The organism is Tumebacillus permanentifrigoris (genome assembly GCF_003148565.1).
GTDB lineage: Bacteria > Bacillota > Bacilli > Tumebacillales > Tumebacillaceae > Tumebacillus > Tumebacillus permanentifrigoris.
The window spans coordinates 57,672-115,342 of the sequence record NZ_QGGL01000003.1; the positions used below are offsets into that span (position 1 = coordinate 57,672).

Annotated in this window: 58 protein-coding genes and 1 tRNA gene (2 of these 59 cut by a window edge); 47 read left to right on the plus strand and 12 right to left on the minus strand. The window is 55.2% G+C overall.

Annotated elements, in window-relative coordinates:
* The 14 genes from C7459_RS04145 to C7459_RS04215 all read left to right on the plus strand — a co-directional run.
* Positions 1–371 carry the 3' end of a PhzF family phenazine biosynthesis protein gene (locus C7459_RS04145; RefSeq protein ID WP_170119252.1) on the plus strand. The gene continues 538 nt to the left of window position 1, outside the view, so the window shows 371 of its 909 coding nt (coding positions 539–909); the start codon falls outside the window, past its left edge; the stop codon is at positions 369–371.
* Between the two features lie 55 nt (positions 372–426).
* The gene (asd, locus tag C7459_RS04150) at positions 427–1,269 is read left to right on the plus strand and encodes an archaetidylserine decarboxylase (protein WP_109686648.1); all 843 of its coding nucleotides are present in this window, start codon (positions 427–429) and stop codon (positions 1,267–1,269) included.
* 170 nt (positions 1,270–1,439) lie between these two features.
* On the plus strand, positions 1,440–1,811 hold the full coding sequence (locus tag C7459_RS04155; protein WP_109686650.1) for a hypothetical protein: 372 nt from the start codon (positions 1,440–1,442) through the stop codon (positions 1,809–1,811).
* A 43-nt stretch (positions 1,812–1,854) separates the two neighbouring features.
* The gene (locus C7459_RS04160) at positions 1,855–2,067 is read left to right on the plus strand and encodes a hypothetical protein (protein ID WP_109686652.1); all 213 of its coding nucleotides are present in this window, start codon (positions 1,855–1,857) and stop codon (positions 2,065–2,067) included.
* A 43-nt stretch (positions 2,068–2,110) separates the two neighbouring features.
* Positions 2,111–2,782, plus strand: coding sequence for a serine/threonine protein kinase (locus tag C7459_RS04165; RefSeq protein ID WP_109686654.1), 672 nt, complete (start codon positions 2,111–2,113; stop codon positions 2,780–2,782).
* 686 nt (positions 2,783–3,468) lie between these two features.
* A complete protein-coding gene (locus C7459_RS04175) occupies positions 3,469–5,160 on the plus strand; it encodes a DNA repair helicase XPB (protein ID WP_109686658.1) in 1,692 nt (563 codons plus the stop codon).
* Positions 5,157–6,749 (plus strand): helicase-associated domain-containing protein, encoded by a 1,593-nt coding sequence (locus tag C7459_RS04180; protein ID WP_109686660.1) that lies wholly within the window; start codon positions 5,157–5,159, stop codon positions 6,747–6,749. The genes C7459_RS04175 and C7459_RS04180 overlap by 4 nt, the downstream gene beginning before the upstream one ends.
* 257 nt (positions 6,750–7,006) lie before the next feature.
* On the plus strand, positions 7,007–7,558 hold the full coding sequence (locus C7459_RS04185; protein ID WP_109686662.1) for a ReoY family proteolytic degradation factor: 552 nt from the start codon (positions 7,007–7,009) through the stop codon (positions 7,556–7,558).
* A gap of 156 nt (positions 7,559–7,714) precedes the next feature.
* On the plus strand, positions 7,715–8,428 hold the full coding sequence (locus C7459_RS04190) for a creatininase family protein (protein ID WP_109686664.1): 714 nt from the start codon (positions 7,715–7,717) through the stop codon (positions 8,426–8,428).
* A 217-nt stretch (positions 8,429–8,645) separates the two neighbouring features.
* Entirely contained in the window at positions 8,646–9,185 is a 540-nt protein-coding gene (locus C7459_RS04195) for a ubiquinol-cytochrome c reductase iron-sulfur subunit (RefSeq protein WP_109686666.1), read from the plus strand.
* Positions 9,186–9,208: 23 nt separating this feature from the next.
* A complete protein-coding gene (qcrB, locus tag C7459_RS04200) occupies positions 9,209–9,880 on the plus strand; it encodes a menaquinol-cytochrome c reductase cytochrome b subunit (protein WP_109686668.1) in 672 nt (223 codons plus the stop codon).
* Positions 9,881–9,935: 55 nt separating this feature from the next.
* Positions 9,936–10,697, plus strand: coding sequence for a menaquinol-cytochrome c reductase cytochrome b/c subunit (locus C7459_RS04205; protein ID WP_109686670.1), 762 nt, complete (start codon positions 9,936–9,938; stop codon positions 10,695–10,697).
* Positions 10,698–10,765: 68 nt separating this feature from the next.
* A complete protein-coding gene (locus C7459_RS04210; RefSeq protein ID WP_245884388.1) occupies positions 10,766–11,353 on the plus strand; it encodes a DUF1405 domain-containing protein in 588 nt (195 codons plus the stop codon).
* 53 nt (positions 11,354–11,406) lie between these two features.
* The gene (locus C7459_RS04215; RefSeq protein ID WP_109686672.1) at positions 11,407–12,207 is read left to right on the plus strand and encodes a sporulation protein YpjB; all 801 of its coding nucleotides are present in this window, start codon (positions 11,407–11,409) and stop codon (positions 12,205–12,207) included.
* 44 nt (positions 12,208–12,251) lie between these two features.
* Here the strand turns inward: C7459_RS04215 and C7459_RS04220 are convergent, their stop codons facing one another.
* Positions 12,252–13,115, minus strand: coding sequence for a YitT family protein (locus C7459_RS04220; RefSeq protein ID WP_109686674.1), 864 nt, complete (start codon positions 13,113–13,115; stop codon positions 12,252–12,254).
* 134 nt (positions 13,116–13,249) lie between these two features.
* On the opposite strand from C7459_RS04220, the gene C7459_RS04225 reads away from it, so the two are divergent.
* Entirely contained in the window at positions 13,250–14,203 is a 954-nt protein-coding gene (locus tag C7459_RS04225; RefSeq protein WP_170119254.1) for a CPBP family intramembrane glutamic endopeptidase, read from the plus strand.
* Positions 14,204–14,251: 48 nt separating this feature from the next.
* On the opposite strand, the gene C7459_RS04230 is transcribed toward C7459_RS04225, so the two are convergent.
* Positions 14,252–14,848: a DedA family protein gene (locus C7459_RS04230; RefSeq protein ID WP_170119255.1), complete on the minus strand. Its 597-nt coding sequence runs from the start codon at positions 14,846–14,848 to the stop codon at positions 14,252–14,254.
* A gap of 75 nt (positions 14,849–14,923) precedes the next feature.
* Positions 14,924–15,973, minus strand: a complete 1,050-nt coding sequence (locus tag C7459_RS04235) for a YkvI family membrane protein (RefSeq protein ID WP_109686680.1) — start codon at positions 15,971–15,973, stop codon at positions 14,924–14,926.
* Between the two features lie 165 nt (positions 15,974–16,138).
* On the opposite strand from C7459_RS04235, the gene C7459_RS04240 reads away from it, so the two are divergent.
* Positions 16,139–16,936 (plus strand): undecaprenyl-diphosphate phosphatase, encoded by a 798-nt coding sequence (locus C7459_RS04240; RefSeq protein ID WP_109686682.1) that lies wholly within the window; start codon positions 16,139–16,141, stop codon positions 16,934–16,936.
* Positions 16,937–16,976: 40 nt separating this feature from the next.
* Here C7459_RS04240 and ylbJ read toward each other — a convergent pair whose 3' ends face one another.
* From ylbJ to C7459_RS04255, 3 genes are all read right to left on the minus strand, one after another.
* Positions 16,977–18,233 (minus strand): sporulation integral membrane protein YlbJ, encoded by a 1,257-nt coding sequence (gene ylbJ / locus C7459_RS04245; RefSeq protein ID WP_245884389.1) that lies wholly within the window; start codon positions 18,231–18,233, stop codon positions 16,977–16,979.
* A gap of 313 nt (positions 18,234–18,546) precedes the next feature.
* Positions 18,547–19,125, minus strand: a complete 579-nt coding sequence (locus C7459_RS04250) for an O-methyltransferase (protein WP_109686684.1) — start codon at positions 19,123–19,125, stop codon at positions 18,547–18,549.
* Entirely contained in the window at positions 19,126–20,109 is a 984-nt protein-coding gene (locus C7459_RS04255; protein WP_170119256.1) for an aromatic ring-hydroxylating dioxygenase subunit alpha, read from the minus strand.
* 108 nt (positions 20,110–20,217) lie between these two features.
* Between C7459_RS04255 and C7459_RS04260 the strand changes: the two genes are divergently transcribed.
* Positions 20,218–21,171, plus strand: a complete 954-nt coding sequence (locus C7459_RS04260; RefSeq protein WP_109687074.1) for an aldo/keto reductase family protein — start codon at positions 20,218–20,220, stop codon at positions 21,169–21,171.
* A 258-nt stretch (positions 21,172–21,429) separates the two neighbouring features.
* Positions 21,430–21,630, plus strand: a complete 201-nt coding sequence (locus C7459_RS04265) for a hypothetical protein (RefSeq protein WP_109686688.1) — start codon at positions 21,430–21,432, stop codon at positions 21,628–21,630.
* A gap of 92 nt (positions 21,631–21,722) precedes the next feature.
* Here C7459_RS04265 and C7459_RS04270 read toward each other — a convergent pair whose 3' ends face one another.
* Positions 21,723–22,127: a hypothetical protein gene (locus C7459_RS04270; RefSeq protein WP_146200941.1), complete on the minus strand. Its 405-nt coding sequence runs from the start codon at positions 22,125–22,127 to the stop codon at positions 21,723–21,725.
* 230 nt (positions 22,128–22,357) lie between these two features.
* Here C7459_RS04270 and C7459_RS04275 point away from each other — a divergent pair.
* The 6 genes from C7459_RS04275 (at position 22,358) to C7459_RS04300 (ending at position 26,305) form a co-directional block, all read left to right on the plus strand.
* Positions 22,358–22,430 (plus strand) — tRNA-Ile (locus tag C7459_RS04275).
* Between the two features lie 194 nt (positions 22,431–22,624).
* Entirely contained in the window at positions 22,625–22,906 is a 282-nt protein-coding gene (locus C7459_RS04280) for a hypothetical protein (protein WP_109686693.1), read from the plus strand.
* A 557-nt stretch (positions 22,907–23,463) separates the two neighbouring features.
* The gene (locus C7459_RS04285) at positions 23,464–23,796 is read left to right on the plus strand and encodes a nucleotide pyrophosphohydrolase (protein WP_109686695.1); all 333 of its coding nucleotides are present in this window, start codon (positions 23,464–23,466) and stop codon (positions 23,794–23,796) included.
* Between the two features lie 5 nt (positions 23,797–23,801).
* Positions 23,802–24,608 carry a 4-hydroxy-tetrahydrodipicolinate reductase gene (dapB, locus tag C7459_RS04290; protein WP_109686697.1) on the plus strand — a complete coding sequence of 269 codons (807 nt, stop codon included), beginning with the start codon at positions 23,802–23,804 and terminating at the stop codon, positions 24,606–24,608.
* A 25-nt stretch (positions 24,609–24,633) separates the two neighbouring features.
* Entirely contained in the window at positions 24,634–25,035 is a 402-nt protein-coding gene (mgsA, locus tag C7459_RS04295; protein WP_109686699.1) for a methylglyoxal synthase, read from the plus strand.
* Between the two features lie 19 nt (positions 25,036–25,054).
* Positions 25,055–26,305, plus strand: a complete 1,251-nt coding sequence (locus C7459_RS04300) for a CCA tRNA nucleotidyltransferase (RefSeq protein WP_170119257.1) — start codon at positions 25,055–25,057, stop codon at positions 26,303–26,305.
* Between the two features lie 37 nt (positions 26,306–26,342).
* Here the strand turns inward: C7459_RS04300 and C7459_RS04305 are convergent, their stop codons facing one another.
* Positions 26,343–28,235, minus strand: coding sequence for a putative bifunctional diguanylate cyclase/phosphodiesterase (locus C7459_RS04305; protein ID WP_281272729.1), 1,893 nt, complete (start codon positions 28,233–28,235; stop codon positions 26,343–26,345).
* A gap of 30 nt (positions 28,236–28,265) precedes the next feature.
* Positions 28,266–28,472 (minus strand): hypothetical protein, encoded by a 207-nt coding sequence (locus C7459_RS04310; RefSeq protein WP_109686706.1) that lies wholly within the window; start codon positions 28,470–28,472, stop codon positions 28,266–28,268.
* A gap of 200 nt (positions 28,473–28,672) precedes the next feature.
* Here C7459_RS04310 and C7459_RS04315 point away from each other — a divergent pair, with 200 nt between their 5' ends.
* The 3 genes from C7459_RS04315 to C7459_RS04325 all read left to right on the plus strand — a co-directional run bounded on the left by C7459_RS04315 (position 28,673) and on the right by C7459_RS04325 (position 31,284).
* On the plus strand, positions 28,673–29,968 hold the full coding sequence (locus C7459_RS04315; protein WP_109686708.1) for a cation:dicarboxylate symporter family transporter: 1,296 nt from the start codon (positions 28,673–28,675) through the stop codon (positions 29,966–29,968).
* 87 nt (positions 29,969–30,055) lie between these two features.
* The gene (locus C7459_RS04320; protein WP_109686710.1) at positions 30,056–31,042 is read left to right on the plus strand and encodes a biotin--[acetyl-CoA-carboxylase] ligase; all 987 of its coding nucleotides are present in this window, start codon (positions 30,056–30,058) and stop codon (positions 31,040–31,042) included.
* 23 nt (positions 31,043–31,065) lie between these two features.
* Entirely contained in the window at positions 31,066–31,284 is a 219-nt protein-coding gene (locus C7459_RS04325; protein WP_146200943.1) for a hypothetical protein, read from the plus strand.
* Positions 31,285–31,336: 52 nt separating this feature from the next.
* Here the strand turns inward: C7459_RS04325 and C7459_RS04330 are convergent, their stop codons facing one another.
* Positions 31,337–31,552 carry a hypothetical protein gene (locus tag C7459_RS04330; protein ID WP_109686714.1) on the minus strand — a complete coding sequence of 72 codons (216 nt, stop codon included), beginning with the start codon at positions 31,550–31,552 and terminating at the stop codon, positions 31,337–31,339.
* 429 nt (positions 31,553–31,981) lie between these two features.
* On the opposite strand from C7459_RS04330, the gene panB reads away from it, so the two are divergent.
* From panB to C7459_RS04430, 20 genes are all read left to right on the plus strand, one after another.
* On the plus strand, positions 31,982–32,836 hold the full coding sequence (gene panB, locus C7459_RS04335; RefSeq protein WP_109686716.1) for a 3-methyl-2-oxobutanoate hydroxymethyltransferase: 855 nt from the start codon (positions 31,982–31,984) through the stop codon (positions 32,834–32,836).
* Positions 32,833–33,693 (plus strand): pantoate--beta-alanine ligase, encoded by an 861-nt coding sequence (gene panC / locus C7459_RS04340; RefSeq protein ID WP_109686718.1) that lies wholly within the window; start codon positions 32,833–32,835, stop codon positions 33,691–33,693. Before panB ends, panC begins: the two co-directional genes overlap by 4 nt.
* Before the next feature lie 38 nt (positions 33,694–33,731).
* Positions 33,732–34,112 carry an aspartate 1-decarboxylase gene (panD, locus tag C7459_RS04345; RefSeq protein WP_109686720.1) on the plus strand — a complete coding sequence of 127 codons (381 nt, stop codon included), beginning with the start codon at positions 33,732–33,734 and terminating at the stop codon, positions 34,110–34,112.
* A 77-nt stretch (positions 34,113–34,189) separates the two neighbouring features.
* Positions 34,190–35,773, plus strand: a complete 1,584-nt coding sequence (locus C7459_RS04350) for a tetratricopeptide repeat protein (protein WP_170119258.1) — start codon at positions 34,190–34,192, stop codon at positions 35,771–35,773.
* A gap of 138 nt (positions 35,774–35,911) precedes the next feature.
* Entirely contained in the window at positions 35,912–37,165 is a 1,254-nt protein-coding gene (locus C7459_RS04355) for an S-layer homology domain-containing protein (protein ID WP_109686724.1), read from the plus strand.
* Between the two features lie 99 nt (positions 37,166–37,264).
* Positions 37,265–38,185, plus strand: a complete 921-nt coding sequence (locus C7459_RS04360) for a protease complex subunit PrcB family protein (protein ID WP_109686726.1) — start codon at positions 37,265–37,267, stop codon at positions 38,183–38,185.
* A 216-nt stretch (positions 38,186–38,401) separates the two neighbouring features.
* Positions 38,402–39,283: a C1 family peptidase gene (locus C7459_RS04365; RefSeq protein WP_170119259.1), complete on the plus strand. Its 882-nt coding sequence runs from the start codon at positions 38,402–38,404 to the stop codon at positions 39,281–39,283.
* Positions 39,284–39,452: 169 nt separating this feature from the next.
* On the plus strand, positions 39,453–42,341 hold the full coding sequence (dinG, locus tag C7459_RS04370) for an ATP-dependent DNA helicase DinG (protein WP_109686731.1): 2,889 nt from the start codon (positions 39,453–39,455) through the stop codon (positions 42,339–42,341).
* Between the two features lie 227 nt (positions 42,342–42,568).
* A complete protein-coding gene (sigH, locus tag C7459_RS04375; protein ID WP_109686733.1) occupies positions 42,569–43,261 on the plus strand; it encodes an RNA polymerase sporulation sigma factor SigH in 693 nt (230 codons plus the stop codon).
* A 36-nt stretch (positions 43,262–43,297) separates the two neighbouring features.
* Positions 43,298–43,918 carry a redox-sensing transcriptional repressor Rex gene (locus C7459_RS04380; protein ID WP_109686735.1) on the plus strand — a complete coding sequence of 207 codons (621 nt, stop codon included), beginning with the start codon at positions 43,298–43,300 and terminating at the stop codon, positions 43,916–43,918.
* 90 nt (positions 43,919–44,008) lie between these two features.
* Positions 44,009–44,968 (plus strand): non-homologous end joining protein Ku, encoded by a 960-nt coding sequence (gene ku / locus C7459_RS04385; RefSeq protein WP_109686737.1) that lies wholly within the window; start codon positions 44,009–44,011, stop codon positions 44,966–44,968.
* The gene (locus C7459_RS04390; RefSeq protein ID WP_109686739.1) at positions 44,965–45,909 is read left to right on the plus strand and encodes an ATP-dependent DNA ligase; all 945 of its coding nucleotides are present in this window, start codon (positions 44,965–44,967) and stop codon (positions 45,907–45,909) included. Before ku ends, C7459_RS04390 begins: the two co-directional genes overlap by 4 nt.
* A 113-nt stretch (positions 45,910–46,022) precedes the next feature.
* Entirely contained in the window at positions 46,023–47,270 is a 1,248-nt protein-coding gene (locus C7459_RS04395; protein WP_109686741.1) for an AAA family ATPase, read from the plus strand.
* Positions 47,267–48,124: a DUF4435 domain-containing protein gene (locus tag C7459_RS04400; RefSeq protein WP_170119260.1), complete on the plus strand. Its 858-nt coding sequence runs from the start codon at positions 47,267–47,269 to the stop codon at positions 48,122–48,124. The genes C7459_RS04395 and C7459_RS04400 overlap by 4 nt, the downstream gene beginning before the upstream one ends.
* An 83-nt stretch (positions 48,125–48,207) precedes the next feature.
* On the plus strand, positions 48,208–49,140 hold the full coding sequence (gene ligD / locus C7459_RS04405; RefSeq protein WP_109686745.1) for a non-homologous end-joining DNA ligase: 933 nt from the start codon (positions 48,208–48,210) through the stop codon (positions 49,138–49,140).
* Positions 49,141–49,257: 117 nt separating this feature from the next.
* Entirely contained in the window at positions 49,258–50,049 is a 792-nt protein-coding gene (gene mtnP / locus C7459_RS04410) for an S-methyl-5'-thioadenosine phosphorylase (protein ID WP_109686747.1), read from the plus strand.
* Between the two features lie 28 nt (positions 50,050–50,077).
* On the plus strand, positions 50,078–51,112 hold the full coding sequence (gene mtnA / locus C7459_RS04415) for an S-methyl-5-thioribose-1-phosphate isomerase (protein ID WP_109686749.1): 1,035 nt from the start codon (positions 50,078–50,080) through the stop codon (positions 51,110–51,112).
* Positions 51,113–51,125: 13 nt separating this feature from the next.
* Positions 51,126–51,794 carry a class II aldolase/adducin family protein gene (locus C7459_RS04420; RefSeq protein ID WP_109686752.1) on the plus strand — a complete coding sequence of 223 codons (669 nt, stop codon included), beginning with the start codon at positions 51,126–51,128 and terminating at the stop codon, positions 51,792–51,794.
* 29 nt (positions 51,795–51,823) lie between these two features.
* Positions 51,824–53,128, plus strand: coding sequence for an amidohydrolase (locus C7459_RS04425; protein WP_109686754.1), 1,305 nt, complete (start codon positions 51,824–51,826; stop codon positions 53,126–53,128).
* 210 nt (positions 53,129–53,338) lie between these two features.
* Positions 53,339–55,066 carry an alpha-amylase family glycosyl hydrolase gene (locus C7459_RS04430; protein WP_109686756.1) on the plus strand — a complete coding sequence of 576 codons (1,728 nt, stop codon included), beginning with the start codon at positions 53,339–53,341 and terminating at the stop codon, positions 55,064–55,066.
* Between the two features lie 353 nt (positions 55,067–55,419).
* Here C7459_RS04430 and C7459_RS04435 read toward each other — a convergent pair whose 3' ends face one another.
* Entirely contained in the window at positions 55,420–56,175 is a 756-nt protein-coding gene (locus C7459_RS04435) for a hypothetical protein (protein WP_109686758.1), read from the minus strand.
* Positions 56,176–56,490: 315 nt separating this feature from the next.
* Positions 56,491–57,671, minus strand: partial view of a helix-turn-helix transcriptional regulator gene (locus C7459_RS04440; RefSeq protein ID WP_109686760.1) — the 3' portion only. Its footprint extends 142 nt past the window's final position; 1,181 of the gene's 1,323 nt are visible here — the last part of the coding sequence; the start codon falls outside the window, past its right edge; the stop codon is at positions 56,491–56,493.

Here is a 57,671-nt window from a genome sequence, read left to right on the forward strand (position 1 = left end):
CGCGCATGCAGCCAGATCTCGCCGGCATCAGTGCTTTGAACAAGACGATGGGCGTCGCGAGCACGCACTGCTACTCGCTCTCGACGGCGACACCGCAAGCACATCTGCACACCCGCGACTTCTCGCCAGCTGTCGGCATCCCGGAAGACCCGGCAACCGGTACGGCGAACGGGGCGTTAGGCGCGTTTTTGCTCCATCACGGGGTGTTTGTGCCCGAGCGGGAGAACGTGCGTCTGCTCGTGGAGCAAGGCTTTGAAATCGACCGTCCGAGCTATCTCCACGTCGTGGTCGACGGCGAGCCGCGCAGCCCGCGCACAGTGCGTGTCGGCGGGACGGCGGTGGCGGTTTTGCAAGGGGTTATGCGATTTTAACGATCTTGTGATACTCTAGTACATGAGAATCTTTTTTCAACACGCGGAGGAGTCCATGAACGATCGTTTACAACTGTTTCTGATGAATATGATTCCCAAGAACTCGATCTCCCGGCTGGTCGGCACGTTTGCGAGCAGCGGGTTGAGTCGCTCGTTCATCCCGATGTACATTCGCAAGTTCAACATCAACGTCGACGAGGCGGAACATCCGGTCGAGGCGTATCCGAGTTTGGTGGAGTTTTTCGTCCGTCGCTTGAAGCCGCACTTGCGTCCTGTCGCGACCGGCCCACATGTCGTGGTCTCGCCGGTCGATGGCAAGGTTTCGCAGTATGGTCGGATCGATGGCGGTCGCGTGGTACAAGCCAAGGGCGTGACCTATACTGTCGAGGAGTTGCTCGGCGGTGACAAGGAACGGGCCCAGCGCTATGATGGCGGCACGTTCCTGACCGTCTACCTCAGTCCGACCGACTACCACCGCATCCACACGCCGTTGGAAGGCCAAGTGACCGGCTACACCTATGTGCCGGGCACGCTGTTCCCGGTCAACCCGTTTGGCGTGCGCGCGGTTGCGGGCCTGTTTGCCAAAAACGAACGCCTGATCACCTACTTTGCCACGACGGCGGGCGAAGTCGCGCTGGTCAAAGTCGGGGCGACGATCGTCGGCTCCGTCAAAGTGCTGTACGACGTAAAAGCGGGCACGAACATCCGCGGTGGTCGACTGGAGAAAAAGGACGTCACGAACGGCCCGCGCTATGCCAAGTGCGAGGAAGTCGGGCGTTTTGAGTTCGGCTCTACGATCATCCTGCTGTTCGAACCGGGTGCTGTCGAGCTGATCGACGACCTGTACCCCGAACGCGTCGTCCGCTTGGGCGAAGCGATCGGCACCGTGCGAGTGTGAGAACAAGACCAGACCCTGCGGGGGCTGGTCTTTTTTTCTAGGCAAGATGTCGCGCTGTTTCAACTCTCAATCCCTAGTATCGCGTACCGAGAGGCTTGACTGCTGTGATATACTAACGTAAACCTGCGTAACCATTACAAACGCGTCCCGTACAGAGAGGAGATGACGAGATGAACCAATTTATCAATGTCAAAGCACTATCCGGTGAACTAAAACGCACAGAGATTCGCCGGGGCATGGGCTATCGCTTGACCAACAAAGAGGTGATCCTGCTCCGAGAAGACATTTCATACCACATCCTGTTGGAGGACATCCTCGGTCTGATCTCTCGCGATGAGGAAGAAGCGAATGTTCTTGAACAGTTGCTGGGGGATACCCGGGTATCTTCACAGCTCAACGGGGTGATGACGTTCAAGATTGTGGTCCACAAGATGCGGGTCTACAACCGCAGCGGTGTGCATGAGCGTGGAGCTTCGACGGTGTACGCGAACCTGTCCAACGGGTTTAGCACACAGTTGGTGGAACTGCTGCAGGCGATCTAACATACGATATCCCAGACCTATAGATGTCTGGGGGAATTGACCAATGGCAGCAGCAGCACCGAAGAAACCGGGAACCAAAAACAACAAGAAAAAAGTATTCGCCGAGAAAGCCCGTCAACTGCAGATGCAGATCGTGACGGTGGAAGTCTGTCATAAGTGCCCGAACGTCTGCACACGCGGTGAGCAGTATATGGAAAAAATGAAGTCGCCGGGCGCAGTCGGCTACGGCGTGCCCTGTCACTTGCGCAGAAAGTAAGGGGCCGGGGGCAGCGCGGGCGGGCGGAGAGGGGAAGTACCTTATGCCAATTATTGAAGAAATTCGCGACCTCGTAGCGGACGTCCGCATCCGATCCGTGAACCCGCGTGACCCGGTACATGTCAAAAGCCAACCGGAGAGTTGGCGGTGCATCGGCGTCGGCAACTCAGCGGCGGTGTTCCAGCCCAAGAGCTACCCCAACGTAGCGGTGAAGATCTACGCCCCCGAGTTCGAGAGCATCTGTGCAAAGGAAGCGGACATCTACGAGCAGTTGGGGGAGAACGAGTATTTCCCACGCTATTACGGGCGAGGGGAGCGATTCCTCGCGATTGAATACAAACCGGGGAAAAACCTCTACGATTGCCTGTTGCAAGGCGTGGAGATTCCGGAGCAAGTGATTTTCGATGTCGACCAAGCGATTGCCTACGCGCAGGAGCGCGGGTTAAACCCGTCTGACATCCATGTGAAAAACGTCCTCGTCCACAACGGGCGCGGCTATCTCGTCGACGTCTCCGATTACCGGAAGCAAGGCGACTGTACCCGCTGGCCGGATTTGAAGCGCGCCTACTACGACTACTACCAAGACCTCTACCGCCCTGGACTCAGCATCCCTTCTTGGGTGCTGGAGACGATTCGCAAATGGTATAAGTCGCCCGAGGGCGGCTCCTCCAACATCGGAGCCTTTGCGGAACGGGTGATCAAGATGTTTTTCTAATAAACAAGCGATACAGAAAAACTCCGCGATCTAGGCGGGGTTTTTTGCATGAATTCAAAATCGTATATCGGCTACCGTACTCGCTAGATGTATAGGCTCAAGTACGTGAATAAATTTCCTGAAGTTTTTCACAATCAATCGTGATATACTTCAAATGCACGTAACACTTTAATTGAACGATCTGGTTGAGACTCCGCCTGAGGACTAGGCGGAGCTTTTTTTGTGTCGTGAGGAGGAAGTGCCATAGAATACTTCTCATACGATCCTTCCATACCCGCTATGATAACTTCTTATTGAGTAGAAAGAACCGCTTGAATTCACTATAATATAGAAAAAACTTGGATGGTGAACGAATTGAAATTTGTAATGGGATGCTTTTCACTCTTGACTTCATGGGTGTTTTTTTACGTTACGCTAACATGGGGAGTTGAATGGACACAAGGCATGAAGTTCACGGATGTCACTTTTATCTGGGTGCTCTTTATCGGCCCCTTGGTTTCCTTTTTGCTCTCCGCGCTCGTCAATTACAACCTCCCGAGAATCCAATCTCGTAAACTCCTCACAGGGATCGTCCTCGCACAGTGGATCGTTAGCCTCCTCATCGTTTTGAACACCCTGTTCTAACACAGGGTATACCACCCCCACTCCTCCACCAATACTAGGAAAAAAGCGGAAGAGGGATGTCCATGACGATTCCCAAGCCTCTGATCGTGCAGTCGGACGGAACCTTGCTCGTCGAAACCGCCCATCCAGTCTATCCTGAACTGCGCGATCAACTGGTGCGGTTTGCTGAACTGCTCAAAAGCCCAGACCATTTCCATACCTATCGACTCAGCCGCATCTCGCTCTGGAATGCCGCCGCCAATGGGTGTACGCCTGAACTGGTTCTGACGCTCCTGCACGCGCACAGCCGCTACGCGCTCCCGTTGCACCTCCAACAGTTGGTGCTCGCGGAGATGAACAAGTACGGCTCGCTACAACTCGTCTCCGGCACCGATTGCCATGTCCTCCAAGGCGACCGTGCCCTCCTCGAAGCGATTCGTCAGCTACCCGGCGTCAAGGAACACCTCCAAGGCCGCAAGCGCACCCTCCTCGAAGTCAAGGAGCGCTCGCGAGGCCCGCTCAAACGCCTGCTCGCCCAACACGGCTACCCTGTCCAAGATCTCGTCGGCTACCTCGAAGGCGAGCCGCTCTCCCTCGAATTGCGCACCAAGACGCGCGCGGGCCACGCGCTGCTTTTGCGCCCGTACCAACGAGAAGCCGTCCGCGCCTTCCACGCCGAGGGCAGCGGAGTCGTCGTGCTCCCCTGTGGAGCTGGCAAGACCGTGGTTGGCATCGCCGCGATGGCACAGGCCAAAACGCACACGTTGGTGCTCACGCCCAACATCGTCGCCGCTCGGCAATGGCGGCGTGAACTGCTGGACAAAACCGACCTCGACGAATCCCTCGTCGGCGAATACACCGCCGAACAAAAAGAAATTAAGCCGGTCACCATCACCACCTATCAGATGTTGACATACGCCAGCGGAGGCAGCAAATCCAAAACCAACAAAACCTACCCGCACTTCGAGCGTCTGAACAGGGAGCGGTGGGGGCTGATCGTCTATGACGAAGTACATCTGCTCCCGGCCCCGATTTTTCGCTTGACCGCCGATGTCCAGAGCACCCGCCGCCTCGGGCTGACCGCAACGCTGGTGCGAGAGGACGGAGCGGAAAGCGACGTTTTTTCCCTGATCGGTCCGAAAAAGTTCGACGTGCCATGGAAGGAGATGGAGCAGGGCGGCTACATCGCGCCGACCACCTGCTATGAAGTCACGGTGTCGATGGCGCACGACTGGCGCGTGAAGTACATAGAAGCTACCCAACGCCAAAAATACCGCATCGCCAGCGAGAACCCGCGCAAGCTCGATGCGCTCCAAGCGCTCCTGCGCCGCCATGAACACGACCGCGTGTTGATCATCGGCCAATACCTTGAACAACTCCAAACCGTCGGAGAACTCCTCAGAGCGCCCGTCCTGACGGGGAAAACGCCGACGCCCGAACGCGAACGGCTTTTCGAGCTGTTCCGCCATGGCGAGCTGCGCGTATTGGTCGTCTCCAAAGTCGCCAATATCGCGATCGACTTGCCGGATGCCAATGTCGCGATCCAGCTCTCCGGCGCATTCGGTTCACGACAGGAGGAGGCCCAGCGCATCGGTCGCCTGTTGCGACCGAAACGCGATGGCGGGGAGTCGCATTTCTACACCGTCGTCACGCGCGACACCATCGACCGTGAGATGGGGAACCGCCGACAACTGTTTTTGACGGAACAAGGGTATGCGTACCGCGTGCTCGACGCCGAAGACTTGGACAAGCCCCCGGAGGTGCATCCTGTATGAGACTTAGCGAATGCTTAAATTCGTCCGACATCACCACCCTGCGAAACATCGCCAACGCCTACGCATTTGACTGTTCGAAAAGCTCCAAGAACGCGCTGATGCAAGCGATCATCACCCATTTTCAGAACCGCACGTTTATCGCGGGGACGCTCGATGGGTTGAAGGAGAAGGAGCAGACCTACCGTGAGACCATCTCCCAATTGATGCTCGACTCCCGCCGCGAGTTCTCCCGCGAGGAAGTGCTGGCGATGGTGCGTCGGACCATCCAGCCCAAAAAGGAAGGCCATGACCAGAAGTGGATGAATCGCCTGCTCTCTGACGGCTGGCTCTACCGTCTGAACTCCAAAGGTGGGCGCCAGTTCTACTTCATCCCGGAGGACCTGCGCCGCACGATCCGCGAGTGCCTCGGCCAGTCGCTCAAACAACAGGTACAAGTCGCCGCTCAGACCCCGATCGTCTACCGGGACGAGAACTTGGCGCTCGTGCGCGACACGGGCGTTTTTCTCCACTACATAGGCCGTCACGATACACGGATCACCAAGGACGGCACGCTGATGAAACGACAGCAACAGGAGGTTTTCTCACTCCTTGAGATCAAGGAGGAGCCGCTCGGCAAAGTCTCGTGGCGCTTCGGCTATGGACGGCGGTTCCACGAGTACCCGGATCGGTTCGCGCTGATCTACGACTATTGCTACGCCCGCGAACTGATCCAAGAGACGGTGGAGGGGCAATTGATCCTCGGCCCGCAAGCTGTATCGTGGCAGGAGACAGGGGAGAAGGAGCGAGCGGCCGATCTCTTCCGCTACTGGCGGTTGCTCTACCGGCGGCCGATCCCGCAATTGCGCCTCTGCGTCAACCTGCTCGCCAATGCCGCAAAGGACGACTGGGTGTATGCGGCCTCCGTCAACGCCTTGCTCGCACCGTATGTGAAGGACTACTATTATGACAAAGCCCCGCTCGTGATGGAGTTGCGCATCTACAACATGCTTGTGCATCAAGGACTCCTCGCACACGGACAACTCGCAGACGGCAGCGCGGTGCTCAAAGTCACACCGCTAGGCCGGGAATTGCTCCTGCAGGAGGAAGTCATCGCAGAGGAGGTCGAGAGCCCCGTAGAGGAGGCTCTACGCGTTCCGTTGATCCTCCAGCCGAACTTTGACCTGCTCGTGCCGATCGAGGGCGCAGAGCGCCTCGCATGGGAGCTTGAGGAAGTGACCGACCTGATCCGCGTGGACACGATGCGCGTACATCGGATTACGAAAAGTTCGATCGCTCGCTGCTTGGACAGCGGCTGGACCGCGGAGACGGTGCTTGATTTCCTGCGCGAAGAAACGGGCGACATGGTGCCTGGCAACGTCGAGCGGATGATCCAGCAGTGGGAGTCTGAATTCAAGCGCGTGCAACTGCAGCGCGCGCTCATCGTCAATTGCCAAGACGCTTCGATCGCCACCGATCTCAAAGTCATGCCGGAGATCGCGCCCTACTACCGCGCCGACCTGAGCGAAACGCAGTTCGTGATCGCCGAGCGAGGGGCCCGCCCGCTCCAAGACATCCTGCGCCGCATGGGCTACCAAGCAGATCTGCATTGAAAAAAGGACGAGCCGACCAAACGGCTCGTCTTTTTCATTCCCTGCATTTCCCCCTTCACAGACAAACATCAAGGTGTATATTATAGAACTACATCCCATCAGATTCTGACCCGGCAGCTAGGCATCCACACAATTTCCGAAAAATTATTGAAATAGAGGAAAAATGAACTAGGGTGCAGAATAGGATGTAGTAAGTCAGGAATATTCGAAACATTCGTATAACTGATTCCGATTGAGAAGTGAAGGAGGGAACGCAGATGGGAGAAGTAATCACGATTGCTGAGAAAAAGACGTTTATCAAGTGGTTCCTCGAAAAATACGACCTGCAAAACCGTGAGGCAGAATGGCTCCTCCAATATATTGCTTCCTCAGATCAACTGCTCGAGCGCGTCCACTTCATCGACAACTTCCGCAACCTGCCCAAGACGATCTTGGTTTCGACCAAATGCGTGCAGATGACGCCGTTCAAGTTCTACAAGAACAAGCGCGTGACTTCCGACGTTGAAAAAGCCTTCCTCGACATCCACAACAATCCGAACGAAGACATATATATCGGTCTCTTCTTTAAAGAACGCACATCCTCCCCAGAGTACGCGGCCGTCCTTGAACGCAATCCGATGGATGACACCAAGGAAACGATCGACGCGCTGGTCTCGCTCCAAGCCGAACTGATCCTCGATCATGCCTTCAAGCAATTCCGACTCAACAGCCTCTACGAGCGCATCGACCAAGCGCTGGCTGTCGGCGACCAAGCGTCATTTCAGCAATTGACCTCTGAACTGAAAACTGTACTGGAACCGGGTGCCTGAGGCATCCGGTTTCTTTTTTGGCGAACGTTCGAAAAATTGCCGTTTTCTGATGCTGTCCGACACTGGAAGCGGAACTTGGAAAGGCGTAGAATCAGTTTTGCATAGTGCCTCATACTAGGTAGACACAATAAGCATACTGGAAAGGAGGGGAAAAACATGCGTCTCACTCACGTACATATGAAAAAGTTCGAGGAGTACTCGCCCTACATTGATACTGTGATCCTGCCGATCGGCACGATTGAAGCTCATGGGCTACACGCGCCACTAGGCACCGACGTTCTGATTCCGCAACGGTTGGCCGACCACCTCGAACGTCAACTGAGCGGGCGAGTCTGGACACTGCCAGCCGTTCCATTCGGCAACACGTGGCACCTGCAGGACTTTCCAGGTTCGATCGATGTGCCGTCGCGGATCTTTGCCGACTACGTGCACGCCGTCGTCTCGTCATTTGCACGCTGGGGGGTGAAAAACGTCGTGCTCCTCAACGGACACGGCGGCAACAACACCGCATTGAATGAAGTGGCGACCCGTCTGGTCGATGAGGGTCTGCGCGTGCTGGTCAGCAACTACTGGGTTGACTACCGCGAGGAGATCGCCCAGATCACGCCAGGTGTCGGTCATGCAGGCGAAGATGAGACGTCGCTGGCGATGGCTGTGGATGCTTCAACCGTTGAACTCGAACTGGCTGGGGAAGTCGTCAACTTGGAAGCTACCCGCGTTCGGTTCCCGAACATGGGGCGCGAGATGTATCCGAATGCCTACTCTGGAGACCCAAAGGCGGCGTCTGCAGAGAAGGGGGAGCGGTTGTTTGAACTGATCAGCACCCGCCTCGTGCAAGAGATCACAGCGCTGTGGAGTCACAACTCGTAACTTTTTGTGACATTTGTCGATATGAGAAAAATAGCACATGCGCTTGCTTGACACTATAATAGGCAGACTGTAAGATTGAATCGAGATGCACGGGTTACGTTTTACATACCATTCTATTTGTCGAATTCGCAGGAAATGACGCGAATATTTTTTGACTTCGGGTATGTCGAAATTTGACCGGTACGATTTTTTCAATGGTAGGGAGGTTAGATGGACAATGAGTGACAAGAATGGCAAACAGGGGCTCTCCCGCCGTCAGTTCCTTACCTACGCACTCGGTGGTACTGGCGCGTTCATGGCAGCGACCATTGCAGCTCCACTGGTTCCGTTTGCTGTTGACCCGCTTCGACGCACTTCCGGCGGCGGCTTTGCAGACACTGGTCTGAAGGAAGCCGATATCAAGGAAGACTTCCCGGTTGCTGTCGATTTCAAAGTCCACCGCAAGGACGGGTGGATCGAAGAAAACGTCAAGATGCGCGCATGGCTGATCAAGGACAAGGCAGGCAAGATTCTGGCTATGTCTCCGATCTGTACCCACCTCGGGTGCCAAGTCGCGGGCAACGTCGACGACAGCGGCAAAGCAAAACCGTCTGATGACGGTGAGTGGTGGTTCCACTGCCCATGCCACGGGGGTCGTTACACTATCTATGGCATCAATGACAAAACCAAGCCGCCGCAACGCCCGCTCGACACGTATGAAGTAAAAGTCGAAGGCGGCAAAGTCCTGCTCGGCGCAATTTCGCAACGCAAAGCGTAATAGGAAGTAGGTGAGACTAACCAATGTTCAAGAAAACGTATGACTGGATCGACGAACGGCTCGGCGTTACACCGATCTGGCGTGACATCGCGGACCACGACGTTCCGCCACACGTCAACCCTGCGAACAAGATGTCCGCGTTCGTCTACTGCTTCGGCGGATTGACCTTCCTGATCATCGTCACGCAGATCCTCTCGGGGATGTTCTTGGCGATGTATTATGTACCGGATATCGTAAACGCGTATCGTTCTGTGCAGTACATCACCGATGAAGTTCTCCTCGGCCAAATCGTCCGCGGTATGCACTTCTGGGGCGCCAGTTTGGTCATTATCATGATGTTCCTCCATATGCTTCGGGTCTTCTTCACAGGTTCCTACAAGGCACCGCGCGAGTTGAACTGGGTTGTCGGCGTTTTGATCTTCTTCGTCGTCATGGGCTTCGGCTTTACCGGTTACCTGCTTCCGTGGGACCAAAAAGCATACTGGGCAACCGCAGTCGGTGCGCAAATCGCCGAATCGGTACCTTTCGTTGGGAAATACATCAAGACCCTGCTCATCGGCGGCGACGTGCTGGGCGCATTGACCCTGACTCGCTTCTTCGCGATTCACGTGTTCTTCCTCCCGGCTGGACTTCTCGGCCTGTTGGGCTTGCACTTCATCATGATCCGGAAACAAGGGATCGCTGGTCCGCTGTAAGATCGATGATGGCAGGTATTGCTCAACTTAGCTAGAGAAGGAGGTTGCCAAGAGAATGGGACATGATCATTTTCGCGAACGTATTCCGGGAACCCCGCGGTTCAAGGAAAAAGATAAAAACAAGCCGGTCGGAACTGAACCGTTCTTCCCGAACTTCCTGCTGAAGGAATGGATTGTAGGTTCCCTGTTCCTGGTCGCATTCATGCTGTGGATCGTCTTCAATCCGGTTGAACTCAGCGATGTAGCGAACCCGTCTGACGCGAGCTACACCCCGATGCCAGACTGGTACTTCTACTTCCTCTATCAACTTCTGAAGTACTTCCCAGGGAATGTTGTCTGGCTCGGCTCCGTTGTCTTGCCGGGGATCGCAGCAACGCTGCTGATCATCGCTCCGTGGCTCGACAACTCCAAAGTACGTCATCCGTTCAAACGCCCGGTCGCGACCACCGCTATGATGGTCTCGCTGTTGCTGATGATCTGGATGACCTACGAAGCACACGTACAGCACTCCGAACATCTGGCTTCGCAGCCGCAACATAAATCCACTGCGGATATGCCGGCTGACACCACGCTCGTTGATTCGACTGACCCAGGCGCGAAGATCTTCGCAACGTCTTGCGCAGGTTGCCACGGTCAAGACCTCAAAGGCAGCGTCGGTCCGTTCCTGATCGGTGTGGGTAACAAGTACGACGAAGCGAAACTCGTCGATACGATCACCAAAGGCTTCCCGCCGAACATGCCTCCGAAGGGCGGCCTGTCGTCGGACGACGATGTCAAAGCTGTTGCAGCTTGGCTCTCGAAGCAAAAGCAGAAATAAGCTAGAACCAAAACCGGCCTCTCTCTTGAGGTCGGTTTTTATACATATCGCTGTGGAGGTTTCCGCTTTTGGTAAACTGGTCGATGCTGAAACTACTTTTGATGAACCGGCCCTTTCTCTGGCTGCTGTTCCTCTTCAACCTGCTAGGCTCCATCTACGGCTTCTATTGGTACGGGAACCAGATGGCGGATACGCCGTGGTACTGGAACTTTTTCGTCCCAGACAGCCCGACGTCAAGTTCGTTTTTCACGCTGGTCGTGCTGCTCTGGTTGTTGCGCCGCACGTCGCCGGTGCTGGAGATGCTCTCGATGGTCACCAACATCAAGTACGGGATCTGGGCTTGTGGGGTGATCATCACCTACTGGTCGGCAAACGGCACGGTCGATGCGATCGACTTGATGTTGATGCTTTCCCACGGGGCGATGGCGGTCGAAGTGGTGCTGTACAACTTCAACTACAAGTTTGACCGCAGCGTGCTCTGGATCGGGGCTTGCTGGCTGCTGTTCAACGATTTCGTGGACTATGTCTACGGCATCCATCCGTGGTTGCAAGATGAACGCTTCACCGCAGATATCCAGTTCTGGACGCCGATGTTAAGCTTGGCTGTGCTGGTGTTCGTCGCCCTGTTGCGCCGAGGCACGGCTCGTTCGAAATAGCATGTCTAAATGATCGCCTCCACCCATAGTTTGATGGTGGAGGCGATTTTTTTATGATGCGAAAACTCATGTGGGCTTGGCTCTTGTTTCTGCTGGTCGTAAGCCTTGCGGTGCCATCTGCTGGAGCTCTCACGGCCTTGGTGAATCCGATCACGCTCTACCAAGAGGCCGTCAAGGTGGAAAACCAGATCAAGAGTGCGGAGAACCCGGCAGCGGTGCTCCCCGCGCTCGACACGTTGTCCGACATGTACACCCGCCTCGACCCCAGCAAAATTTCGCAGAAGGTCGAGGGCATCCAGGCGGTGACCAACGAACTGATCGCGCTCAAGCAGTTGTATGCGGCAGTCAAAGGCCCTGAGCAAGCGGTGGCGGAATTCCGCATCCACCGCATCGTGGTGGCATTTGATTCGCTGGCGTACCCGAACTCACCGGCGTGGTTGCCCGTGGCGCGCTCGATGGAGAACAACCTCGACAAACTGATCGAAGCGGTGGCCAAAGGGGATCAAAAACTCGCCAAGACGGTGTTCCAAAAATTCCGCAACGAGCGCGACCAAATCTGGTTGGCGTTGACGCTGCACGGCAACCCGTCCGACTTGCAAGTGCAAGCGTCCGCATTTCGCTTCGTGGAGGGGCAGTTGGCTGGCGAGCAAGTCACCGACAAACAAGGAACGCTCGACGCACTGGGGCACTACAAGGGAGCGCTTGGCAAGCTGACCTCCGAGATCAGAGTCGCAGGAGATCCGCCGCTGTTGCCCGTCTTCTACGTGGAGCTAGGTCCGGCGACGTATGGCACCGCATGCGGCGGATTGCTCTGCTGGGCCGGATGGCGCGCGTGGCGGAAAAAGAAAAACTAGGACACCCGTCGGGCTCCTAGTTTTTCGTTTTTCCGTATGGGCGATCACTTGGCTTTCAACGGGTTGAACCCTTCCCCGAGCACATCGTGGACTTCGTTGACAACGAGGAAGGCATCCGGGTCGATGTCGCGGCAGATCTCCTGCACGCGGGAGATCTCCTCCCGGGAGACGACGACGTAGAGCACTTCCTTGTCCCGACCCGTGTAACCGCCTGTGCCTTTGAGCAGCGTGGTTCCGCGTTCGAGTTCGTCTTGGATCTTCGTGGCGATCGCTTGTGTCGCGTCTGAGATGATGAACATGGCGCGAGAACTGGAGACACCTTCGATGACGACGTCGATCACGCGGGAGGCCACGAACAGGGCGACCAGCGAGTACATCGCGGCGTCCTTGCCGACGATGAAAGCGGTCGCGGTGATCACGATCACGTCGAGCGTGAACATCGTGCGGCCCATGCTCCACCCGAAGCTGTGGTTGACGAGCCGAGCGATGATGTCTGCGCCACCAGTCGTGCCGCCAAAGCGGAAGATGATCCCGAGCCCGAGGCCGGAGAACACACCACCGTAGAGGGCGGCGAGCAGCTTGTCCTGCACGCCCATGTGGAACAGGTCGATGGTGAACTCCGAGAACACGGAGACGCTGACGACGCCGACGATCGTCTTGATGATGAAGATTCGACCGAAGCGCTTCCAGCCGATGAACAGCAGCGGGATGTTCAACACGATGAATGAGATCGAGAGCGGGATGTTGTAGAGGTAGATCCCGAGCAAGGAGATGCCGACAAACCCGCCTTCCGCGAGCCGGTTGGCGATGATGAAATTGTTCAACCCGAACGTGAACAGGAAACTCCCTGCGAGGATGCCGATGATCGAGAGGATGGCGCGTTGGATGCGGTTGTTGCGTTGTAGCATGGGTTACTTCCTTTCTAGCTTGAGTCGTCCTGAGATGTCATTGCCCTAAGTGTACACAGCGGAGAAAGCGGGTACAAGATGTAAAAAAGAGCCGTAATTTTTCGACAATGAGAGCCAAGAAAGAGGGGGATGCCATGAACCGAGGAAGAGTCTGGGCGCGTCGGGTGCAAGTGACGGGAGCGGTGTTGTTGTGCGGGGGGTATTTGCAGGATGTGCTGTTGACCTTGCAATCGCTGACGTTGCGCCGCGACACGCACGGTACGTGGCAAGTGTTGTCCGATCCGACCAGCATCTCGCGCAACTGGACGCTGGCGGCGTTTTTTATGATCATCGTGGGTCTCGTGGCGTTTGCAACCGGGTATTTGTTGCGTCGCAGGGGGGCTGAACCCGCCTCGATCAACCGCCTGACGTGGCGGCATCTGTGTCTGGCGCTCGGCTGGGTGGGCCTGTTGTTTTTTGGCGGGATGTACGCGTTTTATTTTGGCCTGGGCGCGCTCGTTCCGTCCGCGCTGCGGCAGAGCGCGGGTCTCGCAGCGCTCGGTAGCGTCTCCATGCAGATCGCGGCGATCATCGCCATCCCCTTGTACTACCGCCGAGCCACGCATGAGATCGGGCTGAACCGTCCGGTGCTGACATGGCGAATCGTCGGGTATGTGCTGATGTTTTTCATCGCGATCTTCGCGGTTTCCCTGCTGACCCACTCGCTGGGCAACTGGTTTGGCATCAACACCAACTCATACCGGGAGCAGAACATCTCCAGCGAGCTACACACCGCGTGGTGGCAAGGCAATCTGTTCCTCAAACTTCTGCCGATACTCGCGTCCTCGCTGATCGCTCCGATCGGGGAGGAACTGATGTTCCGCGGAGCCGTGCAGTCGACGGTCACCACCAAGTGGGGGCCGCTCGCCGGTCTCTTGCTCTCCTCGCTGTTGTTCGCCCTCGTGCATGCGGACGTCGTGTTGTTCCTCCCGATCTTCGTCATGGGCTTGCTGTTCGGCATCCTGCGCTGGGTGACCGGGTCGCTCTGGGCACCGATCTGGCTGCACGCGCTGAACAACTTCTATGCGAGCTTTTTGGACCTGCTTTGAGTCGCAAAAAGACCTTCGCCGCGAGCGACGAAGGTCTTTTTTTGTGGACTACACCTTGCGCTTGCGCCAGTAGTAGAGGCCCAATGCGAGGCCAACAACGACGAGCAACAAGACAAACCACAGCACGAAGCGGTGGGTGATCTCCGATACTTGGGCCCAGTGTACACCGAGCGACTTGCCGAGCGTGATAAACGTGAACGTCCAGATGAGACCCCCGAGATAGGCGAACAGGGCAAAGGGCGGATACTTCATGCGGCTCATCCCAGCGGCAAACGCCGTGACGTGGCGAATGCCGGGGATGAAATAGCCGATCATCAGGACGATCTTGCCGAACCGCGCATACCAACCATTGACTTTCGCCAGCCGTGCCTCTGTGACCCCGAGACGACGGCCAAACTTTTCCACTACGGGCAGGCCGAGGCGACGGCCGAGCCAGTAGGAGATCGTGATGCCGGTCATGCTGCCCAACAGCGCCGTCAACAGGGTGAACCAATAGTTCAACACCGACTGGGAAACGAGGTAGCCGCAGTAGGTCATCAGGATCTCGTCAGGGATCGGCAAGCCTACGATGCCGAGCACCAACGAGAGGAAGAGTCCATAGTATCCGTAGTTCGTAACAAAATCCAAGACTGTGTCCTTGACCACCATGAAGTCCTCCTAAGTCCCTAAACCTTCCAGAAAAATACGCACGTTTAGGATATCACATCCTGCCTGACAGGGCTAGTTTTTCAACTTGACACGCGGCCAGAGCAGCACGAGCAACAGCAGGAAGCTCAAGTTGCCAAAAATGGGGTAGAGGTACTGAACGATGTTGGAGAAGCCCACCTGCGCGACGAAAAAGGCTGCGGTCAGGATCAGCACGGTGACCAGATAGCCTTGCACCGGACGGCGCGGGGAGGCCAGTTGTGATCCGAGGCCATAGACGTTGGCGATCAGCGTGGAATAGATCTCACCGAACAGCGCGACGGTGAACAGGCCTTGCATCAGCGGGTTGAACGTCGAGGACAGGAAGCCCATCGGCACCTCATATTCGAGGATTCCCGGCATCCGCGTCGACATGGCATATTGGGCGCCGAGCAGCATCACGCCGAGGCCGAGCGCCCCGATCAGGCCGCCGAGTTTGAGGGCGCGGGTGCTTTTGATCTCGCCGCCCAGCGGCACCAGCACCGATACGGCGAGGCCGAGATTGAGCGCCGCGTAGGAGATGCCCGACGTGATCCACTTCCAAGGTTGGACATCATGCAACGGGGTCAAATTCGGCAGATGGTCGGTCTGGAGGAAGCTCTTGGTGAAGATCGTGAGCACGACGACGAGCATGATCGGCACGATGATCGAGTTGGCGACCATGATGCCCTTCATCCCGCGCAGGATCGTCAGGAACGTCAACACCATCGTCAGGATCACGCCGATCTGGAAGGACAACTGTAACTGTTCTTCGAAAAGTGCGCCCACGCCAGCGAGCATCGCCACCGTGACGAAAAACAGCATGACCATCATAAACGTGTCGATCGCACCGGCGATTTTGTGTCCGAATAGATAGGCGGTCAGATCGCGGTAGGATTGTGCTTCGAGCTTGCGACCCAGCAGGAGAATCTTGATCCCCACCCACGCGAACATGAACGTGGCGAGGAGGATGCCTGGATAGGCATAAGGCCCCAGCATCGTGAAAAATTGCAAAATCTCTTGCCCGGAGGCAAACCCAGCGCCGACCACCGTCCCGATATACGTGAAGGCGATCTGCAGCGCAAGGCGCAATTCGGTTCGTGTCATCGCATTTCCCTCCCTACTATGAACCTTATTACAGAGACAGGTAAAACATGTCCCGCGTCTGGCCAGACCTGATTTCCAATGAGCGTGTACTACTCATGAGGTCAAGCTTATATAGTAGGTAGTGGTCGCTACCTTAGCAGGTGCAAGAGAGAAGGAGGGATTGGGTTGTCAGTTTTGGAGGCGATCTTTCTCGGGATCGTGCAAGGTCTGACGGAGTTTCTGCCGATTTCGAGTTCCGGTCATCTGGTGCTGTTTCAGCGCTTGTTCGGGCTGGAGGAGGGGGCGCTGACGTTCGACGTGCTGTTGCACTTCGGCACCCTCGTGGCGGTGTTCGCTGTGTTCTGGCGGGACATCGTGGCGATTTTGAAAAACCCGTTTGGCAAATTCGGTCGGTTGATCCTCATAGGCTCGATTCCGACCGCGTTGATCGGGCTGGTGTTCCAAGACTTTTTTGATGAAGTCTTCGCGTCTGGGGCGACACTTGGTGTGGAATTCATCATCACCGGGGTCGTGATCTGGTGGGCGGATCATGCGCGCCGGGGCACGAAGCAACTGCGGGAGATGAGCTATGGCGACGCGATCCTGATCGGCACTCTGCAAGGGGCGGCGATCCTCCCGGCGATCTCCCGTTCCGGACTTACGATCATGGGCGCGCTGTTCCGTGGACTCGATCGGGAGTTTGCCGCGAAATTCTCGTTCCTGATGTCGATCCCGGTCATCCTCGGGGCGAACCTGTTGGAGATCAAGCACTTGGTGGACGGCGAAGCGACCCAAGCAGGAGCGATCGGGATGAACGAAATCCTCGGAACCCTGTTCGCCGCCGTGGCCGGGTACTTCGCGATCAAGTACATGATCCGGTTGATCGTCAACAAAGGGATGCGGATGTTTGCTTGGTACGTATGGGTGCTGGGCGGGCTGATCCTCTTTGACCAGCTCGTGACAAAGGTCTACTTCCACTTCTAAAAAAACCTTGGTTCCCGTGGGAGCCAAGGTTTTTTTCTGTCTAGCGGGAGTTGGATTTCGCATTCCAAGCCACGAAGCGTGCCGAGCGGAAAAAGTGAATTACCAGCGAGAGCGCGACCACGCCGCCGAAGACGAGGAACCAATTTTTCACCAACAGCAGCGACAGACCCCAGTGCGGGCCAGAATCGTTGACCGTGGACAGCACCGGCAAGAAGTTCGCCATCACCGAGACCGCTTGGTGACCCCAACCCATCTTCCAAAAAACGAGGGTCAGCACACCCGCGAGCAGTGCGTGCAGGAGGCGTGCAATCATGTACGGCTTCATGCGCACATCGGTGCCGATCAGCACCGCTGCGGTCTGCGCGTGGACGGAGAGCCCGGCCCAGCCGACGAGGAAGGAGACGACGATCAAGGACTGAATCAGCGGCACCTGCGGGAGTGCGGAGATCGCGATGCCGAGGTCGACTTCGAACAGGCCCGCGAGCAAAGCGGGCACGAGACCAACATCGAGACCCAAGAGCTGGAACAGCCCTTCCAGCGGAGCGGCGAGCAGTCCGAGGAAGCCGACGTTGGTCAGGATCTTGAACAGGACAGCGAAAAACATGATGAACCCGAGGATCATCAGCGAGGTCTTGATCGAATCGTTCACCGCGTCGCCGAGCAATTTGCCAAGTGGGCGACCGTCTGCTTGGCGAGCGCGACCCAGTTCTGCGAAGGCACGGCGGAGGATGTTGCCCTTGGGCTTGGCCGGGATCGGAGTCTGGTCAGTTCCGTAAAAGCGGAAGGCAATCCCGACGAGCAAGGCGGCCAGATAGTGAGCGATCGCCAGCAAGAGGCCGAGTTGTGGAGAGTGGAACAGCCCGATGGCGATCGCTCCGCACAGGAACAGCGGGTCGGCGGCCGTGGAGCAGGCGAGCAGACGCTCTGCTTCGACACGGGTGACCAGTTTGTTTTTGCGAAACTTGCTGGTGACGACCGCATTGACAGGGTATCCCGCTGCGACGCCCATCGAGACCGCAAACGCTCCCACGCCGGGCACGCGGAACAGCAGGCGCATCAACGGTTCGAGCAGCACGCCTGCCGCATGGACCACGCCGACGCCGAGCAGGAGTTCAGCGAGGATGAGGAAGGGCAGCAGCGAGGGGAACACAGACTGCCAAAACAACTTCATGCCGGCGAGCCCTGCCTTGTACCCATCCTCTGGGTAGAACACCAAAGCCATCGTCAAACAAACAACCGCAGTTGCCAACAACATCGTGGAAAACCGCTTGGGCAACCGCGCAGGCGATGTGGACACAGGTACCTCATCTCCTTTTGGGATTTTGACAGGGACGACCCTATGGTGATGGATATGCAGGCTTGTATTGAAAAAGAAGAATAGGCGAACGCCGTGTCCAATTCCCCCCACCTGCCATAGGATGTGGATAAGAAACGGACAGGGGGTGAGATCATGTACGGTGTATTCGGTGGTTACACGCAATGGGCAGTCGTGTTTCTGATCATCTTCGTGCTGTTCTTCTTGCTCGTCCCCGGCCTCGGCGGCTACTAAGCGATCTTGAATCGGGAGCAAAAAGCCCCCTGACCACAGTGAAGTGGTCAGGGGGTTTTTTTCAGTCTAATTTGCAGGTCACATGATCCCCAGACCCGATCGGCACGGTGACAGACGAAGCATCATCGAGCAGATCGACGGTGAATTTATACGCTTCGATGCCGATCACGCCCTTGTGTGAGATCATGTTGTCGGCGACCACCAACCCACCCGGACGCACTTTCGACCAGAGCGAGGCGAGGTAAAAGGCGTACTCGTCCTTCATCCCATCGAGGAACACGAAGTCCCACGGACCTTCCAAGTCCTCGATTTTTTCCAGCGCGTTGCCTTCGATCAGCTCGATGCTGTCGGAGAGCCCCGCTTTGTCAAACATCTCGCGCGCCAGCTTGATCTTGAACGGGCTCATCTCACAGGTGTAGACTTTGCCGCCATTGGCACGTGCCGCCTCGGCGAGAAACAGCGTCGAGTAGCCGCTGGAGGTACCGACTTCCAAGATGCGTTTCGCTCCGCTGTGCCGGAGAATCAAGTTGAACAGCATCCCCGTGTCAAAGGAGATGCGCCACAGATCTTCCTCCAAATCAGGCTGGGTTTCCAGTTCTTCCAGTTCTTTGAGCGTTTGCAAGATGCGTTCGTCTCTCATTTACTCTGCCTCCTGGGACTCCGATTGGAGCGCTTTTTTCAACATCAGCCGGTAGCGCACTTGCTGGGCATCGGAGCGCACGTGAACTTCGGCACGCGGGTGGAGCGGGAGGTGCTTGGGCCGCAAGCCTTCGACCACCGGACGGTCTTCGTCCAACACGGTGATGTTGTGTTCATAGTGCACATCGTCCAACAACTCGATGTCCTGCAGGAAATTGCGCAGCGCGAGGCCGTAGATGATCGTCTCGTCCTCGCCGTTTTCATCCACGGTCGGGGTGAGCGCGAGGTAGGTCGCCATCTGATTTTCCTCCAGCATGTTCGTGCGCAGGGTCAGTTGGTTCGGGAAGGTCAGGGTGATCGTGGATTCGCCCTTGTAGTCGGCTTCATGGATCGGCGTGCGCAACAGCGGGTGAAAGGGCTTGGCGTAGACGCAAATTTCATCATCGGTTGCGGTAAAAGCGGGTCCATCGACCATCGGGTCGACCTCCCCTGTCGTGGTCGGATGCACAAAGGGCAGGTGTGACACGTCGAGTACGCTCTCGGCCACCCGTGTGAAGTGTGCGCTCCACGTCGCTCTGAACGGCACGGCTCGCCAGTCTGGGTCGGTCAGCTCCGGTGGCAGTTGGAGTTCCGTCATCCACTCGATGTCGCCGAGGTAGACCCAGACAAATCCGGCCACCTCGCGCAGGGGATAGGAGCGGACATGGGCCGCGAGCGGGATCGGAGCAGCACGTCCGTTGGACGGAATGTAGGTGCAGCGGCCCGAGCCGTCATACTCCCAGCCATGAAACGGGCAGGCCACACAATCGCCAGCGTGCCGTCCGTCAGACAGACGGGCGCCACGGTGTGCACATTGATCCGCCAACGCGTGTGCCACGCCGGAAGCATCGCGATAGAGGACCAGCTCTTGATCGAGAATCGTGCGCGCGAGCAGTTCGTCTGTCAATTCGGAGCTGAGAACTGCGATGTACCAGGCATTTTTCATGAAATCACCTCGAATCTTTCGTGACATTGGCAGAGTATGCGTCCATTTTCCGTTGTGTGTTGTATAATACTTCCTATCTACAGGAGGTGTTTTCCAGACATGGCAGAGATGAAGTACCGCAACTTGGGTCGTTCTGGCTTAAAAGTCAGTGAGATCGCGCTGGGCTCTTGGTTGACCTACGGGGGGAGCGTGGAGGATCAGACCGCCATTTCGTGCGTTGACCGTGCCTATGAACTCGGCATCAACTTTTTTGACACCGCCAATGTGTACCGTCGTGGGGAAGCTGAGAAAGTCGTCGGCCAAGCGTTGGCGAAATACCCGCGCGAGTCGTTCGTTCTCGCGACCAAAGGCTTTGGGCAGATGGGCGAAGGTCCCAATGACCGCGGACTTTCCCGCAAGCACATTTTTGAGCAAGTCCACGCTTCGTTGAAGCGCATGAACGTCGACTACATAGACCTCTGGCAGTGCCACCGCTATGACCCGGAAACTCCGCTCGATGAAACGCTCCGGGCGATTGATGATCTCGTTTCGCAAGGCAAGATCCTGTACGCAGGCGTCTCCGAATGGACGGCGTTGCAGATGCAGGAAGCGTTGCACCTCGCGGACAAGTACCTGCTGGACCGCATCGTCTCCAACCAGCCGGTTTACAACATGCTCAACCGCTACATCGAGCAGGACGTCATCCCGCTGGGCCTGCGCGAAGGCATCGGCCAAGTGGTGTTCTCGCCGCTGGCTCAAGGCGTGCTGACCGGCAAATACAAGCCGGGCCAAGCACTCCCGGAAGGCTCGCGTGCAACCGATCCGTCGACCGCGCAGATGGTCGAACGCTTCCTGACCGAGTCCAATCTGCGCAAAGTCGAGCGGTTGGGTGCAGTCGCAGAACGCCACGAAGCGTCCGTCGCGCAACTGGCGCTGGCGTGGATTCTGCGCCAACCGAACGTCTCCTCCGCGATCATCGGTGCTTCACGACCGCAACAGATCGACGAGAACGTCGGAGCGCTGCGCATCACGCTCAGCGAATCTGACATCGCGGAGATCGAAGCCATTCTGTCCGCAGAGTAGAACGGCATGAACGTCACAAAAAACCCCCGTTTCGGTGTACACCGACGGGGGTTTTGCTTTTTGGCAGAGGCAGGTGAAGGTCTGGTCGGCACCTACGGCGATCCGAATGCGGGCATTCGAGCATACGGTAAGAACAGCGACAAGACGGGCGGCGAAGTTGCGCGCCGGGATCGCCGCTAGAAGCGCCTTGAACGCCTGCAAAAGCGCCTTGCAGAGTTCGACCGCGCGTGCGACTCCATCACCGATGACCAAGAGGCCGTGCTGTTTGACTGCCTGCTCGACGGAATGTACGTGAACCACGCGGCGGCAGAATTGGGGTTCTCCCGCCAGTACGCACACCGTATCAAGTCGTCGCTGATTCGCAAGCTGGCATGGTCGCTGATTGATCAAACGCAACCGCCGGCGACGCCCGCTGCAGGAGAGGCGGCCAGACCTGTTGAGAGACAACCGAAGACATAGAAAACGAAGACGCCACGTTGAGGAGATCAGGTGGCGTCTTCGTTTATTTTCTTTTGTTCAGCAATGAGCCTTTCGACAATCAGCATTCGTAGCTAAGAGAATTTTACGCACTGAAAATCGCCACAATCAAACACAACACAAAAGCCAACCCTGTCAACGGAGCCATAACGACCTTCTCGGTTCGACTCTTCGACGCTAGATTGCCCAGAGTGTTCAAACCCATAAAACCCGTAATCGCCCAGACTGCAACTAATGCAACCGTATGATTGAAACTCCACGAGACAACGCCTACTCGTACCAACAATACAAACCCCATTAAAACCAATATCAACGCAGCCGCCAAACTCGCGATCCGCAATCGCCTCGGCAGTACCCCTGTGTACTTCCCGCCCCAGCTCAACTTCGCGAACGGCAAACCTATCACGAGCAACAACTGAAATACCGCGCCAACTCCAAAAAAGAACCGCGCTGATGATAGCAAACAATTGCGTGTTCATCCCTACAGGCCCCCTTCTCCCATTACGTTTCATTATACATAATATCGGTTTACACTGTGGACACTTCTGACACATCAGACAGTTTTTGCGAGTCGCAGTGTCCGCGTGATACACTGGACTCAGGACAAATGTAGCGGAACCAACCGCCGACAAACAGAAAGGCCACCTGCAGATGAACGGGAGATATGCCCGATGTCGAGGTGGTCTTTTGCGTTGTCCCATACATTCACAGGCCTATAGCTCAGAAGGTAGAGCGACCGACTCATAACCGGTTGGTCGCAGGTTCGAGTCCTGCTGGGCCCACAACAAAGAAAGAGCACCTAATCCTCGAATACGTATTAGGGTACTTCCCAAGGTCTCTTTTTGTCTGTGACATGTACAGGTCCGACTTCGGTGTAATATTGAAAATTTATGTTGAAAAATAAAAAACATTAGTATAGTATGAAACTGTACTAGTTGTTATTAATTCCGAAACCCAAACAAGAGGAGTTGAGATTGTGAAGAAGATGATTTTTGCCGCTTTGCTCGCCTCCATGATGTTGATCCCGACGATGGCAAGTGCTGCACCGCAAGATGTTGTGAACAAATCCCAGCAATCTGTGGTAAGCCCGAACGCAGAATCGTATTATGTCACTGTACAACAATATTATTTTGATCCAACTTATGCCCCGTTTGTGATCTACTACACGGATCCTTTTACCGGAGCTTCAGGCTTTTTAAATAAACTCTACGGCTTTGGGAATTGGGTAACTTATGGTGGCTATGTGACTAAGAATTAGGTAAAGCGTATAGGACTAAGAGATAAGTCACTTCATGTCGAAGTGGCTTTTTTCTTAGCCGAAGCCGACAACGACGGAAGACCGTACTGTCCGGTGTTGTGCGTCCGCGAGGCTGGCTGGAAGGTGAAGTACATAATCACTCTAGGCTATTACAGCTTCACAAACAACGGTTTTACCCGTCCAGCGCTTACTGCTTCACGAAACTCCTTAGGTGACAGATCGTACAGGCTGCCGTGGATTTCTATGCGCGCAGACAACGCACCGCCGACTTGGATTTTATGAGTCAGAACGAGGCGGGGAGTATTTCGATCGGCTTGAGAATTTTATGTGGTCGTCGTCTTTGACTTGGTCACACACCACGTCCTATGCTATGATCGTTTGGAATATGCAACGCCCCACTGATTTGGATTCCTAACAATGTACACGTACTCATGAGCATTTTCAAAGTACTACACAATCCAAAATTGCGTCTTATACTACCAAAAAGCATAAGAACGCACTAGGCGGAACAAATCATTGTATTGTTCCATAGCAATCCCAACCACAGGAGGCTGTTCATGGAAAACCTAACGCTCAAAGGCATGCAAAAGGACGTAGACGACTACATCTCGCAGTTCAAGGAAGGCTACTTCCAGCCGCTGACGCTCATCGCGCGGCTGACGGAGGAACTCGGCGAACTGTCGCGTGAAGTCAACCATACATATGGAGAAAAGCCCAAGAAAAAAGACGAGGCCGAAGGGTCGATCGCACTCGAACTCGGGGACCTGATGTTCGTGATCACCTGCATGGCAAATTCGCTGGGCATCGATTTGGAAGAAGCGCACAAGGCGGTCATGCACAAATTCAACACCCGTGACGCCAACCGTTGGACGCGAATTGAGGAGGAGTAAACATCATGACTGCAAACAAAATCCGCGTCGTCGTCGTCGGTGCCAAGGGGCGCATGGGACGCGAGACCGTCAAGGCTGTATTGAACGACCCCGAATTGGAACTGGTCGGTTGCATCGACCGCACGTTGCAGGATGTAGCCGTCTCCGCCTTGCTTGGGCATGAGGCCAATGGTGTAAAGTTCAGCACCGACTTGTCCAAGACCCTGCTCGAAACCAACGCGGACGTCATGGTTGATTTCACCACACCAGCTACGATGAAAGGCAATATCGACAAAGCGATTGAACTCGGCGTCCGCCCGGTCGTCGGGACCACCGGGATGACCCCGGAGGAGATCGCGAATTGGAACCAACTCTGCAAGGATCGCGGCATCGGGGGCTTGATCGCGCCGAACTTTGCGATCGGTGCGATCCTGATGATGCGCTTCGCCCAACAGGCGGCGCGCTACCTGCCGCACGTGGAGATCATCGAGATGCACCACGACCAAAAGTTGGACGCTCCGTCCGGCACGGCGATCAAAACGCTGGAGTTGATTGCACTGGAGCGTGAAGCGATGCAGCAAGGCCACCCGGACGAGCAGGAGACGATTGCTGGTTCACGCGGCGGCGACTATGAAGGCATGCGTGTGCATTCGGTGCGCTTGCCAGGGTATGTCGCACACCAGCAGGTGATCTTTGGCGGGCTGGGACAGACGTTGACGATCCGTCACGACTCGATCAACCGCGAGTCGTTCATGCCCGGTGTCGTGATGGGTTGCAAGCAAGTGATGAAGTACGAAGGTCTGGTCTACGGGTTGGAAAACCTGCTGGACTAATTTCGAGCATCGGGGGAGTGGGAGCATGAACATTGCGTTGATCGCACATGACCGCAAAAAAGACACGCTCGTCAATTTTGCGGTGGCCTACCAACATATTTTTGCGCAAGCCACGCTGTATGCGACGGGGACGACTGGTCTGCGGATTCAGGAAGCGACAGGGCTGAACATCAACCGGTTTCTGTCCGGCCCGCTAGGTGGCGACCAGCAGATCGGGGCGATGATCGCGGAGAATCGCATGGACTTGGTGATTTTTTTCCGCGATCCGCTGACCGCACAGCCGCATGAGCCGGATATTCTCGCGCTTCTGCGCCTGTGCGATGTGCACAACATCCCGGTCGCCACCAACATGGCGACTGCTGAAGTGCTCGTCCGCGCCCTCGAAGCGGGCGGCATGCAGTGGCGTGTGACGTTACAGCAAGACTAACTGCATAGGGGGGAACGGCGTGGAAATTCAGACGTTAGAACAGGAAGCGTGGCAAGTGGTCGACAAGTTAGAAGCGGCGGGGTATGAAGCGTACTTGGTCGGCGGGTGTGTGCGGGATCAGCAGTTGCAGCGCCCGATCTATGACTACGACATCACCACCTCTGCGCTTCCTGACGAAGTCATCGCGCTGTTTCCCCACACCGTTCCGACCGGCATCAAGCATGGCACGGTCAAGGTGATCATGGAGCAAGGCGAGTACGAAGTCACGACGTTTCGCATCGACGGCGAATACATCGACGGTCGCCGCCCCGCAAGTGTCCACTTCGTCCGGTCGCTAGTAGAAGACCTCGCTCGTCGCGACTTTACGATCAATGCGATGGCGATGAGTCGACATGGCCGTCTGCACGATCCGTTCGACGGGTTGCGCGATCTGGAGCAGCGCATCATCTGCGCCGTCGGCGACCCGGTGAAGCGCTTTGAGGAGGACGCCTTGCGCATCTTGCGCGGCATCCGTTTTGCCGCCCAGTTGGGCTTCACCCTGGAGGAGCGCACGCACGCCGCCATCGTCTACGAAGCCCAAGAACTTGGCAAAATCGCCCGCGAGCGCGTCCGCGAAGAGTGGCACAAAATGTTGCTCACAGCCCCAGACGTCGCCCTCGATCTCCTGCGCCAGACCGAGACCCTGCGCTATGTGATCACGCGCCCGCCGACGTTCGATCTCGCGGTGTACGACCCGTGGGGGTACGGCATCGATCCGTGGCAATTGGCCGGAACGTGGGCGGCCCGTGCGCCTGTCGACTTGGCGTTGCGTTACGCCATCGTGTTGAGAGCCATCCAACTGGAGGAGGCGCGCATCGACAAAGTGATGAGCGATCTCAAACTCTCCGGCGCGTTGAAGTCGGAGATCCGCCGCACGTTGCGCGTCGTCCAACTCGGCCCGCCCACCGAGTGGCGCGACCGCTCATGGCGACAGTATTTTTACCAACACGGACGCGACGCGGTGCGCCGTGCCTGCTTGCTCTACGCCATCCTGCACGACGAGGGTCGGCTCGAAGCGTGGGAGGCGGAAGTCGAGCAGCGTGCCGCCGCTCAACCGCTGTGGTCGCTCCAAGATCTTGTTGTGACGGGCAGCGACCTGATCGAGGCAGGACTTCCTGAAGGTCCCGAGATCGGTCGTGCCAACCAATGGCTCGCCCAGTGGGTGCTGGACCACCCGGAGTGCAACACGCGGGAGGCCTTGCTGCAGAAGCTTTCCGAACGGATTGAATGAGAAAAAGACGATCCTCCGCACGCGGGGATCGTCTTTTTTAGATCACATCAAGTCTGACCGGCAATCGCTTTTGCGACCGCACCAACTCAGCAAATTGCTCCGCTGGCACAGGGCGGGAGAACAGGTAGCCTTGGATGGCATCGCAGTTTTCCGACCGCAGGAAGTCGAGTTGTACCTCGGTCTCCACCCCTTCGGCGATCACGCGCAAGCCCAAACTGTGGGCGAGCAGGATGACGGCGCGGGCGATGGCCGCTTCGTCCGCTTCTGGCGAGTCGATGTCTTTGACGAACGAACGGTCGATTTTCAACGTGTCGATCGGCAAGCGCTGGAGGTAGCGCAGCGAGGAGTAGCCCGTGCCGAAGTCATCGATGGAGATCTCGATTCCGAACTCTTTTAACTCCAACAGCATGTCGATAACTTTCTCGGTATCTTGGATGATGATGCTCTCCGTGACTTCGAGCTCCAACCAGCGACCATCCAACTGCGTATCCAGGAGCACTTGCCGCACCGTCTCCACCAAGTTCGTGTATTGGAACTGCCCGACGGAGAGGTTGACCGCACAGCGCAGGGGAGGGAGACCCTGTTCCTGCCACCTGCGGTTCTGCTCACAGGCCGTGTGCAACACCCATTCGCCAAGTTTGCCGATCATGCCGATCTCCTCGGCGAGCGGGATGAAGACATCGGGTGGCACGAAACCAAGCGTCGGATGGAACCAGCGCAAGAGCGCCTCCATGCCGTAAATCTCGCCGGTGTGGATGTCGACCTTGGGCTGGTAGTGCAGGGTCAACTCGTCGCGTTCCAACACCCGGCGCAGCGCGGTCTCTACCTCCAGCATGTTGTGCAAACTCATCTCATCGCTGTAGATGCAGTAGCTGTCACGGCCTGTTTCCTTGGCGTAGTACATCGCCGTATCTGCAAACCGCAACAGCGACTCCGCATCGGGCCCATTCTCTGGATAGAGCGAGATCCCAATGCTCGTCGAGATGAACAATTCGTAGCCTTCAACCGTGAAGGGTTCGTTGATGCCCTCGGCGATTTTCGTCGCGATCTCCTCGACTTCTGCCAGCCCTGCGACGTTCGGCATGATCACGGTGAATCCATCCCCTGTGATCCGCGAGACGAGGTCTTGTGAACGGGCGCATTCGCGGATGCGCATCGCCACCAGACGCAACAGTTGGTCGCCCAGAGAGTGTCCGAGCGTGTCGTTGATCGTCTTAAAGCGGTCAAGGTCGAGGAACATCAACGCCAACTGTTGATCCTGTTGCTTGGCATGCAACAGTTCTTCGGTCAGCGACTCGCGAAACCGCACGCGGTTCGGCAGTTCGGTCAAGGGATCGAAGTGGGCGAGGTAGTGCAACTTCGCTTCAGAGAGCTTGCGTTCCGTAACGTCCTCCTGCACCGAAATGAAGTGAGTGATCTCGCCATCTTCGTTTTGAACCGGGGTGATCTTGGTTTCCAAGTGGTAGAGGCTGCCGTCCTTGCGTCGGGACGGTGCTTCGCCTTCCCAATACTGATGGGTGAGCAACAGGTCATGCTGCTCCATAATCGCAGAGATCTTTTGGTTCGTCGCTTCTCCCAATGTGTAGCCAGTCATGCGCGTAAACGCCGGGTTCACCCATTGGACCTGCCCCTGACGGTCGGTGATGGCCACGGCGTTTGCAGTCGATTCGAGCGCAGCGCTTTTCAGTTGGAGATTGGCGGTCATTTTTTGCAGCTCAAAAGCGTGTCCGAGGAACTTCGCCAAGTACGACATCGACTCGATCTCGCGTTCGGAGAATTTGTACGGCTCTGGATCGAGCGCGCACAACGTACCAAACATCGATCCATCCTCCAGCAGGATCGGAACGCCCAAGTACGAGCCGATCTGTCCCGTCTGTGTGATGTCGAGGTCGCGCGTGAGGGGGTGGTTGGTCGCGTCTTCAATGAGCAGCGGCTCACGGCCGCCGTGAAAGAGGTGCCCTCAGTACGAATGTTCAATTGGCAGAGTTGATCCTTCATGCAACAGACATCCGTCATGTTTATTGATCAACTTCAAAATTGTAAACACATCATGGTCGGTATAGCCAATGAAATAGGTACGCGTGTTCACCATCATTTCAACCATTGATAACACATTGGTCGCGACTTCATGAAAATTGAAGTAATGGCGCAAAATATGTTTTGGCATGCCGTTCACCCCCTTTATTTGGCGAAGTAAATGTTATTAATGTAAATCTACCACTTTTGTATCGAAACTTCAACTTTGGTATCGCTATTTTTCGACAAAATGCAAGATTTCGAAAGTAACCTCATATATAGTACGAATTTGAACTTTGTTGTACAATTCGAGAGTACAGATAGATACTCAAGTAGGAAGTGGGGAGTCGGATGCCAGAACCGCAAGCAAAAAGAAAATTCGGCCTCGCGATTCAAATTGCGATCGGGCTGATTTTGGGGATCGCCGTAGGGGCGATTTTTTACGGGAACGCAGGAGTAGCGAAAGTCCTCCAACCCGTGGGGGATATCTTCATGCACCTGATCAAGATGATCGTCGCGCCGATCGTCATCTCGACGCTGATCGTCGGCGTGGCCGGTGTCGGCGACGTGAAAAAGCTCGGCAAACTCGGCGGCAAGACGATTCTCTACTTTGAAATCGTTACCACGATTGCCATTCTCATCGGCTTGTTGACCGCCAACCTCCTGCAACCGGGAGCAGGCGTCGACATGAACAGCCTGACGCACACGGACATCAGCAAGTACGTGGCGACCAACGATACGATGAAGTCGCACAGCTTTTTGGACACCTTGGTTGCGATCGTGCCGACCAACATATTTGACTCGATCGTGAAGGGTGACATGCTGGCGATCATTTTCTTCTCGGTGTTCTTTGGCCTTGGGGTGGCGGCGCTCGGCGAACGTGGCAAACCGCTGCTGAATTTCTTCCAAGCGACCGCCGATACGATGTTCTGGGTGACCAACCAAGTGATGAAGTTCGCTCCGTTTGGCGTGTTCGCGCTGATCGGCGTCACCGTCTCCAAGTTCGGCGTGCAGTCGCTGTTGCCGCTTGGCAAGCTGGTGCTCTCCGTCTATGGGGCGATGTTCTTTTTTGTCATCATCGTGCTCGGTGGCATCGCGTGGATGGTGAAAGTCAACATCTTCTCGTTGCTCAAAGTGCTCAAGGATGAACTGATCCTCGCCTTCTCCACCGCGTCGTCGGAGGCTGTACTCCCGCGCATCATGGAAAAAATGGAGCAGTTCGGATGCCCGAAGTACATCACATCGTTCGTCATCCCGACCGGGTACTCGTTTAACCTCGATGGTTCGACGCTGTATCAAGCGTTGGCCGCGATTTTCATCGCGCAGATGTACGGCATCGACATGCCGATCTCGGCGCAAATTTCGCTGATGCTGGTGCTGATGGTCACATCCAAAGGGATCGCAGGAGTGCCAGGGGTATCTTTTGTCGTGCTGTTGGCAACTCTCGGCACGGTCGGCATCCCGCTGGAAGGTCTCGCGTTCATCGCCGGGATCGACCGCCTGCTCGACATGATGCGCACCGTGGTCAACGTGGTGGGCAACTCGCTGGCTGCCGTTGTGATGTCGAAGTGGGAAGGCCAGTTTGAGCCGGAAAAAGCTAAGCAATACCTCAACTCGATCAAGAACGACAAAGGCATTTCCGCCTAGTGAATCGCAAGTGAATATGCTATGCTAAACGTAATCTCCTGTCGACGACGGGAGGTTACTTTTTTGCTTACTCTGGAGGTTTTCACGATGAATGAGACCATTTTACATATGTTGCGCGATGCGCCGGGCGGGTTCGTGTCAGGGGAAGCGATGTGCCAAGCTTGCGGGGTGTCGCGCACCTCGATCTGGAAGCACATCAAGGACATGCAGGACGCCGGCTACAACATCGAAGCGGTGCGCAACAAAGGCTATCGGTTGGTCGACGCCCCGGACCTAGTGACGGCGGCGGAGATTCGCGAAGGGCTGAGCACGACGTTGCTCGGGCAGAGCATCGTCTACCGGGAAACGATCGACTCCACCAATTCCCTGGCGCAACAGTTGGCGCTGGGCGGCGCGCCAGAGGGGACGCTGGTGATCGCCGACGAGCAGACCAGCGGGCGCGGCAGACGCGGCCGGCAATGGTTCTCCCCTCCGCACTCTGGCATCTGGATGTCGCTGATCCTGCGCCCGGAGTTGCCGCTGGCGCATGCGGCGCAGATCACGCTGGTCGCAGCTGTGGCGCTGAACCAAGCGTTGAGCCGCGCGACCGGGGTGCAAGCCGGGATCAAGTGGCCCAACGACATCCTGTTCAACGGGAAAAAGTGCTGTGGCATCCTCACTGAGATGCACGCAGAATTTGACCAGATCCACCATCTGGTCGTTGGAATCGGGATCAATGTCAACGTGGCGCAGGACGAGTTCCCCGCGGAGTTGGAAGGGATTGCGACCTCGCTACAGGCGATCCGTGGTGAGCGAATCCCGCGTGCGCAAGTGGTGCGGACGGTGTTGGAGGAGTTCGAGCCGCTGTACCGCCAGTACGTGCTCAACGGCGGGTTTGGCACGCTGCGTGACGCTTGGAAAGCCAACAACATCACCCTCGGTCGCCACATCGTAGCCCACACCGCGCGCGGTGACATCGAGGGCCTGGCGTTGGACATCGACGAATTCGGCGTGTTGTTGCTGGAAAAAGCGGACGGCGAGCGGGAGAAAATCTATTCGGCGGATATCACGGTGATCAACCAGACCATATCCTAGAGGAAAAGAGGATGTGGGGGGCATTGGCTACCCAGATTGACCGTCGTCTCCGCGAACTCGAGGACCAAGTCCGCGCCCAGATCGGCCGCTTTACGCGCCGAGCCTCGTTGGAGCAGGATGAGAAGGAGCGCATCATCAAGTTCCTCGAAACGTTTCTCGCCGCAGACAGTGGGAGCGTTCGAGACCAAGCGATTCGCCAGTATGTGCTGTACCGGCTGGGTTTCACCTACAGCTACCAGTGATGGGCGCACAAAAAAACACCTCTTCCGGTGGGAAGAGGTGTTTTTTTACGACTTACAGTTGGTCTTTCAGCGCGTAGTACGCTTCCTTCAAATGAAGGGCGTCCGCGTACTGTTTTTCCACGTCGGTGAGAACGTTTTGAGAAGCGCCGACAGCGCGCAGATTTTCAAGCACTACGCGGTTTTCTTCGATGCGCTGATCCAACAGTTGCTCGGTACGATCACCGTGAACAGTCACTATTCTTTGAAGGATTTCTTTTTTGCGGTCCATGTTAATCCCCCTGACTACGTCGTATTCTTAGGGTGGTTCGAAACTAGGAGTTTCATACCTTACCATCACAAGCCCTCATTATATACCATAGAAACCAATTTTGGTATCAAAAATTACCGCAATTTCTACAGAACGGATGAAAGAAAAGGATCGAACACACTATACAGATGCCCATTTCCAATGTATACTAAGCTCGTTGGAGACGGTATCAAACTGAACTGTACTCCAGTTGTGAATGGGTTTTACACGATTTTTCTGATGCTTCGCTAACTTTATCACATCTGCTCTGAGCCGATTCGGACCGAGACAGGGAACTGAGACTCTTAAGCTGACTCTTCGTGCCCACTATAGGCTCGTAGGGTCTTTTTTGTCTACAACCACTACATCATCGGCTCCCGGCAGATCCACCCCCCCAAGGAGGAGTCCTACATGAGTACGAGCAAAGCTACCACGGTTAGCTTGCAAGAGATGAAGCGCAATCGCCACAAGATCGTCATGCTGACCGCCTACGATTACCCGACCGCCAAAGTGGCGGAGGCGGGCGGTACGGACGTGATCCTCGTCGGGGATTCGCTCGGCATGGTCGTTCTCGGCTATGACTCCACGCTTCCCGTCACGGTTGACGATATGGTCCACCACACGAAAGCGGTTACACGTGGGGCCAAACAGACGTTGATCGTGACCGATCTGCCGTTCCTGTCCTATCACATCTCCACACCGGAAGCGGTGCGCAACGCTGGACGCTTGATCCAAGAGGGCGGCGCGGACGCTGTGAAGTTGGAAGGCGGGCGCGAAGTGATCGAACAGGTACAAGCGATTGTCCGTGCCGGCATCCCGGTATGCGGGCACATCGGCTTGCAGCCGCAGATGGTCAACCAACTGGGCGGCTACAAAGTGCAGGGCAAGGACTACGAAGGGGCCAAGCGCATCCTCGAAGACGCGTTGCTGCTCCAAGCTGCAGGTTGCTTTGCGATCGTGCTGGAGTGTGTTCCGACCCTTCTGGCGCAACTGATCAGCGAACGCCTGTCGATCCCGACGATCGGCATCGGCGCGGGGGACGGTTGTGACGGACAAGTGTTGGTCATCCACGACATGCTCGGCATCACCGAGAAGTACCTGCCGAAGTTCGCCAAAAAGTACGCGGAACTTGCTGGCGACATGACAGCCGCCATCGCGACCTACTCGCAAGAAGTGCGGGACGGTCAATTCCCAGAAGCTCACCACGGGTTCAAGATGTCCGACGAGGTTTTGGAGAGACTAGTAGAGGAGACTGGACGTTCATGATCATCTTGCACACCATCGCCGAAGTCCGCCAATACGTACACACCCATCGGATGCAAGGCAAGACGATCGGCCTCGTCCCGACGATGGGGTATCTCCACGAAGGTCATCTGTCCCTCGTGCGCCAAGCCAAGGAACAGACGGACATCGCGATCATGAGCATCTTTGTCAACCCGCTGCAGTTCGGTCCCAACGAGGACTTCGATTCCTATCCTCGCGACCTGGAACGCGATTCGCAGCTGGCAGCATCGGCTGGCATCGATGCGATTTTTGCCCCGAGCGTCGATACGATGTACCCCGCTGGCAACGGCAAGTCGCTTACCCATGTGGATGTGGAGGTCGTCACCGATACGCTCTGCGGGGCTGCCCGACCCGGCCACTTCCGCGGCGTGTCGACCGTCGTCAGCAAACTGTTCAACATCGTGTTGCCTGACAAGGCGTTTTTTGGTCTCAAGGATGCCCAGCAAGTCGTCGTGATCCAACAGATGGTGCGCGACTTGGACATTCCGGTCGAGATCGTGCCATGTGCAATCGTCCGCGAGCCTGATGGACTCGCGATGAGTTCGCGCAACGTCTTCCTCAACGACGACCAGCGTTCGCAAGCCTTGGTCCTGTCCCGCTCGTTGCAGATGGCAGCGGAGCGCGTGCAACAGGGCGAACGCGATGCCGTAGCTCTCGCCGCGGCCGTGCGCGCTACGATTGAGGAGCAACCGCTCGCCGACATCGATTATGTACAGATCGTCTCCATGCGCGACCTGTCACCGCTGCACACGCTCGACCAACCGGCGTTGCTTGCCCTCGCTGTGCGATTTGGCAAGACCCGACTCATCGACAACATCGTACTTCACGTACACCGATAAATACGTCACCAAACCCAGAGAAAAAGGGGATTCCAACCATGTTCCGAACGATGATGAAATCGAAAATCCACCGCGCGACCGTCACGGAAGCGAATCTGAACTACGTCGGCTCGATCACGATCGACCAAGACATCCTCGATGCAACGGACATCTGGCCGGACGAGAAAGTCCAGATCGTCAACAACAACAACGGGGCTCGCTTGGAAACGTATGTCATCTCCGGGAAGCGCGGTTCCGGCGTGATCTGCCTGAACGGTGCAGCAGCTCGTCTGGTGCAACCGGGTGATACCGTCATCATCATCTCCTATGCGATGATGGAAAACGCAGAAGCCCGTCAACACAAGCCGATCGTGGCCTTGATGGATCGCGACAACAAAATCGTCGACCTGATCACCGAGAAGGAAGCGACCGTCGTCTAAGCCTTTCTGGATAAAAAAGCCTCCCTTGTCCCAAACTACTTCGTAATCAGTAGATGAGGACGGGGGGGGCTTTTTTGATGTTCGAAAAACCGTTTGCACTCTTGAACCGCGCCGTCGACCGCATCGAGACCCAACTGGAGTCGGCGGACAGTGAACAAAAGCGCATCCTCGGCGAAGAGTTGGTCGCCCTGCGCAATGCCTGCGACAAATTTGTCGAGCAGTGGTTGTCATTTGAGGAGCGCGTCTCCGAGCTGTCGGAGGAATACAACCTCGAACTCGACGGCACACTGCCAAGCCCGGAACTGCAGGAAATCCAAGACAAATTGGCAGCTCTGCAGAGCGGCGATTCACCGTTTGCGATGATGGACCCTGACATGGATGACCCCCAACCCTCCGACGAACAGGTGGAACAACCGACCGGGGAAAAAAGCGACGCGGACGCCGTCGCGCCCCACCCAAAAGCGGCTGGCAAAAAGCCAGGCACGACTTTGGTCTACCAGATCGGCGATGGACAGTCGATGCGCCCGCGCGACGAGCAGATGGTGCGCTCGTTCCGACTCGGCATCGGCTATTTCGATCTCCTGATGTTCCCAGAGGCGATGGAGCAGTTCCAACGCGTCTTGGAGCTCGACGGCGACTTTCTCGTCGCTCGGTTGTATCTGGCGTTCGGATGCCTCTCCCAAGGTGAGTACGAGCAGGCGAGTCACCACCTGAACTTGATCACCGTTCGTGAGGAGGATGATTTCCTGCAAGCGACGATCCACAGCACCTATGGGCATATCTTTGTCGCGCAGGAGGAGTATGAATCCGCGCTGGTCGAATTCGAGATGGCGGCCAAACTCGTGTCCGACTTCCGCGACATCGAGTTCAACATCGCCTGCTGCCACTACAACAAGGGTCGCCTGCGTGAAGCCTTGACCCATTTCCAGCGCAACCTGATCACCCAGCCAGAGGATTGGGAATCACACCGCCTGTGCGGGCTGATCTGGGAGCAACTCGGTCATCGAGACCGCGCCTACCGCCATCTGGCGCGGTCTTATGATCTCAACGGTGCGCACGAGCAAGTGATCCTCGATTTTGCGCAACTCTCCGAACAGCAAGGCAAGCCCGACCAAGCCCGCGCCCTGTATAAAAAAGCGCTCCGCTATCACCCGACGTCTGCGGGCGCACTGGGGGGGCTCGGCTGGATCAAGATGCGCGAAGGGGATGTGCCAACAGCCGTTTCGCTTTTTAAAAAGCAACTGTCCTGCAGCCCGAACGACCGCCAAGGCTTGTTCAACCTCGGCTGGGCGTCCTACCAGACGAAGGATTATGGCCGAGCGGAACGCTGCTTCTCGATGCTGCTGCGCAAGAACTCGCGGGACTCCTACGCGCTGGCCGGGCTTGCTCGCACATGGAGCATGCTGGAGAAGCGCGGGGAGGCGAAGGACCAATTGCTCCAACTGGTCGCCATGGAAGGGTCGGCGGAGAAAAAGCTCGGTCTCTACCACTTAGGTCGCCTCGCGATCGAGGAGGAGTCGTACACGCAAGCGCTCCGCTACTTTAACGCAGCGCTCGTGTATGACCGCGACTGTGTGGAATCGCTGTTCTACAAAGGGGTCGCGCACTATGCGCTCGGGGAGTTAGAGCGGGCGCAGCAATGCTTTGAGAAATGTAAATAAGTTGTAGTAAGAGGCAAGCAAGACGAAAAAGATCAGCCCTGACCATCAAGGGGCTGATCTTTTTTTCTGGAAGTGAAACCATTTTTAGGGAACGATCGTCTTATGGGATAGAACGTGGAGCCAAGGGAGGAACAGAACATGAACAACAACTTCAAGAAAACCACAGCGCTGGTCACAGCGGGACTGATGTTGGTGGGGTTGCCGTTGACGACGCTTGCTGTGTCGCCGCGTACAGCTTACGCAGGCAACCCGGTGTACTCCGATCTGCAAGGCCATTACTCGGAAGTGGCGGTGAAACGCCTCGTGGAGTTGGGCGTCATCGATGCAACCTCCGCCCGGTACTTCAACCCAGACCAACCGATGGAGCGCACCGAATTTAACAAGTGGCAGCGAAGCATCATCGGGTCCGATCCCACTCCCCAAACGAACGGCAATCTGATTCCGCGCTGGGAAGCGGCCTTGCTCGTCGACAATGCTCGCTCCGGGGCCTTAGGTGGCAATGAAGGCGCCAACGCCAACATGTTCGTCGACCACGAACAGATTCCGCAACAGGCGCGGGTCGCTGTGGGGCGGCTCTTCAATCGCGGAGTGATTGTGGGCGAAGGCTACGGATACTTCCGTCCAGAATGGAAATTGACGCGCGGCGAGGCGGCGGTCATGCTCAACGCCTTGCTCAACTTGAAAATTGGCAAGGACGGAAGTATTGTCCTACGCAAAGACAACGTGGACTTGAACCACGATGGCCAAGCGGCGGAAACGGTGGCGATCATCGGCACGCACAAGGTCTCGACTGGCGACACGACGGTGTATGACAAAGGCTACCTCGGCATTTTTGATCAAAAAGGCACTCTCCAGAGCCGGGTTGAGCTGGGAGCGGGCGACATCAACTCCCCGCTGCAGATCCTCGTCGCTGATGTGAGTGGCGATGGCAAAAATGACATCGTCACCGAATCTGATCTGCACGGCAACGGGGGAGCGGGCGCGCACAGCGTGCGTGCCTTCGTCCAGCAAGACAAGGGGGCATTCGTCGAAGCCCCCTTGCAGACGCTGGATTGGAGCACGAAATTCAGCTCCGTCAGCTTTGACAAGGTTGCCAACGCTTGGACGGTAAAAGCGACCGACGGTCGCACGTGGACGGTTGGTCTGAGCGGCCCGCAGTGGAAGGATTTTGATCCGTCCATATACCCGCAACCGCATCAGGTCCAAGTAGACCCACCGTTCGCAGTCGCTGTAGACAACGGCAAGCTGAGCACCCGTCACTACTCATGGACGGGATCGAGCCCGGCCGTGCTCTTCTACCTCGTGCCGACTTATAAGTATGTGAACGGACAGTTCGTGATCGACAGCTATCGGGCGGAGCAAGCACCGGGCACGCTCTTGCAAGGAAAATAAATAATTGGGGAACGATGAAACTTTTTCCTCATAGTCTGCGTCATTAGGTATAGAGTGAAAATTCATTAACGGTATAAGAGACAGGGAGGTTTTACGAGTATGAAAAAGACAATCACCGCACTGATGGCAGCCGCTTTGACGCTCACTTCTGCTTCGGCAGTTTTCGCTGTAGACAGCGAAGGGAAATTTATCGCACCGCACCGCAATGCGGAAGCGACGAAGTTGAAGCACGCCGCACCGGTTCAGTATCAAGACCTGGGCAACCACTTCGCGATGAGCTCGGTGGAGCGTTTGACCAACTACGACATGATCGGCCGTGGCACAGTCGGCGGTCAGCAGTCGACGTTTGAACCGAACAGCCAGTCCGACCGCACCGAGTTGAAAACATGGTTCAAAAACGCATTGGGCAAGGAAGTCAAAGACAGCTCGACGTCCTCCAATGTCTCGCGTCTGGAAGTTGCGACTTGGCTCGCTTCCTCGCTGCCGGCACTGAACACGGGCATTAATGGTGCCAATTTGACTGCACCGTACACCGATACGGCGAACGTGACGGTGGCTGAGCGTGACTCGCTGAACCAGCTCTACAAACTCGGCATCATGGTTGGCGATGGCCAAGGTCACTTCAACCCGAAAGGCCTGCTCACCCGTGGCGAAGCAGCTGTATTGCTCGACGGCGCACTGGCACGCACGCTGACGGCAGCTAGCAAATCGGAGTTTGAGCAAGTATCGGGCGCGCTTCCGGAGACCGTACAGACCGTTGCCAATGAAAACCGCACCGAACCGGGCGTATATAGCGTCGTCGACAACGGCGTTCGCTATCTGGTCATCTCCGGTGGGGAAGCGCCGACTGGCGGTTACTCCGTCAACGTAGATGGCGTGCAAGAAACGGCTGCAGGGTACTTTGTCTCCGCTTCGTTGCAACACCCGGACCCGACGATGATGGTACCGCAGATGATCACCTATCCGCAAGCGGTTCTGAAAGTAAAAGACGCGGAAAAAAGCGCGTACCTCGCTCAATAAAAGGAAGTAAATCCCATTTTTTTAGCAAAAAAGATGCATCCACTTCGGGTGCATCTTTTTTATGTGTGTTGAAACGACACAATGAAAATAAATAGAATCGATGCTATTTACAGTTAGAAGTTAACGTGATACAGTGTATTTGTAACAAAGAATTCTATCAATTTCGAAAAGTTAGTGAATATAAAAATGAACGTAGAAAAAGAGGAGGCAATTCAAATGAAAAAACAAATGTTGGCAGTATTCGCATCTGCACTGGTCATGTCCGTTTCCGCATCGGTTGCAGGCGCAGCAGGTCTGCATCCGCTGGGTGCGAGCTTCACTCCGCTGGGTACTATGGTTCCGCATGAGGCGCAATCCTTGACTGGCGGTGGTACCACCTACGGTGTGGCACCGGCTTCCTACGACCTGTCCTCCAACCTTCCGCCGGTTGGCGACCAAGGCCAACAAGGCTCTTGTGTTGCTTGGTCGACTGCTTACTACTCCAAATCTTTCGGTCATGGCTTCTCCAACCCGTACTCCTCTTCGAACGAGTACTCCCCGGCATTCGTCTACAACCAACTGAACGGTGGCGTAGACGGCGGTCTGTACCCGTCCGATGCATACAACTTGCTGGTCAGCAAAGGCGACACCTCGCTGGCGAAAATGCCTTACAACCAATTCAACTACACCACCCAACCGAACTCCACGCAGCTGGCTGACGCAGCTCTGCACAAAAACATCTCGTCCACGAACATCTTCATGGGCGCTGGCAATGGCACCGCTACCGCTCGTACTTCGGTTAAAAACGCTCTCTTCGGCACATCGACCGACCACAAGCTGGTTGGCATCGCGATCCCGGTTTACCCGGAGTTTGACAACGCGACGGCAACTGATTCCTACGTCATCACCGCGCACAAAGCGGGCGAGAAATCCCGTGGGGGCCACATGATCACCATCGTTGGCTACGATGACAACAAAGCATACACCGGCGGCGTTGGCGCGTTCAAGATCGTCAACCAATGGGGCACTGGCTGGGGTAACAAAGGCTTCTCCTGGATCTCCTACGACATGTTCGCTAAGGAAGTTCAAGAAGCTTGGTACATGAACACCGGCAACTAATAGTTAATGAAAAAAGAGTGCGGACCCGATAGGGCCGCACTCTTTTTTTGCGGTGCTCTCCACGAAATGTTTTACAGTTGTCACCTCTGTACGAGTGTGAGAGAATGGGGGTTGCATGAATACCAACAACAGTTCACGAATAAAGTCCCAACAAACCGAGGTATAACCCATGAGCGAAACCTATGTCATCATCGACTTCGAAACCACTGGCCTCCACGCCTACAAGGACCGCATCATCGAGATCGGCGCGGTCAAGATCCAGGACGGTCGGGTGGTGGAGACGTTTCACCGGCGGGTGAACCCCGGCATCAAAATCCCGCCCTATATATCGGAACTCACCGGACTGACCGACGAACTGCTGGAGGACGAACCGTCTCTGGAGGAAGTTCTGCCGGAGTTTTTGCCGTTCTACAGCGATGCAATTCTCGTCGCGCACAATGCCGATTTCGACATGCGGTTTCTCAACGCCGCCCTCGATGAATCCGGCTACCTCGAATACGCCGGGGAAGTCGTCGACACCTTGCAACTTGCACAGATCCTCTGGCCGCGCGAGAATAGTTACGCACTGGAAGCCTTGGCAACCAGCCATGATCTCACGCACGACCAGCCCCACCAAGCGCTCTCTGACGCTCAAGTCACAGCTGAGATGTTCCTCCTGTTGCTCCACCGCGCCCAGACCATGCCCTTCCTCCTCCTTCAACAGATCACCGGCCTGACCGAATACACCGACTGGCCGCTGCGCCACTTTTTCCGTCGTCTGGCGGAGGGGAGCACCTCCATTCTGCAACTGGACGAGCCCGAAGGTTGTATGACGATCGACCAACTTATGCACCGGCCGGTGCAAATCGAGGTCGTAGATGGCCCCACTGGGGGAGCGCTCTCGGAGTTTGACGTTGCCGATGTCGTACATGTGTTGGAAAAAGACGGCCCGATGTCCGACCTGATGCCCGGCTACGAAGAACGCCCGCAACAGATTGACATGATGCGCCAAGTTGCCGAGGCCTTCCAAGACCAAAAGCACTTGATCGTCGAGGCCGGCACGGGCACTGGGAAGTCGCTCGCCTATCTAATCCCGTCTGTCTATTACGCGATCGCCAAAGGGGAGCGCGTCGTCGTCGCGACCCACACGATCAACTTGCAAGAACAATTGAAGGAACGCGACATCCCGCTTCTCAAACAGGTGATCCCGTTTGACTTCTCCATCGAGGTCTTCAAGGGCCGCGCCAATTACGTTTGCATGCGCAAAGTCGCGATGAACGTCAACAACCCAGGCCTGCAGCTTGACCATGCGGAGACGACGTTTTTTGTTCGAATAATCACGTGGTTGATCGAGACGGGTGGTGGTGACCGCGAAGAGTTGAGCCTGAATGGAGAACAGTCCGACCACTGGAGCAAGGTCGCATCAGGCGCAGATTCCTGCATCATGAAAGCCTGCCCGTGGTTCCGCAACTGTTATTACCACAAAGCCCGCGCTCGCGCTCAACATGCCGATGTTTTGATCACCAATCATTCACTGGTGCTAACAGACGTCAAGACCGAACACAATGTTCTGCCCGGCTATCAGTACCTCGTGCTCGACGAGGCGCACCACATGGAGGACGAAGCGACCAAACACCTCGGCACGGAAGTCTCGTACTTCCAGATGTACGGGGCGCTAAACCGCCTCCTGCGCGACAAAAACCGTGGGCTCTTGTTCCAACTCCTGCAAAAAATCGACGTGTTGCAAAGCGGCGACTCGTCCACGCACACAGACCTGCGCGCAACGGTGGAGAAGACGCTAGAGCAGATCGGGGATCTCCGCGAAGCTACGGAGGATGTGTTCCGTCAACTGCACAATTTCATCCTGAAAAACGCCAACGGCTCCGACGCCGGGCGTCAAACCCTGCGTCTGAAGCCGGATACCTTCCAAGATGAAACGATGAAAACGGCGTGGGACGGTATCGCATCCGCCAGCGAGAACCTGCAAACCGAAGTTCGCTCGATGCGCAAGTTAGTCGGGCGTCTAGAGGAACTCGGCGAATCACTGATGAAGGACGAGATGTTTGCCGGTCTCTTGACAGACGTCAACGGACAGGTTAAGGAACTCGACCAAGGCTGGCAAGACCTCGCGTACTTCCTGCGCTCTGTCGGCAGTGAATCATCCGTACTATGGATGGAAGCGGACGACAAATCGATGCGTCCTGTCGTATTCCTGTACTCGGCACCGATCGATGTGGGGCCGCTTTTAAATACGCACCTCTTTTCCAAAAAGGAAAGCGTCGTGCTCGCCTCCGCAACGCTTACGATCAACAACGAATTCAAATACGCCATCCACCAGCTCGGACTGTACGAGTCACAGCAACAGGATCGGCTAAAAACCCTGCTGGTCGATTCTCCGTTCCACTATAAAAAACAAGCCTTGCTCTGCGTCCCCAACGATTGCTTGCCAGTCAAGGGGGTGCAGGAGGATGTGTTCACGACCTCATTTGCCGAATCGCTGACCAACCTCGCCCGCGTCTCGCAAGGTCGCGCGCTGGTGCTGTTTACCTCGCACCGGATGTTGCGCGAAACATACCACAAAGTCAAGCCGATGCTTGCTGAGCACGGCATCACCGTCCTCGCGCACGGGGTCGATTCCTCCTCGCGCCACCGCTTGGTGCAGGAGTTCCAACGCCATCCGAAGGCCGTGTTGTTCGGAGCCAATTCGTTCTGGGAGGGCGTGGACATCCCCGGTGAGGATTTGTCGTTGCTGGTGATCGCCCGGCTCCCGTTCTGGCCACCAAACCAGCCGGTCGTCGAAGCCCGCACGGAGAAGATGGAGCGCGAGGGTCGCAACTCGTTTATGGAATACAGCGTTCCGCAAGCGATCATCCGCTTCAAACAAGGCTTCGGTCGCTTGATCCGCACCCGCCGTGACCGGGGGGCGATCGTCGTGTACGACCGCCGGATCACAGAGTCGCGCTACGGGCGTCATTTCATCCGTTCGCTGCCAGGTCCGTGGTTCTATCAAGGAACGGAGCGGGAAGTTTTAAAGACCGTCTATAATTGGTTAAAGACGCCATTGGCTGATGAATCTTAATTTTTTTAGAAGGAGAGGGGGACAACCCCCTTTTTTCCTCCTTCTTCACCTGTAGTTCGACAAATACCGACATTATTTTCGGAATTTTCTTCGAATGTTTCGCAATGTCGAATGCGATGTATCGAGGGGTAGAAAAAGGAGCTAATTTCGTCAAATTGGCGAATTTGGGCGTTTGACGGGAATTAAGTGAAAACGGTAGGATAGGTGCATAGGATTTAGTATAGCTTGTGTCCGAGGTGATCGCAGTGTTAACGGCAATCGAGAATGATAAAAAGGTGTTGTCCGTACCCCAAGCAGCCGAAGAGGATACGGTAGAAGGTACCGTACTGCGAGCCCAGACCGGCGACTCGGACGCAGTAGAGGAGATCCTGCAAAAGTTCTACCCGATGGTCCGGCTGAAAGCGCGTTCGTATTTTATGGCGGGCGCTGACAATGAAGATTTGATCCAAGAGGGCATGATCGGCTTGTACAAAGCGATCCGCGACTTCCAGTTGGAACGGCAAATTCCGTTCCGCGCGTTTGCGGAGATCTGCATCACCCGTCAACTGATCACCGCGATCAAGACGGCGATGCGCCTCAAGCACCAGCCCTTGAACTACTATCTCTCGCTCAACCGTCCGATGTATGAGGAAGACGCTGACCGCACGCTGATGGACACCTTGCCGGGTCCGATGGCAAGCGATCCGGAGTATGTGTTCATCGTGCGCGAACAGGTGAAAGAGTTGCGCAAGGAACTGTCTGACTCGCTGTCGGAGTTTGAGTTCCAAGTGCTCACACTCTATGTCAACCAGAACACCTACAAAGAGATCGCCGATGAGATGGGCACGACCACCAAGGCGGTCGATAACGCGCTGTGCCGCGTCAAGCGCAAACTGATGGCGTTTTACTCGACCAAAAACCTGAACAAGCTCTCGTCTTAACCGAATCATGTTCAGTACATTGGGAGGAAATCACCGTTGAAAACGCCGAAAATCTCCGAAGCGGTCGTACGCCGCCTGCCGGTGTATCTCCGGTATTTGCAGGAATTGCACGAGCTGAACATACGCACGGTCTCGTCTTACGAACTCGGCCAGAAGCTCGACATGAATCCGGCACAGATTCGTAAGGATCTCGCGTACTTCGGCGAGTTTGGCCGCAAAGGAATTGGATACGAAGTCATCTATCTCGTGGAGAAAATCAAGCAGATTCTCAAGATCGACCGTCACCTCAACTGTGCGTTGATCGGGGCGGGGCACTTGGGGATCGCGCTGTCGAACTACAACCGTTTTACGCAGGAGAAACTCTCAATCGCTGCGATTTTTGACAACAGCCCTGACAAGATCGGCACCCCGGTCGGCACGCTGACGATCCAACCGCTCGATGAATTGGAGCAGATGGTCCGTGAGCGCGACATCTTGATCGGAATCATCACCGTGCCGGCTGTCGAGGCGCAGAAAGTCGCGGATCGTTTGGTGGAAGCAGGAATCAAGGGCATCCTGAATTTTGCCCCGACCTCGCTTCGCGTCCCTGCACACGTTTCGGTTCGCAACGCCGATCTGACCACGGAATTGCAGACGTTGGCTTATTATATCGACTAGGAAAAACTCCTCATGGTGGAATCATGAGGGGTTTTTGCTTTTTTTCCACATACTACGTGCAAATCGCAACGGCAAAAAAGGAGTGACGACATGCACACGATGTGGAAAGGGTCGATCAGCTTCGGACTGGTCAACATCCCCGTGAAGATGTTTGCAGCGACGGAGGACAAGGACATCAAGTTTCGCATGCTGCATGAAAAGTGTGGAACCCCGGTCAAGCAGGTTCGGACCTGCCCGCACTGTGAGGAGGAAGTCGAGTGGAAGGCGGTCGTCAAAGGATTCGAGTACCAGTCGGGCCAGTTTGTGATCATGAGCGAGGAAGACATGGAAAAAATCTCGCCGCAGCGCACCAAGACGATCGACATCCTGAATTTCGTCTCGCTGGAGGAGATCGACCCGATCTACTTCAACAAAAGCTACTTCCTCGCACCGGAGGAGTCAGGTGGCAAAGCGTATTCGCTGTTGCGCCAAGCGATGAAAGACTCCGGGCGCATCGCGCTGGTCAAAGTGATCATCCGCTCGGCGCAGATGCTGGCGGTGTTGCGCGTCTATGACAACGTGTTGGTGATGGAGTCGATCTACTACCCAGAGGAAGTTCGCTCGGTCACGCAATTGCCATCCGTTCCGGCGGAGGGAGCGGTGGATGAAAATGAGATGCGCGTGGCCCAGCAGTTGATCGACAGCCTTGCGACCACATTTGACCCGGAACAGTATCGCGATGAGTACCGTGCGGCTTTGCTGGCAGCCATCGACCAGAAAGTTGAAGGTCAGGAGATCACCACCGTCCAAGAACCGCGTCGTGACCAGATCCAGGATCTCATGGCGGCCTTGCAAGCGAGTCTGAATGTCGAACGTCCTACAACCTCGGCACAGGAGGCGGAGCGCATGGTGGTCGGCGGCAATGACACTGGACCTGTGGATGCGGTCGCCAAGCCGAAGGAAGCGGAGGGTGGTGGGTCTGTACTGAAGGCTGTGATGGGTTCGACCTCAGGGGAGGGCACGGCTGAGAAACCGAAGCGTCGCCGCCGGAAAGCGACGACGGAGGAATGATCGAGCCGGTCGTCCCGATGCAACCGGTGCAGGTGGACGAGCCGTTTGATGACTCGAAGTGGCTCTACCAGATCAAGTGGGACGGGGTGCGGATGCTCTCGTACTTCGACGCGGACGGTGTGCGGCTAGTCAATCGGAAGTTGCGCGACCACACGTTTAAGTACCCGGATCTGACCACTGCCTTGGCGGAACAAGTGCGTGCGAAGTCGGTGATTCTCGATGGGGAGATCGTGGGTTTCGGCGAAGACGGCAAACCCACTTTTTCCGCCTCGCTCAAGCGTGATCTGGTCAAAAGTGCGGACAAAGCGCAAGTGCTCGCCCGCACGCGACCCGCTTATTACATGGTCTGGGACATCCTCTACGCAGATGGGCGTTGGTTGCTTGAGGAGCCACTTTCACGTCGTCAACAGAGGTTGGCAGACGTGTTGGAACCGGGGCCGAGTATCAAGTTGGTGGACAGCCATGATGCGGGCACGGCGCTTTTTCGCGTCATGCAGGAGCAGGAGATGGAGGGCATCGTCGCCAAGGAGCGCGAGGGAATCTACCGCCTCGGTGAGTACAACCCGACGTGGAAAAAGATCAAACACTACCGCTTCGTACACGCGGTAGTTGGCGGAGCGATTGTGAAAAGCGGCCTCGTCAACTCCTTGTTGATCGGCCTGTATCAGGAGGATCAGTTGATCTACATCGGCCGCGCCGCCACGGGGTTGGATAACGCGATGATCCAAGCTCTCACGCAATTCGTCAACCACCTGCCCTCGCAACCGCCACCTTTTCAAAACCCGCCGCGCCACACGGGAAACGCCTACGAAAAAGTGGTTTGGTTCCCGCCACAGTTGGTGGTGGAAGTGCGGTTTATGGAATGGACGTCCGATTTGACATTGCGGGCGCCGGTGGTGCTGGGGTTCAGGGAGACGGAAGTGAGAGCTTGTGTGTTTTGACGAGGAGGACTCGGCGGAATCTTGCTGGGTCTTTTTTCTTACGAGCAGCTAGTTAGAAATGCTATAATAAGAAAAAATGGAAAACGTATGTAGGACATAGAGGGGGACTCCAAGTGAAGATTACTCGCGTGGTTGTGAAGGGGTTATTCGGAATCTTTGACCATGATATACCGATCAACACTCAAGACAACATCACCATCATCCACGGGCCAAATGGTTTCGGGAAGACGGCGTTGTTGAAGCTGGTGAATTCTATCTTTCGGCGTGACTTTGCAGAATTGTGGAAGATCCCCTATCACGAGATCGAGGTATTTCTAACGGATGATGTGAAATTGATGTTTCGAAAGCAAATGCAAGTGTTAAACGGAATACCACCCCTCCAGGCTTTTATTTATCGGGCTGATGAAACGGTGGCTTCTTTTTTCCCGGAGAACAACGGAACATTAAATTCAATAAAATACAAGTTGCAGGAAATATTGACAGGTAACATCACTATTTATGGAGGAAATAATTCAAAGGAAGTAAAAACGGATAGTTCCCCATATGAATATAAACAGTTTACTGATCAAATTGCTGTCCATTTTATCGAAACTCAGCGATTACTCAATGTCTCGCAAATAATCAATGGATCGTCAACTACCATCGATCCAGTAGTCGAGTTGTATTCGAAGGAAATCGTAAAAGTGATTGAATCCAAGTTAGCAGATTCGACCGCCTTGGTACAATCTCTAGATCGATCGCTTCCCGTAAGGCTCGTCGAACAAAGCCAATCGGGCCATTCTCTTACAGCTCAAGACTTGCAAAACAAAATAACTTCTCTCGAAGACAAACGCACAAGACTTATCAACGCTGGTTTGTTGGATCAGGATAACAATGACATCAACTTCGACGTTTTTAATAAATTCGACCTTAGCGAATCCACAAAAAATATTCTCACAATCCTTCTCGATGATATGGAGAAAAAACTAGGCTTCTTCGACGAAACGCTTGAAAAAATCGAGCTGCTAAAAAAGATCGTGAACAAGCGTTTCTTGTACAAAAAAATCTCGATCTCCAAAGATCGAGGATTCCTGTTCACAACATGGGACGATCAAGCGCTGTCACCTACCGATCTATCATCCGGAGAACAACATGAACTCGTCCTACTCTACGACCTATTGTTCAACATGGAGCGAGGGGCCCTCATCCTCCTCGATGAGCCGGAACTGTCTCTTCATGTGGCGTGGCAAATGGAATTCCTTCGTGACCTTCAAGAAATCATCGCCCTGACAGATGCAAGCTTTGTAATTGCCACTCACTCTCCGCAGATCATCAATGATCGATGGGATCTCACTGTGGAATTGAAAGGACCCAAACAATGAAGGAATTCATCACACCTGCGACCTTGGCAAGTCAAGTTCGTATGTTGCGAACGCAGTTCTCTGGGGCCTGCATGTTCGTGGAAGGGGATACGGATGCGCGGCTTTTTGGAAATTTCATGAATCGTGAGAGTTGTAAAATCATAGATTCACGGGGTCGAGAAAAAGCCATCGGAGCCTTGCAGATCCTCGAGCAAGAAGGAACCCCTGGAGTGCTATCCATTGTGGATGCAGACTTTACTAGAATCACTGGGAGCGCGACAGAGTCACCAAATCTCTTACTAACAGACGGTCATGATCTTGAAATCATGATGTGGATGTCGCCTGCTTTAGAAAAAATTCTTGCAGAGTTTGGGTCGGAAGCAAAGATGAGTAGTCACCAAGAACGACATGGCATGACCATTCGGGATTTCATCTTGCAGCATGTGTACCAGCTCGGGCTGCTTCGATTATATTCCCTTGAGCAAGGTGTACATTTAACCTTCGAAGGGTTGTCATATGAGGATTTCCTTGACAACAAACAACTGACTTGTGATACGAAAAAAATGATCACGGCTGTGAAAAACAAGTCTCAAAACAAATCTGTAAATGATCAAGACGTTTTGCAAATCCTCCATGAGCATTCCGAGAAAGGACACGAGGCTCATCAAGTTTGTTGCGGTCACGACGTGATCGGGGCCTTGTCTGTCGGATTGCGAAGAGTACTAGGTACGTATAACGCAAACGAGGTCAGAGCAGACGTATTAGAACGCAGCCTCCGCCTCGCATACGACCAAGCCTTTTTTCACCAAACAGCCTTGTACAACGAACTCCTTACTTGGCAACAACGCAACGCCCCCTATCAAGTCACAGCCTAAAACCAAGCAGGTCATTCCAATCATGGAATGACCTTTTTGTATCTGCAGATACTACCAATATGCAAAACGAGGAGGGCCGCGCCATGTCCGACACGCTACTGGCCGAATACCCGGTCAAAGTCACCAACCTCGACAAAGTGCTGTGGCCGGAAGCGGGAGTGACCAAGGCGGAGTACATCCAGTATATGATCCAGATGAGCAGCACGATGCTCCCGCATTATGCGGAGCGCCTGCTGACCGTCATCCGCTTCCCAAATGGCATCCATGACAAGTCGTTTTACCAAAAAAACATCCCCGATGGCGCACCAGAGTGGCTGAAGACACACCGAGTCTATTCCGAAGACTCCCAGCGCGACATCGATTACCTCCTCACCAACAACACCGCGACGCTGCTCTGGCTCGCCAACCAAGCGGCGATGGAACTTCACCCGTCCTACGCCAAGGTCACGAACCTCAACGAACCGACCAACATCGCCTTCGATCTCGACCCGACCGTCAAGGGCGTTGAAATCGCCGGGTTCAAAAAAGCCTGCCAAGTCGCCCTGCACCTCAAAGTCGCTCTCGACGACCTCGGCTTGCCGTCCTATCCGAAAACGTCGGGTGCAACTGGCTTGCAGATCTTCATCCCGATCGCACCGGGCTATTCCTTTGAAGACACCCGTCTGCTCACGACCTTCCTCGCACACTACATCGTGAAAAAAGCGCCCGACATCTGCACGATCGAGCGCTTGAAAAAAGACCGTGGTGACAAGGTCTATTTCGACTACCTCCAACACTGGAAAAACAAAACGCTCTCCGGCCCCTACACGCCGCGAGCCGTCGCTTCCGCCGCTGTCTCGGCACCACTTTCCTGGGATGAACTTCGCGAAGGGGTCACCCCCGATCTGTTTACGATCCGCACGATGCCACGACGCATCGAAGCGATCGGTGATCTGTTTGCACCGATGAGCCAGCGCGGAGTGGAGATTCGCGACATCCTGCATTTTATCAAGCACCACCCGACGGGAGAACTTTAGTATCCACTGAAGTGGAGCCTAATTTGGATTCTCTCCTTGACGATAGGGGATGGCTCTGTTTAAATGGAGATGTTGTTTTGATTTTTCCTATTGTTGCTTAAGGAGGCATCTAGAATCATGCAGGCAGAGTACGCCATCATCGGCGGCACAGGCGTGTACGATCCAGCCTTGCTGGAGAACGCAGAACGCCATGAGATAGAAACCCCGTATGGCACGGCCCAACTGACGATCGGCACCTATGCAGGTCGTCGAGTCGCTTTCATGCCACGCCACGGCTACACGCATAGCGTAGCCCCGCACAAAATCAATTACCGCGCCAACATCAAGGCTCTCCAACAAATCGGTGTCCACACCGTGCTCGCGACGGCAGCCGTTGGCTCGCTGAAGGAAGACCACAAACCCGGGGACCTGCTCCTCGTCGACGATTTCCTCGACATGACCAAGTCCCGCCCCACCACGTTTTATGAAGGCGCACCTGAGGGTGTCGTCCATATCGACCTCTCGGATGCGTACTGCGGTCGCACCCGCTCGCATCTGCTAGAAACGGCACAGTCCCAAGGCATCGCGATCAACAACGGCGGCGTCTACGTCTGCACAGAAGGCCCGCGCTTTGAAACGCCAGCGGAGATTCGTCTCTACTCCGCGTGGGGTGGGGCCGTCGTCGGCATGACCTCCGTCCCGGAAGTTGTGCTCGCCAAGGAAGCGGAGATGTGCTACGCGACGGTCGCGATGATCACCAACTACTGCACCGGCATCTCGCCACATCCGTTGACACATGCAGAAGTCATCGAGACGATGCGCGACAATGTTCAAAAAATCCGTGAGCTGTTCTTCCACGCCATCGAGCGTGGGTTTGGGGAGCGCACCTGCGCATGCCCGCACGCAGTGGCTGAACTAGGTTCGCTGTAAAAAGAGACAGGGAAGAGGAGATACCTACATGCAACCGTTGCAATGGAATGGCAAGTCGCTGCTGGTCTTGGACCAGACGCTGCTGCCGGAGCAGGAAGTTTGGGATGACTGCGATACATATGAACTCGTCGCTGAAGCGATTGAAAAAATGAAAGTTCGCGGTGCGCCGGCCATCGGGGCCACCGCCGCGTATGGCATCGCCATCGGGGCGAACGCACCGGATGCGCTCGCGCTGGACAAAGGCCCGTACCTCGCCTACCTCGAAGCGGTCAACGAGCGCCTCGCGAAAACCCGCCCGACGGCGGTCAATCTGTTCTGGGCGATCAAGCGCATGCGCGGCCTGATCGCGGCCAACACCGATCTCTCCGTCGCAGAACTGGGTGAGTTGATCACCCGCGAAGCCAACCTGATCGCGGAAGAGGATGTGCGGCTGAACAAACGCATCGGGCAAAACGGCTTGCAGTTTATCCCGGAGAACGCACGCATCCTCACGCACTGCAACACAGGATCGCTTGCCACATTTGACTACGGCACCGCGCTGGGTGTCATCCGCGCCGCTCACGAACAAGGTCGTGTCCAGCATGTCTATGCTGACGAGACCCGTCCGTACTTGCAAGGTGCGCGCCTGACCGCATTTGAATTGCACCGCGACAACATCCCGGTCACCGTCGTCACCGACAGCATGGCCGGGTACCTGATGCAGCAGAAAATGGTCGATCTCGTCATCGTGGGCGCAGATCGCATCGCGGCCAATGGCGACGCTGCGAACAAGATCGGCACGTATTCGCTGGCGGTGCTCGCCAAGCACCACGGCATCCCGTTCTACGTCGCCGCCCCCATGTCCACGCTTGATTATGAGATGGAGACGGGGGACGAGATTGAAATTGAGCAACGTTCCGCAGATGAAGTGATTTTCATCGGTGGCAAGCGCATGGTGCCAGAGGGCGTACCGGCGCTGCACCCGGCGTTTGACGTCACCCCGCATGAACTGATCACGGCGATCATCACAGACCAGGGCAATGCTTGGCAACCGAACACCGAAGCGATGCTGAAGCTCAAGTAAGGAGGCCCTTTCGATGAACAACATACGCGTTGAACAGACCAAGTCGGAGGTTTTGCACGCCGCCAAGCAGATGATCCGCACGGGCCTGGTGGCAGCGGTCTGGGGCAACGTCTCCGCGCGCACACCCTGTACCGATGTGGTTGTGATCACCCCGTCTGGCGTGGAATACGAGACGTTGACCAAGGAGATGCTCTGCATCATCGATCTCAACACCGGAGAGATGATCGATGGCACGTACAAACCTTCCTCGGAGACTCCCTTGCACCTCGCTGTCTATCGGGCGCGGGATGATGTGTTCGGCGTGATGCATACCCACAGTACCTATGCGAGCGCGTTTTCTTGCGCACGGCAGGAGATTCCTCCGTTGATCGAGGACTTGGCGCAAGTGTGTGGCGGCCCAGTCGCTGTAGCGGACTATGCACTACCTGGCACGGATGAAGTCGGGCATAACGTGGTCGAGGCTTTGGGAACCAAGGGCGCAGTTCTGATGGCGAACCACGGGGTTGTCGGCGTCGGCAAAACGGTGTCGGAAGCGTTGCGCGTCTGTCAGATCGTTGAAAAAGGCGCGCAGATCTGCGCCATTTCGAAGTCGATTGGCGAGCCTGTGCTACTCAGTGACGCGGATGTAACGTGGTTGCGCGAAAAGTACACCACCGTCTACGGGCAGCAAAAAACCAAATAAAACGGAACGTTTGAAAGGGAGACGGAGAAATGGGACGCACTCTGATTCATGGCGCGGTTGTCGTGCCGGTGCTGGACGATTCGTACCACAAGGAAGGTTACCTCATCATCGAAGGCACCCGCATCGCAGAAGTTGGCGCAGGTACATATGCGGGTTCGACTGACGGTTTTGACACCGTGATCGATGCCAAAGGCAAACTGGCGATGCCAGGTCTGATCAATACGCACGGTCATGCTTCGATGACCTTGCTGCGCGGCTATGCGGACGACCTCCCGCTGCAACAATGGCTGGAGGAGCGCTGCTGGCCGATCGAAGCCAAGATGACCGATGAAGACATCTACTGGGGCGCTCAACTGGCGATCCTTGAGATGTTGAAGGGCGGCACGACGACGTTCACCGACATGTTCTACTTCATGGATCGCGTGGCCCAAGCGGTTGAGGAGTCGGGCATCCGTGCGGTTCTGTCGCGCGGCATGGTCGGTTTTGATCCGGAGAACGGGCAGAAGTTAAAGGAACAAGCGGTGCAGTTCGTGCAGGACTGGCACGGCAAAGCGGACGGTCGCGTGAACGTGATGTTCGGCCCGCATGCAGAGTACACCTGCCCGAAGCACTATCTCGTCCAAGCGGCGCAAGTGGCAACCGAATACAAGCGCCCGATCCAGATCCACCTCTCGGAAACGGTCAAGGAAGTACAAGATTGCATCGAGCGGTACGGCAAGACTCCGGTCGCGCTGTTTGAGGAAGTCGGTCTCTTCAACAACCCGACGATCGTGGCGCATGCGGTTCATGTTACTGATGAAGACATCGCGATCTTGAAAAAGTACGATGTTCGCATCGCACACAACCCAGATTCCAACTTGAAACTGGGCTCCGGCGTAGCGCCAGCGTTGAAGTTCCTCGAAGCCGGCCTCACCGTCGGTCTGGGCACGGACGGCGCTGCATCGAACAACAACCTCGACATGTTCGAAGAACTGCGCATGGCGGCGATGTTGCACAAGGGCGTGAACATCGACCCGGTTGCCATCAATGCGTTCACAGCTGTGCAGATGGCGACAAACAACGGGGCGAAAGCGTTGTTCCTCGAGGACACCCTCGGCACATTGCAAGCGGGTGCGTTGGCTGACATCATCCTGCTCGACATCGAGCAGCCGCACTTCTATCCGAAGCGTCACAACATGATCGCGCACCTCGCCTACTCGTCTAACTCCCATGACGTCACGGATGTATTCGTCAACGGGAAGCAACTCGTGAAGGATCGTCAGGTGTTGACGATGGACGAGAAACGCGTGTACGCGGAAATTGAGAGCATCTGCGAACGCCTGTACGCAGAGTAGATCGAGATTACGAGTTAACGAGATTGAAAAAAGACATGTTCCTCTCTCTGTCGTACAAAACGTGGTCACGAACACCCTCCAAAAGAGGGTGTTTTTCTTCGTCTAAAAAATAATTTTAATCGCGGAAAGGATTATTAACTTTCACGTCCAATATACTACTACAAGCAAACATGAAAACGTTTGCACAGAGAACAAAGGGAGGCAATACAGATGAAAAACAAGCGAATAGCAAAAGTGTTTGCCGTGTTGGCACCGGCTGTTCTGATCTCTTCGATGTTGGCGCAACCGGCGTCTGCTGGCGTCTTGATGCAAGGCTTTTACTGGGATGCAACCGCATCGGGCACCTCGTGGTGGAACAACCTTGGCGGCAAAGCGAACGAGTTGAAAAAAGCCGGCTTCACCGCCGTCTGGATTCCGCCCGTGATCAAAGGGGCCTCTGGTGGTTATTCCAATGGCTACGATCCGTTCGATGATTACGACCTCGGCAGCAAGGATCAGATGGGCAGTATTCCAACTCATTGGGGTACGCGTGAAGAGTTGCAAAAATCGGTTGCGATGATGCGCTCCAACGGTCTCGATGTCTACGTGGACATCGTGAACAATCACCGCAACGGGGACTCCGGCAACTGGGTGTACTCGTACAAGGACGCATACGGCAACGCCGGTGGCGGTCGTTTTGGCAAAGGGCAATTTGATTTCCACCCAGGGTGGAGTGCGCAGGATGCCAACGTTCCGAATGACGACTCCTCGTTCGGCCGCGATCTGGCGCATGATAGCGCTTACGTTTCCAGCAACCTCAAACAAGCGGGCGATTGGATGACCAAGGCGCTCGATATTCAAGGGTACCGCCTCGACTATGTCAAGGGCTACTCGTATACCTTTATCAAAGACTACCTGAACTACGGCGCGATGGCAGGCAAGTTTGCGGTCGGGGAGTATTATGATTCCAACCGCGATACGTTGAACTGGTGGAGCGGGACGGCGACAGCGGGCCGTGCGTCGGCGTTTGACTTCTCGCTGCGTGAGGAACTCAAGAGCATGAGCAATGGCGGCGGATTCTATGACATGTCGCGCCTCGACCATGCGGGTCTGGTTGGCATCAATCCGGGAGCGGCGGTCACGTGGGTTGAGAACCACGACACGGATCGGGACAGCGCGATCACCAAAAACAAGCATCTCTCGTATGCATATATCCTCACCTCGGAAGGCTACCCGTCCGTGTTCTACAAGGACTATTACAACTACGGCATGAAGACCACGATCGACAACCTGATCTGGATTCATGAAAAAATCGCGTCGGGTGGGACGACGCAACGTTGGAAGGACACCGATGTGTTTGCGTTTGAGCGCACGGGAGGCAGCCATCTGCTGTCCGCGTTGAACGACAATGGGACGAGCAGCCGCACGATTACGGTGGATACCGGATTCGGCGCGAATGTGCAACTGCACGATTACACCGGGCATAGTGCGGATGTATGGACCGACGGCGCGGGCAAGGCGACGTTCACGATCCCGGCGAACAATTACGTTGCCTACTCGCGCACGGGGATCACGGGTACGTTTGCGCCAACGCAATACGCGGTTACGCAGGAGTTTGCAGGCGCGCAAGACCTCGATATCAAACCGGCGGATAATACGCAGCTCGTTCAGGTAGGGCGTGTGTATGCGCTGGCAGGCAAGCCGATCTCGGCGGCCTTGCACTTCGATAATGCTTCGTGGACGACGTCGACGAACATCTATCTGGAGATCGACAACACCTCGGGAGCGGTAGCGGCGTCGAAAACGTATCTGAGCACCACGGCGCAAGGAACGGCGCTGGCGTACACGCCGACGGTAACCGGCTGGTACACGCTCAAGATCCGCAGCAACAGCACCCCGGCTGCAAATGCGAAACCGAAGTACTGGCTGAAGACGACGTATACGGCGCCGCAGCAGTAGTTCGGAGCGGAACGTAAGAGTACCCTTGTGAAACGAATGTGACGAGTCGTATCGTTTCAGATCACTGAAAAGGCAGTCTACGAGAAAAAACCTTCAAGCGCCACAGGCGACTTGAAGGTTTTTTACATCTGTTATACAAGGAGTATTCGGAGTAGTTGAGAGACCGCAGCAGTTGGAACGAGACCGAATGAAGGATCGGATTTTGGATACGTATGGGCTTCCATTACTACGGCTTCCTACAACGGGCAGTGGGGAGGGAGCGAGAATTAGGATGAGGCTGAATGAAATTCTAAACTTGTAGAAAAAAGGCTGAACCCTATGGGCTCAGCCTGATTTATGTATTAGATGTACGATTACTTCAATTTCGTTTTCATTCTCTCTTGAATCTTCGTTTCCGCATCTGCGGTCTTGCTTTGAAGGCTCTTGAACGCGGACTCTTGATTTTTGGGGACGTCACGTGAAAAGGTATCGTTTTTGAGTTTAAACTTCCCTTGATGCACACCAGTGATCGAATAGTAGGGTTCATTGTTCGGGCATGTCACCATCTTGGTGGCCGAAGCGAACAGCAAAACTTCGTCGTTGGGTGCCATGACCGGAAGACCGTCGAAAAGCACTTGCACTTTTTCATTCAACTGATCTGGTGGCAGGTCGAATTTTTGGTCAAACCCAAGCGCCTTTTTTGTGGTGATACCGCCCATCTCGACGACGGTGATGACATCGCCCTTTTTCACAAGATCGTTGAATGATTTTTTCACTTGAACTTTGACTTTGGTCATGGCAACAGTACGGGTAGGGCTGTCGGACGGATGGAAGTCGTAAGGCTCGGTTTCCAATGCTTTTCCTTCAACTGCGATCTCGGACGTGTCTACCAACTCTTCGAAACTGTTGTAGTACTTAATAAAGTCAGCTTCTTGTACTACGGTTGTGATATCAGGCGTTGGTGTTGTAGCGGTGGGCTGTTGCGGAGTTGCGTCAGGTGTCTTCTCAAGTGCTGGGGATTCAGTAGCAGTTAGATCCTGTTTGGGTGCAGCCTCAGGCTGGTGGGTATACAGCGTGTACCCGGCACCGCTCAACGCGACAAGCAAGCAGGCAAGAATGAGTTTTTTCAAGGTGTAACCTCCTAGCCCGTCGCATCAATTCGGGTTTTGTCTGAAAAACTTGCGAGGCAAGAAGAAGCTGCATTGTTGTTGGGTTATGCAGAGATGACGTAGCCCGCATTTATCTCCAAAAATGAAGCGAGAAAACGCGTTGATTTGCAACCAAAGAAAAAAGCACCACATGGGTGCTAGACATCGATCTTTGCAAGTGAAGACGGGGGCAAGCCACCATCGTATGCAACACTTGTTGAAGTCGGAGTTGAGATCGTAACTCCAACCAGCAATGCGGCTGCAAGTACTAGAAACGCGAACCTTTTTTTCATTCGACTATCTCCCTTCATGGTTTTGAAGAAGGATTTGATTGCATTGTTTCAGAATTTCGTTTGCTTTACGGGTTTCTCCAAGTTGATCGTATGCGTCTGCGGCAATTTGTAGAGCTTCAACTTGATCTCTCAACAATTTCATTCTATCAAAAATATCCGAAGATTTTAATGCGTAGTGGATCGAATTCTGATATTGCTCAAGTTCATAGAAATACTTCGCATAGACCTTATAGCATTCGCCAGACTCGGGCAATGCCTGGTACTCGTGAGTTGCGATCAGTTCTATAGCATGGAGCAAATTTCCATTGGCTTCCGAAAACTTTTTCATGCCTAGTTGGATTTTCGCCATTTTCGCGTAGTTCAAGATGAGCCGATCGTACATGGAGTATTGGTTGAGAATTCCTATGCAATCATGAAGCTGTTGAATGGCGGTGATGGGTTCATGACGGGCGGTGATTTCCATTGCATAGGAGTCTTGAACAATGACGTACAAAGACTGCAAATTCAACGCTTCGAAGATAGTTTTGGATTGTTCAAAACTGGCAGCAGCCTTTTCAAACTCATGTCGCTTGCTGTAAAGCATCCCTTGTTCATAGAAGGTCTTCGCCATCTGTTTCAAATCATTCATAGCTTGGCAATTTTGGTGTGATTGTTCAAGGAAATAGTCTGCTTCGTGATACCGTCCAAGAATCCGGAGTGTGTAGGCGACATTGAACGTAATGCGGCCAATAAGCGGGTCGATCTCGTCGTAGCGCAATGTGTACTCATAGGCCTTGTTGTAGTTGTAGAAAGCTTTGGTGAAGTCGCGTTTCAGGAAATAGTTGTTACCGACCTTGTTTCGAATGTTGGATAAGAGGTGGGCATCGTGATAATTTGCCATTTCCAAAGAGTCGATGAGCGGAAGCAGAATCTCCAAGGATTCATTGTAATGTCCCTGTAGATACCGGCACTCAGCGAAAAGAACTTTGAGGGTTAACTCGTCTTTTTTCGAGAGTTCAGGATGAGTCTCCAGTTCATGAATATATTCTTCCGCTTCCTCCAGCTGATTCGTTTCTAACAGTACCGAAATCAGCTTGATCCTACTAATCAATTCCATCCGTTGATCTTCTTCTTGCAGGAGTTCATGTACAGGTATCTTGAAGGATGATGCGAGTTTGGTAATCAGTTCAGGGGAAGGCGAGTACT

Excerpts from the sequence above, each read along its gene's own strand:
- asd (WP_109686648.1), top strand. The coding sequence starts at position 427 with ATGAACGATCGTTTACAACTGTTTCTGATGAATATGATTCCCAAGAAC.
- C7459_RS04155 (WP_109686650.1), top strand. The coding sequence starts at position 1,440 with ATGAACCAATTTATCAATGTCAAAGCACTATCCGGTGAACTAAAACGC.
- C7459_RS04160 (WP_109686652.1), top strand. The coding sequence starts at position 1,855 with ATGGCAGCAGCAGCACCGAAGAAACCGGGAACCAAAAACAACAAGAAA.
- C7459_RS04165 (WP_109686654.1), top strand. The coding sequence starts at position 2,111 with ATGCCAATTATTGAAGAAATTCGCGACCTCGTAGCGGACGTCCGCATC.
- C7459_RS04175 (WP_109686658.1), top strand. The coding sequence starts at position 3,469 with ATGACGATTCCCAAGCCTCTGATCGTGCAGTCGGACGGAACCTTGCTC.
- C7459_RS04180 (WP_109686660.1), top strand. The coding sequence starts at position 5,157 with ATGAGACTTAGCGAATGCTTAAATTCGTCCGACATCACCACCCTGCGA.
- C7459_RS04185 (WP_109686662.1), top strand. The coding sequence starts at position 7,007 with ATGGGAGAAGTAATCACGATTGCTGAGAAAAAGACGTTTATCAAGTGG.
- C7459_RS04190 (WP_109686664.1), top strand. The coding sequence starts at position 7,715 with ATGCGTCTCACTCACGTACATATGAAAAAGTTCGAGGAGTACTCGCCC.
- C7459_RS04195 (WP_109686666.1), top strand. The coding sequence starts at position 8,646 with ATGAGTGACAAGAATGGCAAACAGGGGCTCTCCCGCCGTCAGTTCCTT.
- qcrB (WP_109686668.1), top strand. The coding sequence starts at position 9,209 with ATGTTCAAGAAAACGTATGACTGGATCGACGAACGGCTCGGCGTTACA.
- C7459_RS04205 (WP_109686670.1), top strand. The coding sequence starts at position 9,936 with ATGGGACATGATCATTTTCGCGAACGTATTCCGGGAACCCCGCGGTTC.
- C7459_RS04215 (WP_109686672.1), top strand. The coding sequence starts at position 11,407 with ATGATGCGAAAACTCATGTGGGCTTGGCTCTTGTTTCTGCTGGTCGTA.
- C7459_RS04220 (WP_109686674.1), bottom strand. The coding sequence starts at position 13,115 with ATGCTACAACGCAACAACCGCATCCAACGCGCCATCCTCTCGATCATC.
- C7459_RS04225 (WP_170119254.1), top strand. The coding sequence starts at position 13,250 with ATGAACCGAGGAAGAGTCTGGGCGCGTCGGGTGCAAGTGACGGGAGCG.
- C7459_RS04235 (WP_109686680.1), bottom strand. The coding sequence starts at position 15,973 with ATGACACGAACCGAATTGCGCCTTGCGCTGCAGATCGCCTTCACGTAT.
- C7459_RS04250 (WP_109686684.1), bottom strand. The coding sequence starts at position 19,125 with ATGAGAGACGAACGCATCTTGCAAACGCTCAAAGAACTGGAAGAACTG.
- C7459_RS04255 (WP_170119256.1), bottom strand. The coding sequence starts at position 20,109 with ATGAAAAATGCCTGGTACATCGCAGTTCTCAGCTCCGAATTGACAGAC.
- C7459_RS04260 (WP_109687074.1), top strand. The coding sequence starts at position 20,218 with ATGAAGTACCGCAACTTGGGTCGTTCTGGCTTAAAAGTCAGTGAGATC.
- C7459_RS04270 (WP_146200941.1), bottom strand. The coding sequence starts at position 22,127 with ATGAACACGCAATTGTTTGCTATCATCAGCGCGGTTCTTTTTTGGAGT.
- C7459_RS04285 (WP_109686695.1), top strand. The coding sequence starts at position 23,464 with ATGGAAAACCTAACGCTCAAAGGCATGCAAAAGGACGTAGACGACTAC.
- dapB (WP_109686697.1), top strand. The coding sequence starts at position 23,802 with ATGACTGCAAACAAAATCCGCGTCGTCGTCGTCGGTGCCAAGGGGCGC.
- mgsA (WP_109686699.1), top strand. The coding sequence starts at position 24,634 with ATGAACATTGCGTTGATCGCACATGACCGCAAAAAAGACACGCTCGTC.
- C7459_RS04310 (WP_109686706.1), bottom strand. The coding sequence starts at position 28,472 with ATGCCAAAACATATTTTGCGCCATTACTTCAATTTTCATGAAGTCGCG.
- C7459_RS04315 (WP_109686708.1), top strand. The coding sequence starts at position 28,673 with ATGCCAGAACCGCAAGCAAAAAGAAAATTCGGCCTCGCGATTCAAATT.
- C7459_RS04320 (WP_109686710.1), top strand. The coding sequence starts at position 30,056 with ATGAATGAGACCATTTTACATATGTTGCGCGATGCGCCGGGCGGGTTC.
- C7459_RS04330 (WP_109686714.1), bottom strand. The coding sequence starts at position 31,552 with ATGGACCGCAAAAAAGAAATCCTTCAAAGAATAGTGACTGTTCACGGT.
- panB (WP_109686716.1), top strand. The coding sequence starts at position 31,982 with ATGAGTACGAGCAAAGCTACCACGGTTAGCTTGCAAGAGATGAAGCGC.
- panC (WP_109686718.1), top strand. The coding sequence starts at position 32,833 with ATGATCATCTTGCACACCATCGCCGAAGTCCGCCAATACGTACACACC.
- panD (WP_109686720.1), top strand. The coding sequence starts at position 33,732 with ATGTTCCGAACGATGATGAAATCGAAAATCCACCGCGCGACCGTCACG.
- C7459_RS04350 (WP_170119258.1), top strand. The coding sequence starts at position 34,190 with ATGTTCGAAAAACCGTTTGCACTCTTGAACCGCGCCGTCGACCGCATC.
- C7459_RS04355 (WP_109686724.1), top strand. The coding sequence starts at position 35,912 with ATGAACAACAACTTCAAGAAAACCACAGCGCTGGTCACAGCGGGACTG.
- C7459_RS04360 (WP_109686726.1), top strand. The coding sequence starts at position 37,265 with ATGAAAAAGACAATCACCGCACTGATGGCAGCCGCTTTGACGCTCACT.
- C7459_RS04365 (WP_170119259.1), top strand. The coding sequence starts at position 38,402 with ATGAAAAAACAAATGTTGGCAGTATTCGCATCTGCACTGGTCATGTCC.
- dinG (WP_109686731.1), top strand. The coding sequence starts at position 39,453 with ATGAGCGAAACCTATGTCATCATCGACTTCGAAACCACTGGCCTCCAC.
- ku (WP_109686737.1), top strand. The coding sequence starts at position 44,009 with ATGCACACGATGTGGAAAGGGTCGATCAGCTTCGGACTGGTCAACATC.
- C7459_RS04390 (WP_109686739.1), top strand. The coding sequence starts at position 44,965 with ATGATCGAGCCGGTCGTCCCGATGCAACCGGTGCAGGTGGACGAGCCG.
- C7459_RS04400 (WP_170119260.1), top strand. The coding sequence starts at position 47,267 with ATGAAGGAATTCATCACACCTGCGACCTTGGCAAGTCAAGTTCGTATG.
- ligD (WP_109686745.1), top strand. The coding sequence starts at position 48,208 with ATGTCCGACACGCTACTGGCCGAATACCCGGTCAAAGTCACCAACCTC.
- mtnP (WP_109686747.1), top strand. The coding sequence starts at position 49,258 with ATGCAGGCAGAGTACGCCATCATCGGCGGCACAGGCGTGTACGATCCA.
- mtnA (WP_109686749.1), top strand. The coding sequence starts at position 50,078 with ATGCAACCGTTGCAATGGAATGGCAAGTCGCTGCTGGTCTTGGACCAG.
- C7459_RS04420 (WP_109686752.1), top strand. The coding sequence starts at position 51,126 with ATGAACAACATACGCGTTGAACAGACCAAGTCGGAGGTTTTGCACGCC.
- C7459_RS04425 (WP_109686754.1), top strand. The coding sequence starts at position 51,824 with ATGGGACGCACTCTGATTCATGGCGCGGTTGTCGTGCCGGTGCTGGAC.
- C7459_RS04430 (WP_109686756.1), top strand. The coding sequence starts at position 53,339 with ATGAAAAACAAGCGAATAGCAAAAGTGTTTGCCGTGTTGGCACCGGCT.